Annotated in this window: 41 protein-coding genes, 1 tRNA gene and 2 rRNA genes (1 of these 44 cut by a window edge); 27 read left to right on the top strand and 17 right to left on the bottom strand. The window is 46.1% G+C overall.

From position 1 onward, the window contains the following. Positions 1-2: 2 nt before the first annotated feature. The 5 genes from A3773_RS02565 (at position 3) to A3773_RS02545 (ending at position 4,360) form a co-directional block, all read left to right on the top strand. A tRNA-Ala gene (locus A3773_RS02565) sits at positions 3-78 on the top strand. A 229-nt stretch (positions 79-307) separates the two neighbouring features. Continuing rightward, positions 308-3,195: ribosomal RNA gene (locus A3773_RS02560) — 23S ribosomal RNA — on the top strand. A gap of 160 nt (positions 3,196-3,355) precedes the next feature. Further along, positions 3,356-3,471: ribosomal RNA gene (gene rrf / locus A3773_RS02555) — 5S ribosomal RNA — on the top strand. A gap of 204 nt (positions 3,472-3,675) precedes the next feature. Then, the gene (locus tag A3773_RS02550; RefSeq protein WP_067982636.1) at positions 3,676-3,930 is read left to right on the top strand and encodes an FAD assembly factor SdhE; all 255 of its coding nucleotides are present in this window, start codon (positions 3,676-3,678) and stop codon (positions 3,928-3,930) included. After that, on the top strand, positions 3,914-4,360 hold the full coding sequence (locus A3773_RS02545) for a protein YgfX (RefSeq protein ID WP_067982633.1): 447 nt from the start codon (positions 3,914-3,916) through the stop codon (positions 4,358-4,360). The genes A3773_RS02550 and A3773_RS02545 overlap by 17 nt, the downstream gene beginning before the upstream one ends. Before the next feature lie 7 nt (positions 4,361-4,367). On the opposite strand, the gene nadB is transcribed toward A3773_RS02545, so the two are convergent. Further along, positions 4,368-5,963, bottom strand: a complete 1,596-nt coding sequence (gene nadB / locus A3773_RS02540) for an L-aspartate oxidase (protein WP_067982629.1) — start codon at positions 5,961-5,963, stop codon at positions 4,368-4,370. A gap of 280 nt (positions 5,964-6,243) precedes the next feature. Between nadB and rpoE the strand changes: the two genes are divergently transcribed. The 14 genes from rpoE (at position 6,244) to A3773_RS02470 (ending at position 17,870) form a co-directional block, all read left to right on the top strand. Further along, positions 6,244-6,825: an RNA polymerase sigma factor RpoE gene (gene rpoE / locus A3773_RS02535; protein WP_067982626.1), complete on the top strand. Its 582-nt coding sequence runs from the start codon at positions 6,244-6,246 to the stop codon at positions 6,823-6,825. Positions 6,826-6,858: 33 nt separating this feature from the next. Continuing rightward, a complete protein-coding gene (locus tag A3773_RS02530; RefSeq protein ID WP_067982624.1) occupies positions 6,859-7,689 on the top strand; it encodes a MucB/RseB C-terminal domain-containing protein in 831 nt (276 codons plus the stop codon). After that, positions 7,686-8,120 carry a SoxR reducing system RseC family protein gene (locus tag A3773_RS02525; RefSeq protein ID WP_067982621.1) on the top strand — a complete coding sequence of 145 codons (435 nt, stop codon included), beginning with the start codon at positions 7,686-7,688 and terminating at the stop codon, positions 8,118-8,120. Before A3773_RS02530 ends, A3773_RS02525 begins: the two co-directional genes overlap by 4 nt. Before the next feature lie 31 nt (positions 8,121-8,151). Continuing rightward, positions 8,152-9,555: a DegQ family serine endoprotease gene (locus A3773_RS02520; protein WP_067982618.1), complete on the top strand. Its 1,404-nt coding sequence runs from the start codon at positions 8,152-8,154 to the stop codon at positions 9,553-9,555. A gap of 169 nt (positions 9,556-9,724) precedes the next feature. After that, positions 9,725-11,524, top strand: coding sequence for a translation elongation factor 4 (gene lepA, locus A3773_RS02515; RefSeq protein WP_067982616.1), 1,800 nt, complete (start codon positions 9,725-9,727; stop codon positions 11,522-11,524). 17 nt (positions 11,525-11,541) lie between these two features. Continuing rightward, entirely contained in the window at positions 11,542-12,354 is an 813-nt protein-coding gene (gene lepB / locus A3773_RS02510) for a signal peptidase I (protein WP_067982613.1), read from the top strand. A 16-nt stretch (positions 12,355-12,370) separates the two neighbouring features. Beyond that, positions 12,371-12,748 carry a DUF4845 domain-containing protein gene (locus A3773_RS02505; protein WP_067982611.1) on the top strand — a complete coding sequence of 126 codons (378 nt, stop codon included), beginning with the start codon at positions 12,371-12,373 and terminating at the stop codon, positions 12,746-12,748. Beyond that, positions 12,745-13,434 (top strand): ribonuclease III, encoded by a 690-nt coding sequence (gene rnc / locus A3773_RS02500; RefSeq protein ID WP_067982608.1) that lies wholly within the window; start codon positions 12,745-12,747, stop codon positions 13,432-13,434. The genes A3773_RS02505 and rnc overlap by 4 nt, the downstream gene beginning before the upstream one ends. Continuing rightward, positions 13,427-14,365 carry a GTPase Era gene (gene era, locus A3773_RS02495; protein ID WP_067982605.1) on the top strand — a complete coding sequence of 313 codons (939 nt, stop codon included), beginning with the start codon at positions 13,427-13,429 and terminating at the stop codon, positions 14,363-14,365. The genes rnc and era overlap by 8 nt, the downstream gene beginning before the upstream one ends. Positions 14,366-14,377: 12 nt before the next feature. After that, positions 14,378-15,073 (top strand): DNA repair protein RecO, encoded by a 696-nt coding sequence (gene recO / locus A3773_RS02490; RefSeq protein WP_067982602.1) that lies wholly within the window; start codon positions 14,378-14,380, stop codon positions 15,071-15,073. Positions 15,074-15,086: 13 nt separating this feature from the next. Beyond that, positions 15,087-15,857, top strand: coding sequence for a pyridoxine 5'-phosphate synthase (pdxJ, locus tag A3773_RS02485; RefSeq protein WP_197462715.1), 771 nt, complete (start codon positions 15,087-15,089; stop codon positions 15,855-15,857). Next, a complete protein-coding gene (acpS, locus tag A3773_RS02480) occupies positions 15,854-16,231 on the top strand; it encodes a holo-ACP synthase (RefSeq protein ID WP_067982597.1) in 378 nt (125 codons plus the stop codon). The genes pdxJ and acpS overlap by 4 nt, the downstream gene beginning before the upstream one ends. A gap of 25 nt (positions 16,232-16,256) precedes the next feature. Beyond that, the gene (locus A3773_RS02475) at positions 16,257-16,997 is read left to right on the top strand and encodes an SDR family NAD(P)-dependent oxidoreductase (protein ID WP_067982594.1); all 741 of its coding nucleotides are present in this window, start codon (positions 16,257-16,259) and stop codon (positions 16,995-16,997) included. Positions 16,998-17,024: 27 nt separating this feature from the next. Continuing rightward, positions 17,025-17,870, top strand: a complete 846-nt coding sequence (locus tag A3773_RS02470) for an amidohydrolase family protein (RefSeq protein WP_067982591.1) — start codon at positions 17,025-17,027, stop codon at positions 17,868-17,870. Between the two features lie 67 nt (positions 17,871-17,937). On the opposite strand, the gene A3773_RS02465 is transcribed toward A3773_RS02470, so the two are convergent. From A3773_RS02465 to msrA, 3 genes are all read right to left on the bottom strand, one after another. Further along, positions 17,938-19,113, bottom strand: coding sequence for a mandelate racemase/muconate lactonizing enzyme family protein (locus tag A3773_RS02465; protein WP_067982587.1), 1,176 nt, complete (start codon positions 19,111-19,113; stop codon positions 17,938-17,940). 57 nt (positions 19,114-19,170) lie between these two features. Further along, positions 19,171-19,938, bottom strand: a complete 768-nt coding sequence (locus A3773_RS02460) for a class II aldolase/adducin family protein (RefSeq protein ID WP_067982584.1) — start codon at positions 19,936-19,938, stop codon at positions 19,171-19,173. Between the two features lie 524 nt (positions 19,939-20,462). Then, on the bottom strand, positions 20,463-20,933 hold the full coding sequence (gene msrA / locus A3773_RS02455; protein WP_067982580.1) for a peptide-methionine (S)-S-oxide reductase MsrA: 471 nt from the start codon (positions 20,931-20,933) through the stop codon (positions 20,463-20,465). A gap of 271 nt (positions 20,934-21,204) precedes the next feature. Here msrA and A3773_RS02450 point away from each other — a divergent pair, with 271 nt between their 5' ends. Continuing rightward, entirely contained in the window at positions 21,205-21,834 is a 630-nt protein-coding gene (locus A3773_RS02450) for a TorF family putative porin (RefSeq protein ID WP_067982577.1), read from the top strand. 124 nt (positions 21,835-21,958) lie between these two features. Here A3773_RS02450 and gatB read toward each other — a convergent pair whose 3' ends face one another. Genes gatB through gatC form a run of 3 tightly spaced genes read right to left on the bottom strand, consistent with a single transcriptional unit; the run spans position 21,959 to position 25,223 of the window. Further along, positions 21,959-23,413, bottom strand: coding sequence for an Asp-tRNA(Asn)/Glu-tRNA(Gln) amidotransferase subunit GatB (gatB, locus tag A3773_RS02445; protein ID WP_067982575.1), 1,455 nt, complete (start codon positions 23,411-23,413; stop codon positions 21,959-21,961). Between the two features lie 13 nt (positions 23,414-23,426). Continuing rightward, positions 23,427-24,878, bottom strand: coding sequence for an Asp-tRNA(Asn)/Glu-tRNA(Gln) amidotransferase subunit GatA (gatA, locus tag A3773_RS02440; RefSeq protein WP_067982573.1), 1,452 nt, complete (start codon positions 24,876-24,878; stop codon positions 23,427-23,429). A gap of 57 nt (positions 24,879-24,935) precedes the next feature. Continuing rightward, positions 24,936-25,223, bottom strand: a complete 288-nt coding sequence (gatC, locus tag A3773_RS02435) for an Asp-tRNA(Asn)/Glu-tRNA(Gln) amidotransferase subunit GatC (protein WP_067982570.1) — start codon at positions 25,221-25,223, stop codon at positions 24,936-24,938. 221 nt (positions 25,224-25,444) lie between these two features. On the opposite strand from gatC, the gene A3773_RS02430 reads away from it, so the two are divergent. Genes A3773_RS02430 through A3773_RS02400 form a run of 7 tightly spaced genes read left to right on the top strand, consistent with a single transcriptional unit; the run spans position 25,445 to position 34,692 of the window. Continuing rightward, the gene (locus tag A3773_RS02430) at positions 25,445-26,482 is read left to right on the top strand and encodes a rod shape-determining protein (RefSeq protein ID WP_067982568.1); all 1,038 of its coding nucleotides are present in this window, start codon (positions 25,445-25,447) and stop codon (positions 26,480-26,482) included. A 49-nt stretch (positions 26,483-26,531) separates the two neighbouring features. After that, positions 26,532-27,407 (top strand): rod shape-determining protein MreC, encoded by an 876-nt coding sequence (gene mreC / locus A3773_RS02425; RefSeq protein WP_231902116.1) that lies wholly within the window; start codon positions 26,532-26,534, stop codon positions 27,405-27,407. Next, positions 27,404-27,904: a rod shape-determining protein MreD gene (mreD, locus tag A3773_RS02420; protein WP_067982560.1), complete on the top strand. Its 501-nt coding sequence runs from the start codon at positions 27,404-27,406 to the stop codon at positions 27,902-27,904. The genes mreC and mreD overlap by 4 nt, the downstream gene beginning before the upstream one ends. 16 nt (positions 27,905-27,920) lie before the next feature. Next, entirely contained in the window at positions 27,921-28,505 is a 585-nt protein-coding gene (locus A3773_RS02415; protein WP_067982557.1) for a Maf family protein, read from the top strand. 9 nt (positions 28,506-28,514) lie between these two features. Then, entirely contained in the window at positions 28,515-29,981 is a 1,467-nt protein-coding gene (rng, locus tag A3773_RS02410) for a ribonuclease G (protein ID WP_067982555.1), read from the top strand. Positions 29,982-29,993: 12 nt separating this feature from the next. Continuing rightward, entirely contained in the window at positions 29,994-33,881 is a 3,888-nt protein-coding gene (locus A3773_RS02405) for a YhdP family protein (protein ID WP_067982553.1), read from the top strand. Further along, a complete protein-coding gene (locus A3773_RS02400; RefSeq protein WP_231902115.1) occupies positions 33,874-34,692 on the top strand; it encodes a carbon-nitrogen hydrolase family protein in 819 nt (272 codons plus the stop codon). Before A3773_RS02405 ends, A3773_RS02400 begins: the two co-directional genes overlap by 8 nt. Here A3773_RS02400 and yjgA read toward each other — a convergent pair. The 10 genes from yjgA to lptC form a co-directional block, all read right to left on the bottom strand. Continuing rightward, positions 34,689-35,210, bottom strand: coding sequence for a ribosome biogenesis factor YjgA (gene yjgA / locus A3773_RS02395; protein WP_067982546.1), 522 nt, complete (start codon positions 35,208-35,210; stop codon positions 34,689-34,691). The two genes, A3773_RS02400 and yjgA, sit on opposite strands and share 4 nt — an antisense overlap. Before the next feature lie 8 nt (positions 35,211-35,218). Further along, positions 35,219-36,568, bottom strand: a complete 1,350-nt coding sequence (gene mgtE / locus A3773_RS02390; RefSeq protein WP_067982543.1) for a magnesium transporter — start codon at positions 36,566-36,568, stop codon at positions 35,219-35,221. A 120-nt stretch (positions 36,569-36,688) separates the two neighbouring features. Beyond that, on the bottom strand, positions 36,689-36,958 hold the full coding sequence (locus A3773_RS02385) for an HPr family phosphocarrier protein (RefSeq protein ID WP_067982540.1): 270 nt from the start codon (positions 36,956-36,958) through the stop codon (positions 36,689-36,691). 5 nt (positions 36,959-36,963) lie between these two features. After that, positions 36,964-37,821, bottom strand: a complete 858-nt coding sequence (gene rapZ, locus A3773_RS02380) for an RNase adapter RapZ (RefSeq protein ID WP_067982537.1) — start codon at positions 37,819-37,821, stop codon at positions 36,964-36,966. Between the two features lie 8 nt (positions 37,822-37,829). After that, entirely contained in the window at positions 37,830-38,288 is a 459-nt protein-coding gene (gene ptsN, locus A3773_RS02375) for a PTS IIA-like nitrogen regulatory protein PtsN (RefSeq protein WP_067982534.1), read from the bottom strand. 22 nt (positions 38,289-38,310) lie between these two features. Then, on the bottom strand, positions 38,311-38,601 hold the full coding sequence (gene hpf, locus A3773_RS02370; RefSeq protein WP_067982531.1) for a ribosome hibernation-promoting factor, HPF/YfiA family: 291 nt from the start codon (positions 38,599-38,601) through the stop codon (positions 38,311-38,313). 46 nt (positions 38,602-38,647) lie between these two features. Then, positions 38,648-40,156: an RNA polymerase factor sigma-54 gene (locus A3773_RS02365; RefSeq protein WP_067982528.1), complete on the bottom strand. Its 1,509-nt coding sequence runs from the start codon at positions 40,154-40,156 to the stop codon at positions 38,648-38,650. Between the two features lie 56 nt (positions 40,157-40,212). Further along, a complete protein-coding gene (gene lptB, locus A3773_RS02360) occupies positions 40,213-40,938 on the bottom strand; it encodes an LPS export ABC transporter ATP-binding protein (RefSeq protein ID WP_067982525.1) in 726 nt (241 codons plus the stop codon). 4 nt (positions 40,939-40,942) lie between these two features. Continuing rightward, positions 40,943-41,467: a lipopolysaccharide transport periplasmic protein LptA gene (gene lptA / locus A3773_RS02355; RefSeq protein WP_231902114.1), complete on the bottom strand. Its 525-nt coding sequence runs from the start codon at positions 41,465-41,467 to the stop codon at positions 40,943-40,945. After that, a protein-coding gene (lptC, locus tag A3773_RS02350) for an LPS export ABC transporter periplasmic protein LptC (RefSeq protein ID WP_067982519.1) crosses the window boundary here: on the bottom strand, positions 41,457-41,857 show its 3' portion. Its footprint extends 172 nt past the window's final position; only the last 401 of its 573 coding nucleotides appear in the window; its start codon lies off the right edge, out of view; its stop codon occupies positions 41,457-41,459. Before lptC ends, lptA begins: the two co-directional genes overlap by 11 nt.

Here is a 41,857-nt window from a genome sequence, read left to right as displayed (position 1 = left end):
ATGGGGCTATAGCTCAGCTGGGAGAGCGCCTGCTTTGCACGCAGGAGGTCTGCGGTTCGATCCCGCATAGCTCCACCATTACTCTTCGGTCTAAGGATGAAGAGTTTTAAAACATAGCTCATTAGTGAAAATGATTTACTAAATGACTTATCTTTTAAAGCTTTTTTGCTTTAAACGCTCTTTAACAATTTGGATTTAGATTCATTGATTTAGATTGACTTGTATTTTCATACAAGCGCCAATTCGGCGAAATCTATCGTTACTGTACTAACCAGTTACTATGATTCCAGACGCCTTCGGGTTATATGGTCAAGTGACTAAGCGTGCACGGTGGATGCCTTGGCAGTCAGAGGCGATGAAGGACGTTGTAACCTGCGATAAGGTTCGGGGAGCTGGTAAACAAGCTTTGATCCGGACATTTCCGAATGGGGAAACCCACCTATTTATAGGTATCTTTTGCGTGAATACATAGCGCATTAGAGGCGAACCCGGGGAACTGAAACATCTAAGTACCCGGAGGAAAAGAAATCAACCGAGATTCCCTAAGTAGCGGCGAGCGAACGGGGATTAGCCCTTAAGCAATAATGTAGTTAGAAGAAGGCTCTGGAAAGTGCCGCCATAGTGGGTGATAGCCCCGTATTCAAAAACTTATTTATTGTGAAATCGAGTAGGACGGGACACGTGATATCCTGTCTGAACATGGGGGGACCATCCTCCAAGGCTAAATACTCCTGACTGACCGATAGTGAACCAGTACCGTGAGGGAAAGGCGAAAAGAACCCCTGTGAGGGGAGTGAAATAGATCCTGAAACCGTGTACGTACAAGCAGTGGGAGCCGTTTTAGGACGGTGACTGCGTACCTTTTGTATAATGGGTCAGCGACTTACTTTTAGTGGCAAGGTTAAGCAATTGCGGAGCCGTAGGGAAACCGAGTCTTAATAGGGCGTCCAGTCGCTAGGAGTAGACCCGAAACCGAGTGATCTATCCATGGGCAGGTTGAAGATGCAGTAACATGCATTGGAGGACCGAACCGACTGTCGTTGAAAAGCCAGCGGATGACTTGTGGATAGGAGTGAAAGGCTAATCAAACTCGGAGATAGCTGGTTCTCCTCGAAAACTATTTAGGTAGTGCCTCGTGTCTAACCATGGGGGGTAGAGCACTGTTTCGGCTAGGGGGTCATCCCGACTTACCAACCCGATGCAAACTCCGAATACCCATGAGTTCAATCACGGGAGACACACGGCGGGTGCTAACGTCCGTCGTGGAAAGGGAAACAACCCAGACCGTCAGCTAAGGTCCCAAAGTTTATGCTAAGTGGGAAACGATGTGGGAAGGCTCAGACAGCTAGGAGGTTGGCTTAGAAGCAGCCACCCTTTAAAGAAAGCGTAATAGCTCACTAGTCGAGTCGGCCCGCGCGGAAGATATAACGGGGCTAAGCATAACACCGAAGCTACGGATGCACTTTGTGCATGGTAGAGGAGCGTTCTGTAAGTGGTTGAAGCGAAAGCCGTAAGGCATCGTGGACATATCAGAAGTGCGAATGCTGACATGAGTAACGATAAGGGAGGTGAAAACCCTCCCCGCCGGAAGACCAAGGGTTCCTGTCCAACGCTATTCGAGGCAGGGTGAGTCGGCCCCTAAGGAGAGGCTGAAGAGCGTATCCGATGGGAAACTGGTTAATATTCCAGTACTGCTCATAACTGCGATGGGGTGACGGAGAAGGCTAGGCTAGCGCGGCGTTGGTTGTCCGCGTTTAAGGTAGTAGGCTAAGGACTTAGGTAAATCCGGGTCCTTGTTAGGCTGAGAACCGATGACGAGTTCCTATATGGAATGAAGTAGTTGATGCCATGCTTCCAGGAAAAACCTCTAAGCTTCAGGTTATGACTAACCGTACCCCAAACCGACACAGGTGGTCAGGTAGAGAATACTAAGGCGTATGAGAAAACTCGGGTGAAGGAACTAGGCAAAATGGCACCGTAACTTCGGGAGAAGGTGCGCCGGTTTTGGTGATGGGACTTGCTCCCTAAGCTGAGGCCGGTCGAAGATACCAGGTGGCTGCGACTGTTTATTAAAAACATAGCACTCTGCAAACTCGAAAGAGGACGTATAGGGTGTGACGCCTGCCCGGTGCCGGAAGGTTAATTGATGGGGTTAGCGCTTGCGCGAAGCTCTTGATCGAAGCCCCGGTAAACGGCGGCCGTAACTATAACGGTCCTAAGGTAGCGAAATTCCTTGTCGGGTAAGTTCCGACCTGCACGAATGGCGTAACGATGGCCACACTGTCTCCACCCGAGACTCAGTGAAATTGAATTAGCGGTTAAGATGCCGTTTACCCGCGGCTAGACGGAAAGACCCCGTGAACCTTTACTACAGCTTCACAGTGGACTTTGATATTACTTGTGTAGGATAGCTGGGAGGCTTTGAAACTTTGTCGCTAGATAGAGTGGAGCCAATCTTGAAATACCAGCCTGGTAATATTGAGGTTCTAACCTAGGTCCCTAAGCGGGATCAGGGACATTGTGTGGTGGGTAGTTTGACTGGGGCGGTCTCCTCCCAAAGAGTAACGGAGGAGCACGAAGGTACCCTCAGCATGGTCGGAAATCATGCAATGAGCGCAAGAGTAGAAGGGTGCTTGACTGCGAGATAGACACATCGAGCAGGTACGAAAGTAGGTTCTAGTGATCCGGTGGTTCTGTATGGAAGGGCCATCGCTCAACGGATAAAAGGTACTCCGGGGATAACAGGCTGATACCGCCCAAGAGTTCACATCGACGGCGGTGTTTGGCACCTCGATGTCGGCTCATCACATCCTGGGGCTGAAGCCGGTCCCAAGGGTATGGCTGTTCGCCATTTAAAGTGGTACGCGAGCTGGGTTTAGAACGTCGTGAGACAGTTCGGTCCCTATCTGCCGTGGGCGTTTGAGATTTGAGAAGAGTTGCTCCTAGTACGAGAGGACCGGAGTGAACGAACCTCTGGTGTACCGGTTGTGATGCCAATTGCATTGCCGGGTAGCTACGTTCGGACGGGATAACCGCTGAAAGCATCTAAGCGGGAAGCCTCCTTCAAGATGAGATCTCACTGGGAACTTGATTCCCCTAAAGGGCCGTTGAAGACTACGACGTTGATAGGTTGGGTGTGGAAGCGCTGTGAGGCGTTGAGCTAACCAATACTAATTGCCCGTGAGGCTTGACCATATAACGCCCAAGGCGTTTGGCAAGTGATTGATTAGATATAGAATAAACACGATAGAGAGTAACGAATTAGCGTGAGTAAGACGATACAAGGTTGAGACTGACTTAAGTGCAGACTCCCTTCTAAATCAAAATGAATTTGAATCTTAATTGGACAGTTTTGCTTGGCGACCATAGAGTTGTGGAACCACCTGAATCCATCCCGAACTCAGACGTGAAACGCAATATCGCCGATGGTAGTGTGGGGTTTCCCCATGTGAGAGTAGGTCATCGCCAAGCATTTATTTAGAGAAACCCCGGTTACTACGTAGCCGGGGTTTTTTGCGTCTGGGGTTTAGGTTTTAAAAAACTAAGTGGGCACAGGTAAGATAGTGTGAATGTTTTTCCTGTTCGACTTCTATTTTTTTACACTTACCTTCATAATTGGGTTTGAGAAGAGTCGGCGTTGTACGTCTAAATTTTTGTCAGCCATAGTTGGTGTTCATGTATACAGAAGAAGATATTCGTCGTTTAAGGTGGCAGAGTCGTAGAGGCATGCTGGAACTAGATGTATTGTTTGTTCCGTTTGTCGAGGAAGCATTTGCTGATTTAGATCAGGATGATCAGGATCGGTTTGTAAAGCTGCTTGCTTGTGAGGACCAGGACCTGTTTGTGTGGCTCATGGAACGAGAGGTTCCTGAGGATGAAGATTTACAAAGGATTGTAAGGATTATATTGGAGCGTGTTCAGCCTAAGTAACCTCCCTATCGGTCAATCTCGCACTCTGCTGTATATATATGGCGGGGTGCATTTATTGGCCTTGTATTCTATTTACCTGGCCTCTCTTCCTGCCTTTCATCAATACCTCTCGTATGCCTTTTTACTGATTAGTTTGCTTTATATGTTCTGTAACCGGGCTGATCTGGGCGGCTGTGGGTCTATTGAAGCAGTGAGTTGGGATGCTGATCAAGGACGTTTACAGCTACGGCAAAAAGGCGGTGTTAAGCTGGAGGTTTGTCGTGTGAAGCGGCGGGCGGTTATGCCTTTTATGGTGTGTTTATTGTGCGAGGTGGAAGAGCGCTTCTTTCCCATTGCTGTTGTGATCTTTCGAGATGCGTGCCCCCCTCAAGATTTTCGTCGCTTGAGGGTGTTGGCTTTGCATGGGGCATTGGATGCAGATGACTCGTAGTGTTTTCTTAATTCCAAGAGAAGTTGATCGGGGTCAGAATGGTATCTATAGGCTCAGGGCCTAGTTCTGGATAATCAAGGGTATAGTGCAAACCACGACTTTCATGCCGAAGCATAGCGGAACGTATAATTAGGTCTGCCACGACGGCGAGATTACGTAGCTCAAGTAGGTCGTTGCTGATTTTGTAGTTGCTGTAGTATTCGCTGATTTCATGGTGCAATAGATCGATACGATGCTTCGCTCTTTGGAGGCGCTTCGTGGTGCGAACGATCCCGACATAATCCCACATGAAGCGTCTTATCTCATCCCAGTTATGGGAGATAATAACGTCCTCATCAGAATCGGTTACCTGACTTTCATCCCACGCTGGAATTAAGGATCTGTCTAGTGGCTGCGAAAGTGATTTGCAGACCTCTTCTGATGCTGACTTGGCATAAACTAAGCATTCGAGAAGCGAGTTACTTGCGAGTCTATTTGCACCATGTAATCCAGTAAATGATGTTTCACCTATGGCATAAAGGCCGGGAATATCTGTGCGTCCTTTCTCATCGGTGACAACGCCTCCGCAGGTGTAATGGGCTGCAGGGACTACAGGGATAGGTTCTTTCGTGATATCTATGCCCAGTTTGAGGCAGCGTTTGTAGATAGTGGGGAAGTGGCTGCGGATAAACTCTTCTGGCTTGTGAGATATATCTAAGAATAAACAGTCACAACCTAAACGTTTCATCTCATGGTCAATTGCGCGGGCGACAATATCACGGGGTGCTAATTCACCGCGTTCATCAAACTTGTGCATGAAAGGCTCGCCATCAGGCAGGAGCAGTCGCCCCCCTTCGCCTCGAACGGCTTCGGTGATTAAAAATGACTTTGCTTGAGGGTGATAAAGGCAGGTGGGATGGAATTGGTTGAACTCCATATTACCTACGCGACAGCCAGCACGCCAAGCCATCGCAATGCCATCACCGGTTGCGCCATCTGAGTTGCTGGTATATAGGTAGGCTTTAGAGGCACCTCCGGTTGCTAAAACAACATGGGGGGCCTGAAAAACTTCTACATGGCCTGTGGTGCCATTGAGTATATATGCGCCTACGCAGCGGTTATGTGCTAAGCCTAATTTTCGGCGGGTGATGAGGTCAACTGCAATATGGTCTTCAAAGAGGTCAATATTGGGTGAGGCTTTGGCTTGGTCTATTAGAGTACTTTGCAGTGCTTTACCTGTTGCGTCCGCGGAGTGGATGATTCGGCGATGAGAGTGCCCACCCTCTTTGGTAAGGTGGTAGTCGTTGCTCTCTTGAGTAAATGTCACCCCTTGCTGAATTAACCAATCAATGCTTTCCTTGCCATGGGATACCGTAAATTCGACAGCTTCAGGCCGACTTAAGTTACCACCGGCAGTCATTGTGTCTGCTATATGGGCTTGGGTGCTGTCGGTGGTATCTAATACTGCAGCAATTCCGCCTTGAGCAAGCCATGTTGACCCGCTTTTAAGCTCACGCTTACTAAGCACCGCCACACGCGCGTTTTCGGCAAGGTGTAATGCCATGCTCAGGCCAGCCGCTCCGCTACCGATAATTAAAGCGTCATAATGGTGGTGTTGTGTCATTTGATTGCTCTTATATGCAAATTGAAGTTACTGTTCAGGTATTTTACTGACAGAAATTCGCTAGAGGGAGTGTTTTGTGGTTATTCTTAGCACTTTTAATGTGCAATTTAGCATTTTTTTGTTAGTTGGGGGAACTTCATCCTGTTTTGCTGCTCATACTAGGTGTCCCGACACGCTTAATGAGAGTTGAAAGGTAGTACAAGCAAAAGAGATACTTTGGCGGCTTTAGCCTCTATGCTTATTGTTATGAGTCTCATGGAATGAATGTAAGGAATATCGAGTGTCAAATGAGAGCCAAACCGTAGTTGATAAAAAACTTGTTGAGCGCGTTCAGGCGGGTGATAAAACTGCTTTCGATCTTTTAGTAAGAAAGTATCAACATAAGATTATCGCGTTAATAGGTCGTTATGTTTATGACTTCCATGAAGCTCAAGATGTTGCTCAGGAAACGTTTATTAAAGCGTACCGAGCGTTGCCTAAGTTTCGTGGGGACAGTGCTTTTTATACCTGGTTATACCGTATCGCTATTAATACGGCTAAAAACCATCTGGTTTCCCGTGGTCGAAAGCCTGTCGATGTTGATGTTGATGATGCACAGTTTTTTGAGGGTGATCACCAGTTGAAAGATATAGCCACACCTGAAAATGAACTCTACAAAGATGAGTTAGATCTGGTGATTAAACGCACACTGAATAAATTGCCTGAAGATTTGAGAATGGCACTGACACTAAGGGAGTTTGAGGGTATGAGTTATGATGAAATTGCCCGTGTTATGGACTGTCCGGTAGGGACGGTGAGGTCTCGAATCTTTAGAGCACGAGAAACGTTAGATAAAGAAATAATGCCTTTAATGGCAAGTTGATTGCAGAAATGATGAAATTTGAGGTACACAATTATGACTGATCGATCTATTGAGTCTGTTTCTGCACTTATGGATGGTGAAGTAACGGATTTTGAACTCCGTCGTACATTAGAGCGGATTGAAAACGAACCTGAGCTTGCAGAAGCATGGCAGCGTTATCATATAATCCGGTCTGTTATTCGCAATGAGGATGCTGCAGGTGTTGAGGTAGATATTAGTGCTAACGTTATGTCTGCGCTGGCATCTGAACCTGAATTGCACATGGAAGCATCACCTGTTGCGCCAGAAACCTCCGAGAAAAAGACCTATGTCTTTTGGAAACCGATGGCCAGTATGGCTGCAGCGGCATCCGTCACGGCGATGGTTATTTTAGGGGCGCAGAATATGACGCAGCCTGAAGAACAAACAATAGCGGATAATCGTCCGAGTTATACTCTGCCCGCAGGCACGGTCTCCAATGATATCGTTCGTGCTCAATTTGGTAGTCGTTCAACTCTTTCGGCTAATAGTCAGCAACCTGAAATCATTCGTTTGCCGCAGGGGATTGACCGTTACATCGAACAGCATGAGCATATGTTGAAAAAACAGAAAGCTAACTGGCAGGCGTCATGGTTGCCTGAAGGCTTTAGTGGATTGCGTCGTGATGTGATGCCCTATGCGGAAGTACAGATTTTTAGTAATGGCCGTAACACGTTCAGTGTTTGTGTTGAAAAATATGGCGATCAAGCTGTAGCTGAAGGGGTTGCCCAATCAGGTAACATGGTTGCGGTAGGAAAAAGATTGGGTGATCAGTTTGTTACGGTTGTCGGTGATGTACCGTTGATGATCGCTGAGAGAATTGCATCTTCAGTAGTAAAACGATGATTAAAGAAAACGGTAAAGTTGTAGACGTGGACTCGCAAGGCGTGTGGGTTGAAACGGTGAAACAGAGTGCATGCGGTAGCTGTGCAGCAAGAAATGGCTGCGGACAGAAGCTGCTCGCATCTGTTGGTCAGGGTAAACGTTTTGTTTTTAAGGTTAATAACCCTGATAATTTATCGGTGCTTGCTGATGATGAAGTACTGATCGGTATTGAAGAGGGTTCGTTTTTAAAAGCGACCCTGTTTATGTATTTAACGCCGTTGTTTGCACTCTTTATGGGAGCGGTTGTCGCTGACATGCTCGGGGCTTCTGAAGGCGTCATGATTTTATGGTCTTTTGCCTCGCTCGTAGTCGGATTCTTGTTTGTCCGTTTTGGCAGTTACTCTTTATTTCGCTCTTGTAAATACCAGCCTACGTTAATGAAAGTTATTTAATTTTCCCCCGATAGTCATAGGTGATTGTGATATGAGATATCTATCTAAACTCATTTTTGCTGTTTTTGTCTTATCCGTACATACGGTATCTGCTGCAAGTCTTCCTGATTTTAAGTCACTAGTGAAAGAAGCGTCGCCGGCGGTTGTTAATATTAGTACGATCCAGAAAGTCGAAAGTCCTGACGGTCCCATTTTGTTTGGGCCGAACGGCGAAGAGATTCCCGATATTTTTAGACACTTCTTTCGCATGCCTGAGTTTGAACAAGGGGAACGCCCCAAACATAGGGCTCCTCAGTCTTTAGGCTCTGGTTTCATTATTTCTGAAGATGGCTACTTGCTGACCAATCACCATGTTATTGAAGATGCGGATAAGGTGATTGTCAGGCTGACAGATCGTCGTGAGTTAGAGGCGAAAGTAATCGGTTCTGATAAGCGATCTGACGTTGCGTTACTCAAAATCGAGGCGACTAACCTTCCTACGGTTGAATTAGGAAAGTCGAAGGATCTTGAAGTCGGTGAATGGGTGTTGGCAATTGGCTCTCCTTTTGGTTTTGATCACAGTGTAACCGCGGGTATTGTGAGCGCTAAGGAGCGTGCATTAGCTAATGAGACGTATGTTCCTTTTATCCAGACGGATGTGGCGATTAATCCAGGTAACTCCGGTGGGCCGCTATTTAATTTGGACGGTGAAGTTGTGGGTATCAACTCCCAGATATATACCCGTTCTGGCGGTTTTATGGGGTTGTCGTTCGCGATTCCTATTGATGTGGCCATGAATGTGGCGGATCAGTTGAAAGCTGATGGTTATGTTACACGGGGTTGGCTGGGTGTCATTATTCAAGAGGTAAACAGAGATTTAGCGGAGTCGTTTGGTTTAGATAAGCCGGCGGGCGCGCTTGTGGCGAAAGTTTTGCCGGGTAGTCCAGCAGAGGATGCGGGCTTACAAGCAGGTGACGTCATTCTACGTTTTGAGGGAGAAGAGGTGACACTGTCATCAGACCTGCCCCATTATGTCGGACGAGTGAAGCCGGGTGTAAAAGCTGATGTAGTGGTGATGCGTGACGGTAGAAAGAAAACTGTACGTGTGAAAGTGGGTGTATTACCTAATCAAAATCAACTCGCCAATGCAGGGCAGAGTAAACCTGATTTAGCGACAGGTAATCGACTTAATATTGATGTGGTTGAGCTAGATGAGCAGCGACGAGATAAGTGGCAGGTCAATGCAGGTGTTGTTGTGCGTCGTGTTATGCCAGGCGCAGGGGCGAGCTCAGGTTTAATGGTGGGTGATGTGATCACGATGTTGAATGGTGAGCAGGTTGGGTCTGTTGCTGACTTTAATCGCATTGCAAAATCGCTACCGACCGCGCGATCCTTGCCGATGCGGATTGTGCGTAGAGGTAGCCCTATGTTTATTCCTTTGCGTATAGAACCGTAGTTAATAAAGTGAAAGAAGGGGTGTTTACGCCCCTTTTTTTATTTTTTTTAGGCCCTCAATATACACAGTAAATATCCCCTAAGATGGCCTCTATTTTTCATGGCTCATATAGAGCAAATACTGTAAACTTGCGCCTTTCCAGCGAGTTAAGAGTAATGGTAGCCATCCAGTGAGCAGCCTAGAACATATCCGAAATTTTTCCATTATTGCCCATATAGATCATGGTAAGTCGACCTTGGCTGACCGTTTCATCCAAATGTGCGGGGGTCTCAGTGAACGTGAGATGGAGGCCCAGGTACTTGATTCCATGGATATCGAGCGTGAACGTGGGATCACGATTAAAGCCCAGAGTGTTACTTTGGATTACACGGCTAAGGATGGAAAAACCTATCAGCTTAACTTCATCGATACCCCAGGGCATGTTGATTTCTCTTATGAGGTATCGCGTTCGCTTGCTGCGTGTGAAGGTGCGTTATTAGTTGTCGATGCGGCGCAAGGTGTTGAAGCCCAGTCGGTTGCCAACTGCTATACAGCGATTGAGCAGGGGTTAGAAGTTGTTCCTGTCTTAAATAAAATCGATCTACCGCAAGCTGAGCCTGAACGGGTTCGCATGGAGATCGAAGAAGTGATCGGTATTGATGCGACAGAAGCGGTGACCTGTTCCGCTAAAAGTGGATTAGGGGTGATCGATGTCCTTGAACACCTTGTCCGTGATGTTCCTCATCCGCAAGGTGATGTGGATGCACCGCTGCAGGCCCTGATTATTGACTCTTGGTTCGATAACTATTTGGGTGTTGTTTCCTTAGTGCGTGTTAAGCAGGGAACATTAAGCAAGAAAGACAAGATTTTAGTTAAATCAACGGGGCAGAGCTATCAGGCTGAGTCCGTTGGTATCTTTACGCCAAAACGTAAAGAAACGGGTGTCCTTAGAGCCGGTGAGGTGGGCTTTGTGGTTGCCGGTGTTAAAGATATTCACGGCGCGCCTGTCGGTGACACATTAACGCATCAGAAAACACCTGAAGTTGATATGTTACCAGGCTTTCAAAAGGTGCAGCCTCAGGTTTATTCGGGCTTATTTCCAACCAGTTCAGATGACTATCAGGATTTCCGTGAAGCGCTAGATAAGCTGACGTTGAATGATGCCTCTTTGTTCTTTGAGCCTGAAACATCCGATGCCCTTGGGTTTGGTTTCCGTTGCGGCTTTCTTGGTATGCTCCATATGGAGATCGTACAAGAGCGTTTGGAGCGAGAGTATAACCTCGACCTGATTACCACTGCGCCTACGGTAATCTATGAGCTTGAAATGAATAATGGTGAGGTTGTTAAGATAGACAGCCCATCTAAGCTTCCTGATCCCGGCTCTATCAATGAGATGCGCGAGCCTATCGTTGAAGCGAATATCCTTGTTCCGCAAGATTACTTAGGGCAAGTGATAGGCCTTTGTGTTGAAAAGCGGGGCGTTCAAAAAGAGATGAACTATGTAGGTAATCAGGTTCAAATATCCTATGAACTGCCGATGGCTGAAGTGGTTTTAGACTTTTTTGATCGCTTGAAATCGGTGAGCCGTGGTTATGCGTCACTAGAATATAACTTTGTGCGTTTTGAGCCTGCTCAACTTGTCCGTATGGATATTTTGATTAACGGTGACAAAGTTGATGCGTTAGCCATTATTTTGCATCGCGATAATGCTCAGTATAAAGGGCGTCAGCTTTGTGAAAAGATGAAGGAAGTGATTCCGCGTCAAATGTTTGATGTTGCTATTCAGGCGGCATTGGGCGGTAAAGTTATCGCGCGAACAACGGTAAAAGCATTACGTAAAAACGTGTTAGCTAAATGTTACGGTGGTGATGTGAGCCGTAAGAAAAAACTGTTGGCTAAACAGAAAGCCGGCAAGAAGCGTATGAAGCAGGTGGGTAATGTTGAAATCCCTCAAGACGCTTTCTTAGCCGTACTAAAAGTAGATAGTTAATTTTAAGGGCAGTATCGATGGATTTTGATTTCGCTTTAATACTGGTAGCGCTGACGTTTGTATCGGGGCTTGTGTGGTTTTACGATAGGATCTCACTTAAACCTAAACGTGAAGCAAAACTAAGTGCGGCGGCTAATCAAGTTGAGGGTGAGCTGCCTGAATCGGTTCGAGCAGAGATTGAGCGTGAATCAGGCTGGGTTGATACAGGACGCTCCATGTTTCCCGTGCTACTTATTGTCTTAGTGCTACGTTCGTTTTTAGTTGAGCCTTTTCAAATTCCATCGGGTTCAATGTTGCCAACCTTAAAGATTGGTGATTTTATCTTAGTGAATAAATTCCATTATGGGTTACGTCTACCTGTATTGAATACTAAGATTGTTGATATCAATGAACCAGAACGCGGTGATGTGATTGTATTTAAGTATCCGGAAAAACCGTCGATTAACTATATTAAAAGGGTGGTTGGTTTACCGGGTGACGTGATTCGTTATCAGAATAAAACGCTTTTTATTAATAATGAGCCTCAGCCTCAAATTTTATTAGCTCAGCTGCCACCGAATCGTCCCGTTCAGCAGCTTCTGTTGGAAAACTTGGGAGGGGTAAAGCATGAGATCCATAAGGATCTGATGAGACCGTCTCAAAATATGGAATGGACAGTCCCTGCTAATCATTATTTTATGATGGGCGATAACCGAGATAATAGTAACGATAGCCGTTATTGGGGTTTTGTATCTGAAGACTTGCTGGTTGGTAAGGCATTCGCGGTATGGATGCATTGGCCGACTTTCTTGAGCTGGCCAAAATTTGGCGATGTTCGTGTGATTGAGTAATGGAATGGAGAATGGAATGAAACCTACTCGTAAGCAGCAAACCGGTGCATCATTTTTTTCAATATTGATCGTCTTATTGGTCGCAGGCTTTTTCTTTTCGGTTGCCTTTAAGTTGTACCCTGCTTATCTTGACTATAATACAGTCGATTCTGTATTAACTCAGGTGAGCACTGATAGAGATGAATTACAAAAAAGTATTGGTAGTTTGAAACTTGATATTGGTAAAAAGTTTCGTATCAACCAAGTGAAGTTACCCCATAAAGACTCCTTAGTGATTACTAAGAAAGAGGGCGTTATCCGTTTTGTCCTCGATTATGAAATACGCGTCCCTATGTTTTATAACGTTGACGCGATGGTTAAATTTGAAAAGCAATATGAAGCAATAGCACCTTGATAAAACCAGCATCTGAATTATCCCGTCGTATAGGCCATAGTTTTACTGATACGTCACTGTTCGAGTTAGCACTGACCCATCGTAGCTGCGGCAAGAAGAACAATGAACGTCTAGAGTTTTTAGGCGATTCTATTCTTAACTTTGTTATCGCTGATGATCTTTATCAGCGTTTCCCTAAGGCTAAAGAGGGTGAGCTTAGTCGCCTGCGCGCGCGTATGGTGAAAGGCGTTACTTTATCTGAAGTCGCTCGTGAATTGGATTTAGGGGATTATCTGCGCTTAGGCAGTGGTGAGCTAAAAAGTGGTGGCTATCGCCGCGACTCAATTTTAGCCGATGCCGTAGAAGCCATTATCGGTGCAATTTATCTTGATACCGACATGGACACTGCGCGTGGATTTATTTTGTCGTGGTTTAAAGAGCGACTGGATAAACTCGACCTTAATGAATCAATGAAAGATTCAAAAACACGGTTGCAGGAGTTTTTGCAATCGCGTCGTTTATCATTACCTGAATACGAATTAATTAACGTTGAAGGTGAGGCCCATGCACAAACATTTTATATTCAATGTAGTGTTGATGGCCTAAAGCAAGCTGCTAAAGGTGTAGGTAGTAGTCGTCGTCAGGCGGAACAAGAAGCAGCTAAAAATGCACTCATTCTCTTGCAGGTGGAAAAAAAAAATGGCTGAAGATCTAATGCACCTGTTGGATGAACCACAAAATCCGAATCAACGCTGCGGCTTTGTAGCGATTGTAGGGCGTCCAAATGTGGGTAAATCAACGTTGATGAACCATATATTGGGCCAAAAGCTGAGTATTACCTCACGTAAGCCCCAAACAACACGTCATCAAATTATGGGCATTAAAACAGAAGGCGATCTACAGATTGTCTATGTTGATACGCCGGGTTTACATAAAGATGAAGGTAAAAAGGCCCTTAACCGCTATATGAATAAAGCGGCGTCGGATGCGTTACGTGATGTGGACCTTGTCGTGTTTATTGTTGACCGTACTGCTTGGACTGAAGAAGATCAGTTGGTGTTAGATAAAGTTAAGCATGTGCGTTGCCCCGTTATTCTTGCGGTTAATAAAATTGATCAACTAAAAGATAAAACCTCTTTGCTTCCTCAAATGCAGTCCCATGCAGGGCGCATGGAATTTGCAGAGATGGTCCCTCTATCGGCGAAAGATGGTCATAATGTTGAGCAGTTAGAAGCACTGATCGCTAAACATATGCCAACCGGAATGCACCACTTCCCTGAAGACCAAGTGACAGATAAAAGCTCTCGCTTTATGGTGTCGGAGATGGTGCGTGAAAAGTTGATGCGTAATCTAGGCGACGAGATTCCTTATGGTACGACCGTTGAGATAGAAGAGTTTAAGTACGCTCAAAACGGTGTGCTGCATGTAAGTGCGTTAATTCTTGTAGAGCGTGATGGTCAAAAACGTATTGTGATTGGTGATAAAGGTTCGCGGATTAAAACGGTTGGTCGTGATGCGCGTTTAGATATGGAACGCATGTTTGACTGTAAGGTGATGCTAAACCTTTGGGTTAAAGTTCGTCGCGGTTGGGCTGATGATGAGCGAGCGTTACGTAGCTTAGGTTACGATAACAGCTAATTTGCGTTCAATATGAGTCACACGGATCAGCAGGCGGCTTATGTTCTTCATGGTCGCCCCTATCGCGATACTAGCCTCATCGTTGACTTTTTCACGTTAGAATATGGAAAAGTGTCTGCCGTTGTTCAGGGCGCCCGTCGTCCAAAATCTAAGCTTCGTGCATCTGTTCAGTCTTTCATTCCCGTACAAATTGCATGGCGTGGGCGGAATGAGTTAAAAACCATTACTCAAGCTGAACCGGTTGCAGCCATGATGTTTCTTAATGGCGATGCCTTATTATGTGGTTTGTATGTTAACGAACTGCTCTCGCGTACACTTCAGCCTTTTGATCCCCACCCCCAGCTTTATGTCTATTATCAGTATGTACTCAACGAGTTGGTTTCGGGAGAGGATATTGAGGGGGCTTTGCGTACCTTTGAACATCGCTTATTAGATGAGTTAGGCTACCTTCCTGAGTTGGGTAATCAGCTTGATGACCAGATCTATCTCTTAAATGTAGAACAGGGATTTGCTGCGTTAAGTGGTAGCGGCGTGAGTGACAAACAGAAGCCTTTCTGTTTTTATGGCTGGCAGTTAAATGCAATCTCAGATGATAATTATGAAAACCTCCAAGTGCGGCGTGCATCTAAGCGATTGATGCGTCTTTTGATAGACCGGGTTCTTGGACATCAACCTTTACGCAGTCGTGAGCTGTTTCAAAAAATGTAAGGAGCAAAACGTGATAGAGCCTTCCCGTCTTCTTTTGGGTGTAAATATTGATCATGTTGCGACGATTCGCCAGGCAAGAGGTACGCGTTACCCTGATACCGTTCAAGCGGCTGCATTAGCAGAGGAAGCGGGGGCTGATGGGATCACGATTCATCTACGTGAAGATCGTCGTCATATTCAAGACCGTGATGTGTTTTTGTTAAAAGAAACGCTGCAGACGCGGATGAATTTTGAGATGGCGGTTACCGATGAAATGGTCGCGATTGCTGAAAAAGTACAGCCCGCCCATTGCTGTTTAGTGCCTGAAAAGCGTGAAGAGTTGACGACTGAAGGCGGATTGGATGTCGTCGGTCAAGAGCAGAAAGTTAAAGCGGCCTGTGAGCGTTTAAGCGTAGCGGGGGTTGAGGTGTCTTTATTTATCGATCCTGATCCTGCACAGATTGATGCAACGATCCGTTGTGGTGCGCCGGTTATTGAGCTGCACACCGGGGCGTATGCTGATGCAGAGACATCGGTAGAGCAGGGGGCTGAACTGAAACGTATTCAAGTTGCAGCGGCTTACGCATATCAGAAAGGCTTAATCGTTAATGCAGGGCATGGTTTAAATTATCATAACGTTGAGCAGATCGCTGAAATTCCCGAAATGAATGAATTGAATATAGGCCATGGCATTATTGCCCGCGCTTTATTTGTCGGGATTAAAGAGGCGGTATCTGAAATGAAACAACAGATGCTACAAACCCAAGCGCGGATTCAGCCCTTAAGAGATGCGCTGCGCAAATGATCGCGGGTATAGGTACTGATATTCTCCAGATCAGCCGCTTACGAAAAGCGTGGGAGAATACCCCTAAGCTTGCGGAGAGAATTCTGACCCCAAAAGAGCTTGAGTGCTGTACTGCTGCGAATGATCCTGGGTTGTTTTTGGCTAAACATTTTGCGGCTAAAGAAGCGGTCTCAAAAGCATTAGGGACGGGGATCGGGCGTGGCGTCAGTTGGCAGCATATTGAGATTGCTAAAGATGAGTGGGGACGGCCGTTGGTTGCTTTAAGCGCCGGTGCGGCTGAGCGGGCGATGACGTTAAACGTTGAAAATATCCAGCTTAGCTACAGTGATGAGAAAGAGTATATTGTTGCCTTTGCGGTGGCTGAAGGCCTGTAATTCGACGGTATAGAGGAATAGCTACATGAGTAGAGTCTGTGTGATTACCGGTGGTTCCTTTGGTATAGGCCGAGCGGTTGTCGAGAGGTTTTTAGAGCAAGGTTATCAGGTGTTTAATCTTGATTTGAAACCAACTGATGTGGTCGAAGATCTGTCTACATATATTCAATGTGATGTTTCAGCGAGTGATCAAGTGACCCGCGCGGTTGCGCAGATAAAAGCAAGGGTAGGCCGCATTGATGTGCTAGTCTCTAATGCTGGCGTACATTTTTCGGCAACTCTTGAGGGGACGTCAGATACCGAGTTTGAGCGTGTGATGGGTATTAATGTAAAAGGTGCCTTCTATCTACTCAAAGCCGTGCTGCCAATGATGAAAGCACAGCGCTCTGGTTCGATTGTGCTTGTCGGATCTGATCAGTCTCTCGTCGCTAAAAAGAACGCCTTTGTTTATAACATGAGTAAGGCTGCGTTAGCCTCGATGGCTAAAACCACCGCGTTAGATTATGCCGCTTATGGTGTTCGGGCGAACATTGTTTGTCCTGGCACGATTGAAACCCCGTTGTATCATCAAGCTATTGATCGTTACTGCCAGCGCACGGGGGCTGATGCGGCTACTGTCCATGCTGACGAAGCGGCTCTTCAGCCTATAGGTCGCATTGGTCAGCCTGAAGAGGTTGCTGCATTGATCGCTTTTATTGCGAGCGATGAGGCTAAGTTTATTACCGGTAGTTTGCAGGTCATCGATGGCGGATATACGACACAGTGAAGCCGATCATTAGTTTAGGAGGGGGTTATGCTTAGAGTGATAGATCCTCATATTCATTTGATCGATTTGCAGCAGGGGCGTTATGACTGGCTGAAGGAGGTGCATGCGCCCCATTGGCCCGATAAAGCAAAGATTAGACGTGATTTTTCTGAAGCGGATTTAGTGCTGGAGACTTCCGCCGCGTTAGCCGGTTTTGTGCATATTGAGGCAGGCTTTGATAACGAGTCACCTTGGCGCGAGCTGGCATGGTTAGAGCGCCATTGTCAGCTACCCTTTAAAAGCGTGGCTTTCGCTGATCTAACCTCGACCGATTTTCCTGCGCAACTTGCCCGTTTGACTGCGTTTAGCTCGTTGGTAGGTATACGTTATATTCTGGATGAAAATGCAGGTGCTATTTTAGCAAACGAGTTAGTGCGCCAGCATTTAAGGTTGCTGTCTGAGCAAGGATTAATGTTTGAAGCGCAGCTCCCTTTAGCGGTTCCCTCTGCGGCGGATGCTTTGAATCAGGTCTTGTTATCGTTACCTAGGCTTAAGGTTGTTGTTAATCACTGTGGCTCCGCGGCTCAACTGTCAGAGCATTGGATGAACGGGATTATGCGATTAGCTCAGCACCCTGAATGTGCTATCAAATGCTCAGGTTGGGAGATGTTTGATGCGGCGTGGAGCCTTGATGAAATTAAGCCTATGGTGAGCTTTTTGATTGGCCAGTTTGGGCTACCCCGTGTCATGTTAGCGAGTAACTTTCCCGTTTCCGAGATGGCATGCAGTTACGCGGAGGTATGGTCCCGCTATCTCAATGAGATGGATTGGAGCCCGCGCGAGAAAGAGATGCTGGTTTATAAAAATGCGAAGCGTATCTATCAGTTTTCCTAAACAGAATAGGTAATAAAAAAGGCTCGGAGCACATGGCGCCGAGCCTTTTTTATTACACGTAAATGGCTTACTTAATTTCCATTCTCGGCGAACGCATCACTATCTCATCGTTAAGCTCAATACCTATCCCCGGTGCTTCTGATACCTGGAAGAAACCGTCTACAGGTTGAGGATCCTGAATACATAGTTCACGGTTCCATTTCTTAATGGCATAGGTGTGGTGTTCATGGATTAAGAAGTTTGGAATGGCTGTTTCCAGGTGCAGTGAAGCCGCTGTCGCTACGGGGCCGCCGCATACATGTGCTTGAATGCGCACGTCATAGACATCAGCATAATCACATACTTTTTTCGTTTCAGTAAAACCGCCACATAAACCGATATCCGGCTGTAATACATCGACACTTTGGTCTTCTAAGTAAGGGCGGACACCCCAGCGATTATATAAACGTTCGCCGCCTGCGATAGGGACATTTACCTTGTCGGCAACCCGTTTATGAAGTTCTGAGTTTAAGTAATTAACGGGTTCTTCAAAATACATGCAGCGGGCTTCTTCAACGATTTCACCTAATTGGATCGCCGTTGATGCGCCAGGTAGGCTGTGGCATTCAAAAATAATATCGCCATCATCTCCCATGACTTCGCGTATCGCCATCAGGCGGTCGCGGAACATTTTCATATCTTGATGACTGAATAGCTTAGTGCGGTCGAAATGGGTTTCCCCTTTTGCATCGTACATAATGGGGTCGACTTTAACCGCATCATAACCGTCAGCCAACGCTTTCTCAGCGGCTTTGGCATAATCTTCTGGATCGGTTAAACGTGCGAACTCCTCATCCCAGTCAAACTGTAACTGGCTGGCATACGTGCGTAGCTTATCATTTACTTTGCCGCCCAATAGTTGATAAACCGGAACGCCAAGGGCTTTCCCTTTAATATCCCAAAGAGCGGTATCTATTGCGCTCATGGCAGAATAGATAATCGGTCCGCCACCGAGTCCCCAAAAACTACCGCGTAGCATTAAGTTCCATAGATCTTCGGTTTGAAAGGGGTCGCGTCCGATCAACATCTCTTCGGCAAACTCTTTTATCATATGGGCGGCGGCGCTGTGACCGAGGTCATATGCTAAACCCGCTTCACCTACGCCACTAATGCCTTCATCGGTATGAATACGAATAAAAACAGGGTTCCATACAGGGCGGTCAGGACAGTGGATATCAAAAATTTCTACGCGATTAATTTTCATTAGGTAACCTTTTTAACCAATCCAAGGAGGATCGTTGTCTGTATTTATTATGCTAACTTACGATGCGAATGCGGGATCCAGTCGATAGGCCTTGCGCAACATTGCGGGCCACGATTTCTGTCCGCCGGTTGAACCTGAATGAACAACATTGGCTTGTTTTGATATACCTTCAACGATGTTAGCCGCAATAGGAATGGCTTTTGCACCGGTGGCTTGGATCATTAACTGTATTTCACATGCCCGTTGTAGGTCATACATGCGCATAAAAGCATCGCCGACGGTTGGTCCGACAGTGAGCGCACCATGGTTAGGTAGTAATAAGTGGTTGTGGCTCCCTATATCGTCCTGTAGGCGCTTTTTCTCTTCAGGGTTTACCGCTAAGCCTTCATAGCTATGGTGCCCTAGTGATGAAAGAGAGAAGCAGGAATACTGGGATAGCGGCAATAGACCTTCTTCGAGTGTCGAAACGGCAATGGTTTCGTTTGTATGGAGGTGAATGACACAATGGGCATCGTGACGCACTTCATGTACTGCACTGTGGATTGTAAAGCCCGCCGGATTAATATCAAAAGGGGTGTCATCTAGTATATTGCCGGCTAGGTCTACCTTAACGAGATTGGAGGCGGTGACCTCATCAAAGCTCAGGCCAAATGCATTCACTAGATAGTGATCCGTATTAGGGACTTTTGCGGAGATATGGGTGTAAATCAGATCGTCCCAGCCGAATGCTTCTACTAAGCGGTAGCATGCAGCCAAGTCTACTCGAGCTTCCCACTCTTCTGACGATACTGCGTTTTTAAGATCTAATGTAGGTGCTTTAAACATTATGCCCCCTAGAGTTGTTTATGCCGGGCTATTCAGCTTTTTAAAATGGAGAGAGCAGGAATTATACAGAGAATTTCAAAAAGCGTTGATAGGAAATCAGTTATTTATTTCTTAATAAGAATTATTTACATTTGGCTCAATATTGTTGATAATGGTTCTCATTAATATTTATGTTTTTAAGGAGGTTACTGTGAATGCGCGTACTGTAAAAGCCAGTGTTGAGTTTCCATTAATCGCACTAGCGGGTGCTGGGTTATTGGGATTGATGTTTTTATTTGTCTTGAGCTAGGTGGACATCGCTTTACGTTGTCACTGTGTATATGCTTTTTGTTATTTGCGCTAAGAGGATTCCCGTGTTCTGCTCAGTCAAAGGGCGTATTTCACCTACCTACCGATTAAATTGATCCCTAGTAAGTTTCTTATGATGAGCGGCTCGGTTGCTATTGTTAGGCAATCGGTTTAGACGGCCTTGGCCATCTAAACATTGCCCTTAAGGAATAGGCGATTTTGCCTACGTCTTGCTATTAGATGCCACAACCTCCCATACCCCGTTTCTCTAAGTATTTTTGATGGTACTCCTCAGCGGACCAAAAAGTCTCAGCGGGCACTATCTTTGTCACAATTTTGTCAGGTAGCACGCCGCTATTGTCGAGCTGGGTTTTACTGAGTTCAGCCAAGGTTTTTTGTTCATCATCATGGTAAAAGATGGCGGAGCGGTATTGGGTTCCCACATCGGGCCCTTGACGGTTTAATGTTGTCGGGTTGTGGACTGCCCAGAACGCTTTTAATAACGCCTCATAACTTATCACCTCTGGGTTGAACGCTAGTTGCACGACCTCGGCATGATTTGTATCGCCGCGACAGACGTCTTGATACGTTGGGTGAGTGTTATCGCCACCCATATAGCCAACGGCCGTCGTTACCACCCCTGGTAGTTTGGAAAACTGTAGCTCTACTCCCCAAAAACAGCCCGCTGCGAATGTTGCAATCTTCATATCCTATTCCTCCTATTGGTGGCGAAGCCTTAACAATACTCTAATTTGTTTTAATTATTTCAGTAATAAAAAGTTCATATTTGGTGCAGTGCAATAATCGTTGTGCGCTATATTGGTGCCTCCGTGATTGAGTGATCTCTTATTTATCTGGTTATATTGTGGCTTTTGTTGGTTAATATATTGTTTTTAAAGCATTTTTTTTTATTGGCACACGCTGTGCTTTATTGAGTGCAGATTAAAGAATTTCATTTTGTCCTAGGGGGAATTATTAATGATGAAATCTACTATGAAAACCTTGATTGCTGCAGGTCTTTTATCTGCTTCTGTTATGGCTGAAGCTGGTCTGTCTGCTAACATCGGCGCAATGAGCGATTACTACTTCCGTGGTACTGATCAGGGCGTTAACGGCGCAAGCATGATGGGTGGCCTGGATTATGACGCAGAAAACGGTATCTCTGTAGGTACGTGGGCTGCTTCATTGAACAATGGTGAGCTAGAGGTTGATGTTTACGGTGGTTATGCTGGTGAAGTTGAAGACTTCTCTTACTATGTTGGTTATACCGGTTTCCTATATACCGAAGATGGCGCGACTGATTTTCATGAGATCAACTTTAACCTTGGTTACGGTCCTGTAAGCCTAGAGTATACAGTTGGTACTGAAGATACGTCTGGTGGCACACCTGAGCAAGACTATACGTTTTTAGCGCTTACTGGTGAATACGAAGGTGCTTACCTTACATACGGTTCATTTGGTAACGATTACGATGGCGACTACTGGGAAATCGGTTATGGCGCTACTTATGAAGGTCTAGATATGGGCGTTGCTTATATCGATCCTGATAGCCAGATCGGTAGTGAAGAAACAATCAGCTTCTACATTAGTAAGTCTTTCGACTTCTAAGTTTTGATCCTTGTTTGATGTTACATACTAGTATTAAGCCCGTCATTTGACGGGCTTTTTTTATGTAATTTTTAACGATAAAAAAACCGCGATAGTCGCGGTTTTTTTTGTGGTTGCTGAAGCGTTAGTTTACCAGTGCATCGAGTTTTTGCTTAAGTACACCTTGTACTTGGCCTGGGTTCGCTTTACCTTGAGATGCTTTCATTACTTGCCCCATGAAGAAGCCGATCATCTTGCCGCGTTTATCAGGTTCAGCGTTAACATATTGCTCAACTTGTGGTGTATTGTTGGCGATGACCTCATCAACAATCTGCTCTATTGCGCCGCTGTCTGTAACTTGCTTAAGGCCTTTTGATTCGATGATCTCATCGGCGCTTCCACCTTCTGACCACATTACTTCAAATACTTGCTTGGCAATTTTGCCTGAAATAGTATCGTCTTTTATGCGCATCAATAAACCGCCTAGCTGTTCTGCGCTAACCGGGCTGTTGGTGATATCTATATCGTGCTGGTTTAGGAGCTTGGATAGCTCGCCCATGACCCAGTTTGCTGCAAGTTTTGCATCTTTGGCCGTTTTTGCAATAACCTCGAAGTAAGCTGCCATATTATGATCTGCAGACAGAACCATGGCGTCATATTCGCTGAGTTTATACTCCTCAATGAAGCGTGCTTTGCGCGCATCAGGTAACTCGGGCAAGGTTTGACGTATCGCATCGATATAATCATCATCAATGACGATAGGTAAGAGGTCTGGACAGGGGAAGTAGCGATAGTCGTTTGCTTCCTCCTTCGAGCGCATAGAGCGCGTCTCATTTTTGTCAGCATCATACAGGCGTGTTGCTTGTATTACGCGGCCGCCGTCTTCGATGAGATCAATTTGGCGCTCAATTTCACCAACAATGGCCTTCTCAATAAAGCGGAATGAGTTGATGTTTTTAGTTTCGGTGCGCGTGCCGTACTCTTCCTGTCCTTTAGGACGTACTGAAACGTTACAGTCACAACGGAATGAGCCTTCAGACATGTTGCCGTCACAGATGCCAAGGCTTGTAACAAGTGAGTGCACTTTGCGAACGTAGGCGACTGCTTCTTCCGCGCTGCGCATATCCGGTTCAGATACAATCTCTAATAGCGGTGTGCCTGCACGGTTAAGGTCGATCCCTGTCATGCCGGGGAACTCGTCGTGCAGTGATTTACCCGCATCTTCCTCTAAGTGGGCACGTGTTACGCCAATGCGCTTTGTTGTGCCATCTTCTAATGTGATATCAATGTGACCAATACCGACAATAGGGTGAAACAGTTGGCTGGTTTGATAGCCCTTAGGAAGGTCGGGATAAAAATAGTTTTTGCGATCAAAGACTGATTTTCGCCCAATCTCAGCATCAACGGCGAGGCCAAACTTTACGGCCATTCTTAATGCTTCTTCATTAAATGCAGGGAGAGTGCCGGGTAATGCAAGATCGACCGCGCACGCTTGTGTATTAGGTTCGGCGCCAAACGCTGTGCTGGCACCGGAAAAGATTTTGGATTTTGTGGCTAGTTGGGCGTGAATTTCTAGCCCGATTACCGCTTCCCATTCCATAATAATTAACCTCTCAGATGCCTTGTGGTGACTGTTTATGCCAATCAGTTGCTAGTTGGAACTGGTGAGCAACATTCAATAGTTTTTGTTCGGCAAAATAGTCGCCAATGATTTGTAACCCAGTGGGCAGACCATCAACGGTGCCGCATGGGATAGACATGCCCGGAAGGCCTGCTAGGTTGAGAGAGAGTGTAAAAATATCTTCCATGTACATTGCGACAGGGTCAGATGATTTTTCGCCTATCTTAAAGGCAGGGTGAGGTGTTGTCGGGCCCATAATAACGTCGACTTCACTCAGCACCTTGGTAAAGTCATCGCGAATAAGGCGACGAATCTGTTGAGCTTTATTGTAATAAGCATCATAAAAGCCTTCAGATAGGGCGTAAGCGCCCACCAATATTCTGCGTTTTACTTCAGGTCCAAAGCCTTCGCCCCGTGAACGCTTGTATAGATCTTCTAAGTCTACAGGGTCTTCGCAGCGATAGCCGTAACGCACACCATCAAAGCGAGATAGGTTTGAGGACGCTTCTGCTGGCGCAATAATGTAGTACGCTGGGATAGAGAGCGCGGTGTTCGGTAAGCTAACTTCTTTAACCGTTGCGCCGAGTTTTTCAAACTCTTTGATGGCTGCTTGGGTTTGTGCTGCGATATCTGCGTTGATATCACCGCTGAAGAACTCTTTAGGCAGGCCGATGCGTAAACCATCAAGGGGTTTGGTTAGGTCGGCTGTGTAATCGGGCACGTCGCGATCTGCTGACGTAGAGTCGCGTTTATCAAAGCCTGCCATGACATTTAACATCAGGGCGGCATCTTCCGCTGTTTTGGTCATTGGGCCACCTTGGTCCAATGATGATGCAAAGGCGATCATGCCGTAACGTGAAACGCGGCCGTATGTGGGCTTTAAGCCGGTAATGCCGCAAAGGGCTGCCGGCTGACGAATTGAACCGCCGGTATCAGAGCCTGTCGCTGCGGGTGTTAATTGGGCTGAGACGGCTGCTGCCGATCCACCTGATGATCCACCTGGTACGCAATCGGTATTCCAAGGGTTTTTGCAGGGACCGTAAAAGCTGCTTTCATTGGAGGAGCCCATAGCGAACTCATCCATGTTGGTTTTGCCTAACGTTACGGCACCGGCTTGATTGAACTTATCGACCACTGTTGCGTTATAAGGGGAGATAAAGTTATCCAGCATTTTGGATGCGCAACTGGTGCGAACGCCTTGAGTACAAAAAATATCTTTGTGGGCGATGGGTAGGCCGGTAAAGGTGCCTGCGTCGCCTGCCGCGATGAGACTATCCGCTGCTGCGGCTTGCTCAAGCGCTAGGTCATCGGTGACTGAGATAAAGCTATTGTACTTTGTATCTTCGGCCTTTATACGTGCAAGGTAGGCTTGCGTTAGTTCAACGCTGCTGAATTGGCCTGTTTTTAGCCCTGCGGCTAATTCGGCGAGGGTTTTGTCAAACATGAAAATCGTATCCTTTAAATGTGTTCCAAATGAATGGGGGGAGGTTTAACTGCGACCCTATTCAATGACTTTTGGAACGAGGAACAGGCCGTTTTCAACGGCGGGAGCGACCGATTGTAGAAGTTCACGCTGGTTTTCTTCGGTGACAAGGTCACTGCGAAGACGTTGTACAGCGTCAAGGGGATGCGCCATAGGTAACACATTGGTTGTATCAATGGCTTGCATCTGGTCAACCAGGTCTAAAATGTTTGACAAATTTTGCGCGTATTCAGGAGCGTCTTGTTCTTCAATTTGAAGTCGCGCCAGATGGGCGATTTTGTCCACATCAGTGCGGTCCAGAGACATAATTTACTCTCACTTTTTGAGGTGTTGCCAATGAAAATGGCAAAGGAAAAAAATAAAGGCATACGTTATCATATTGGTGCTGTATCCTGAAGGATAAATAAGTAAGTTATTTAAGTAGTTTTACTTATTTACGCCTTGCTCAAAACGCGTGCCATTGTTAGAGTTACGTGTTTTCAGGATATAGCGGCTATACCTGCAGGATTTCTTAGGACTCCCTTTACATGTTAAAGAAAATTCGTGGTCTTTTTTCCAGTGATTTGTCTATAGACCTAGGCACAGCAAACACACTGATTTACGTTCGTGATAAGGATATCGTTCTTGATGAGCCTTCTGTTGTTGCGATACGGCAGACAGGTAATCAAAAGTCTGTCGCTGCGGTCGGTGCTGACGCGAAGCGAATGTTAGGCCGAACTCCTGGTTCAATTACAGCTATCCGTCCGATGAAGGATGGCGTTATTGCAGATTTCCATGTAACGGAAAAAATGCTGCAATATTTTATTAGTAAAGTTCATGACACTAATTTCCTTACGCCGAGCCCGCGTGTACTTGTCTGTGTTCCATGCAAATCGACACAGGTAGAACGTCGTGCGATTAAAGAATCGGCTATGGGCGCGGGTGCGCGAGAAGTCTATTTAATCGATGAACCTATGGCTGCGGCTATCGGAGCAGGTTTACCTGTGGACGAAGCGAGCGGTTCTATGGTGGTCGATATAGGTGGTGGTACCACTGAGATCGCAGTGATCTCCTTAAACGGGATTGTTTATGCAGATTCTGTTCGTTTAGGCGGCGACCGTTTTGACGAGTATATCGTTACTTATGTACGTCGTAATTACGGTAGCTTGATTGGTGATTCAACCGCTGAGCGCATTAAGCAAGAGATCGGTACAGCCTACCCTTCATCCGAGATGCATGAAATCGATGTCCGTGGTCGTAACCTCGCTGAAGGTATTCCTCGTAGCTTTACCTTAAACAGCAATGAGATTCTCGAAGCGTTACAAGAGCCGTTATCTGCAATAGTTCAGGCAGTTAAAAGCGCGCTAGAGCAGTGTCCCCCTGAGTTGGCCTCGGATATTGCGGAACGCGGTATTGTCTTAACCGGTGGTGGGGCGTTGTTACGAAATATTGACCGTCTGATTAGTGAAGAAACCGGTTTACCCGTTATTGTCGCAGAAGATCCTCTTACCTGCGTAGCGCGTGGTGGTGGTCGTGCATTAGAGATGCTCGATAAACATGGTTTTGAGCTGGTAAGTCATGACTAACTTATGCCAGATGTCACTACTGTTTTAATCTTTTTGTCCCGCCTCCTATGTGCGAGAACTCGCCAGGAGGTGGGGTATTAAATCTATTTTTCGCGGACGATCTTCCGGTCGTCGGTTTTTTATCCTCCTTGTTATTGCGTTTGCGCTTATGGTTGCGGATCTCTATTCCGCAAAAGTAAGGGAAAGTCGCGCCTATCTGTCTCTCTTATTAACGCCTCTACAATGGGTTGTCGATGTACCTAGCCGGTTTGCGGGTGAGGTCTCGGATATTGTGGTGGACCGGAGCCTGTTGGTAAAAGAGAACGCCAAGCTTAAGTCTGAAGCGTTACTACTTGAGCGCAAAGTTCAGCAGAATGATGCACTTTGGCTTGAAAATAATCGACTACGCCAGCTGCTAAAAGGCAGTCAGCGGGTTGATGAAGCGGTTGAATTGGTTGAGCTTATCGGGGTTAACCCTGATCCATTTCAGCATCAGGTTATTATCAATCGCGGCAGTGAAAATAATGTTGTGTTAGGTCAGCCGATTCTTGATGCAGGTGGAGTGATGGGGCAGGTCACCGAGATCTCCTATTATACCAGTCGTGTCATGTTGATTACGGATGCTCGACACGCATTACCTGTCGAAATTAACCGTAATGGGTTTCGAACAATTGCTATAGGTAAAGGTGAGCTGGATGAGCTCGAGTTAGATCATGTACCTGATACCGCAGATATTCAGGAAAATGATTTGGTCATTACGTCTGGCTTAGGTGGGCGTTTTCCGCGTGGTTACCCCGTTGCCGTGGTTTCTGAAGTGATACGAGATCCCGGCCAGCAGTTTGCGCGGGTGCGTATTAAGCCAACAGCGTTGCTGGATAAGTCGAGGCACCTGTTACTGGTAAATATGCCTGAGAGTAAAGTGATACCTTTTGAGGAGGTAAAGTGAACGCTGGCGCCCCAACGCCTTCAGGGGGTGGCGGGCTGATTATTTTAGCCACATTTCTTGTCGGTTTGATGTTGAGCCAGATACCGCTGCCTTATTTTGTCGAGTGGGCACGACCTGAATGGGTTGCCATGATCTTGATCTATTGGGTGATGGCGCTACCGCATCGTGTCGGTATGGGCGTTGCTTTTTTCCTAGGGCTGTTTCTTGATGTCATTAAGGGGAGTGTACTCGGTCTGAATGCGCTTTCGTTAACGATTATCGCCTTTCTAACATTATTACTCCATCAGCGGTTACGTATGTTTCCTGTTGTACAGCAGGCACTTATGGTTATGGTGCTTGTTGGGATTAATCAATTGTTATTTCACTGGATGCAAGCCTTTACTGGTTACACCGGTGATAATCTAATTTTCCTCCTACCTTGTCTTGTGAGTGCTGTATTATGGCCATGGTTGTTCGTGGTCTTACGCGGCATTCGTCGTTTATTCCGGATTAAATAATATTTGAGGCACTAAGGTGAAACTAGTACTTGCTTCTGCTTCTCCAAGACGAAAAGAGTTATTGGCGCAGATCGGAGTTCGGTTTGACGTGAACGCTGTTGATATTTGTGAAGATGTTTTACCGGGCGAATCTCCTGTTCCTTATGTTACGCGCGTTGCTTTAGCGAAGGCTGAAGCGGGTTATGCTTTAGCGAAGCCGCAACAAGTTGTCTTAGGGGCGGACACCACGGTTATTTTAGATGGTAATATTATTGGCAAGCCGCAAAATCAAGCGGATGCTGTTAATATGTTAATGAGTTTGTCAGGCCGTACCCATCAAGTGATTACAGCAGTTGCTTTAGTCGGTAGCGAACAAACCCATAGTTTTGTGGTCACAACTGATGTGACGTTTAGAACCCTTTCTCGAGAAGAGTGTGAATTGTATTGGGCGACGGGAGAACCGGCAGATAAAGCAGGTTCCTATGGGATTCAAGGTTTGGGTGCCATATTTGTTGACCATATCAACGGTAGTTATTCTTCTGTTGTAGGCTTACCTTTATCGGAAACGGCTGAATTATTAAAAGTGGCAGATATAGAGATCTGGCATACAGAAGAGATGTAAGGAACTGTCATGGGCGAAGAGATCTTAATCAACTTCACACCAATGGAAACCCGGGTGGCTGTTATTGAAAACGGTATGCCACAAGAGGTTTACATCGAGCGAGTGCATCGTCGCGGTATCGTTGGGAATATTTATCAAGGTAAGGTTGTTCGTGTGTTGCCTGGCATGCAGGCTGCTTTTGTCGATATAGGGCTTGAGCGTGCTGCTTTTATTCATGTCGAAGAAGTTCTTAGCCAAAATGCGACGCCAGAAGAGAAAAGTAATGCATCGATTGCATTAGTGTTGCGAGAAGGGCAATCGCTTCTAGTCCAGGTGACGAAAGATCCTATCGGTACTAAAGGGGCGCGTCTTACCACGCACTTGTCTTTACCGTCTCGGTATTTAGTGTGTATGCCTGGCAATGATCATATTGGCGTTTCCCAGCGAATCGAAGATGTTGAAGAGCGTGATCGACTGCGTGGAATAGTGCAAAGCTTGTCACAAACTGACGGTGAGGAGCCTACCGGCTTTATTTTACGTACCGTTGCAGAAGGTACGGCTGAAGCTGAGTTAGCGCAGGATATTCAGTTCTTACGGCGCTTGTGGGAATCTATCAAAGTCAAAATCAAATCAGCCAAAGCCCCCAGTGTTATCTATGAGGACCTGCCGCTTAATATGCGTGCCCTACGTGATATGGCGCATGCGGGTTTAGAAAAAATTCGTATCGATTCCCGAGAAACATTCCAGAAAGCACAAGATTTTGTTGATGCGTTGGTGCCTGAAGTGGCGGGTAAGTTGGAATACTATCCGGGCGAGCGGCCGATCTTTGATCTGTTTAATGTAGAAGAAGAGATACAAAAGGCGCTAGGGCGTAAAGTTGAGCTGAAATCCGGTGGTTATCTGATTTTTGATCAAACTGAGGCGATGACAACGGTTGATATCAATACCGGTGCCTTTGTTGGGCATAGGAACCTCGAAGAGACTATATTTAAAACGAATCTCGAGGCCGCTACGGCCATAGGTCGTCAACTACGCTTGCGTAACTTAGGGGGCATCATCATTATCGATTTTATTGATATGGAAGACCCCGATCATCAACGACAGGTTTTAAGAACCCTCGAGCGGGTGTTAGAAAAAGACCACGCTAAGTGCAAGCTGACGGGCGTGTCCGACTTAGGCCTTGTTGAGATGACGCGTAAACGTACACGTGAGAGCCTCGAACAGGTTTTATGTGATATTTGTGTTGAATGCCAAGGGCGAGGCTCGATTAAAACGCCCGAAACGGTTTGTTATGAGATTTTCCGTGAAATACTAAGACAGCACCGTGCTTACGATACTGATAGTTACCTTGTATTGGCGGCGCAGGCGGTTGTTGATTATCTGCTGGATGATGCATCGAATCATGTGGCGGAGCTCGAATCCTTTATCAATAAAACTATCCGCTTCCAGGTTGAGCCTATGTATAACGCGGAAAGTTTTGATGTTGTTTTACGTTAATAGGTACCCTTTGTGAAACGCCAAGCACATTCAGTACTGTGGTTTCTTTATTGGTTGCTTGCTTTTTTGTGCGCACTGTTGGCTTGTGCCAGTCTTGCCGTGAAAGTGCTGGTGGACGATATCAACCTGTATCGTCAGGATATTGAAACCTTTCTTTCGTCCCAGCTTAATGCAAAGGTACATATCGTAGATATTCAGGGGCGTTGGGAGGATTGGCAGCCGTCTATATCTATTGAAGGGCTTTCAATCGACGGCCTGAAAGGTCAGCCAGAGCTCTCGTTTGCGTTGATGCGGGGGGATGTTAAGTTTGATCCCGCTGAGTCAATACGCGCTTTCACTTTTATCTTTTCTCAACTCGACCTTGATGGCATGACCTTAAGGTACGACCTTTCTCAAACCGGTGTTGACGCTGAGCAAGCGATTAAAGCGGCCAATGATAATGTCGCTTCCCTCGAAACAGAGACATCCCAGGGTGGTTTTTTAACCTTCTTATTGCAGCAAAGCTCCATCAATATGAGTGGGACGCGGATTGTGTTGCAGCCAAGGTATGGGGATGCGGTGTCGGTCGCGCCAATCCAGTTGAGCCTTCAACATGATGGGGTCATGCATCAATTAAAAATAGAGGCGGATCTTGTGTCTACCTCTGCCCGCTCTTCCATTAAATTTTTAGCCGAAGTGGAAGGGAATCCCGCGAAAAAAGCGGTTGATTTCTATCTTAAGTTTGAGGGGATTGATGAGCAACTACTTAACCCGTGGCTTAAGCTGGCTGATCTCCAATTAGACAGTTTAAATGCGGCACAGGAGGTGTGGGGGCAATCTTACCGTGGTCGTTTAACCTACCTAACAGGTAGGACCTTAATTAAAAACTTCAAATACCAAGCGTATGAGTTAGAGCAGTTGACTGTCCAGACTGCATTACATCGTCGAGACCGAGGCTATCAGCTGCAAGTTACTGATTTTCAAATCGGTAGTGAGCAGAGCGGTATTGATATACCGAAGATTAGTTTAGATTTTGAGCGCGATGGGACGCGTATTCACCCGCGCCGTTTAATGGTTGATAAGATCGAGCTGGCATCAACATTCGAATGGCTGTTAAAGCAGCCGTTTATGACGGATGACGTAGCGTCGACGCTTAACACTGTCTCGCCGATTGGGACAGTGAAAAATATTTTGGTTTCTTGGCCTGAAACCACTGAGCTAGAGAGCTTTGAACTGGCCGCTGATTTGGCCGATGTCGGAATTAATGCGTGGACCGATGTCCCCGAAATCAAAGGGATTAATGGCTTACTTAGGCTCAACCAAGCCGGAGGCGAAATCCATTTAACGAGCCACGATTTTTTGATGCACTATCCCACATTGTTTGATCATGCGTGGTCCTATAATGATGCGAAAGGTGTGATTGGCTGGCGGTTTGAAGATCAAGGCGTTGTGGTTGCTTCGCAACTGTTAAATTTGGCGAATAGTGATCTATCGGCCGCGGGTCGTTTCAGTCTTTACCTACCATTTAACCCAGATGAGCAGCCTCTACTCAATTTGCAGATCGGTTTACAAGGTACGGATGGTTTACAAGCCAAATATTACATACCACCAAAAGAGGTGGGGCCTGAAACCTATCAATGGTTAGTGCAAGCGATCCAAAAGGGCGAGGTTAAACGTGCCGGTTTTGTTTTAAATGGTGTGACTCGAGCACGGCTGCCCGATTACCAGCTCCCTGTTGTTCAGTTGTTTTTCGATCTAGAGGATGCTTCGTTTGAATATCAGCCCGGTTGGCCTGCGATTAAAAAGGCAAACAGCTTTATTTATTTCCGTAATGGTGAGCTGATTGCGGAAGCGACGAACGGAAATATTTATGACTCAGCGTTAGATTTTGCTTGGGTTCACCTGCCTCAAACCACTGATAAGTTATTGATAGCGGGTTCCGTGAGCGGTGATGCGACTGACCTGCAGCGTCTATTAACTGAAAGTGAGTTAAAGAAAGAGGTTGGTGATGACTTTAATGATTGGGCGATGTCTGGCTCCGTGAGCACATTGGTCGATCTTAATTTACCTTTAAGCGGTAAGGCTGCGCCTAAGGTGTTGGTGACGTCGAACATTAAGCAGGGCCGCTTTCAATCGGTTAAAGATAAAATAGATTTCAGCCAGATCAAGGGTGACGTTAGTTATGATGCCAGTTTAGGGCTATCCTCAGGCCCGCTTAAGGCTAAGTTATTTGAACAGCCGATTAGTGCGCGCATCTCTACGCGCCTGATGTCAAATAAGGTTAAGAAAACTGAAGTTAATATGGATAGCAGCATTAGTGCTGACTACCTACGGACATGGTTAGATGCTGACGCCTTGTCGTTATTGAAAGGACAGGTTGATTACCATGCACGTTTAGATCTTTGCCCCGGTAAAGTTTGTAACCAGCTGGTGGTTACGAGTGATTTAATCGGCGTGGAGATCAACGCTTTTCCACCGTTGAGTAAAACAAAATCTCAGACAATGCCTTTAACGGTGGTCAGTGATTTAGGTCTGACTTATGCGGATGATCGCAGTGTTGTGCGTTTGAATTTAGCGGACCAGCTACGGGGCGCGCTAGTGAGTGATAGCAAAGGGCTTGAACGCGCTAGATTTAGCCTTGGTGGTGCTAAACCGGAGATTCCAGATGAGGCGGGTATATGGGTTGATGGGAAGCTTGACGCTGTCGACTATGCTGAAATCGAACGTTTTATCGCGGCTCTTGGGTCTAATAACCAAGCATCTGCGAAAAAAAGTAGTGGTTTAACGGATACTAAGCTCAAACAGGTTGATCTTTTATTGTCTCGTTTTAGTGCGGGGAGCTTTGATCTAAACGACGTATTGATATCATTGAAACCGGAGCCTTCCGGTTGGATGTTGAATGCTCAGAGTGCACTGCTCTTGGGGCAATTATGGCTGCCTGATGATGCGAATTTGCCTTATAAGGTTGAGTTGCAGCAGCTCACGCTTAATAACGATGATTCCGAAGCGAAGTCGGATAGTGACATCATACCGGACGTGATTGATATTGATCCTCAGTCGATCCCTTCCGTCGATTTCTCCATCGCTAAGTTGTTGATGGGTGACAAAAAATTAGGACAGTGGAGTTTTAAATTACGTCCATACGATAATGATGTGCGTATTGAAGATATTAAGGGCGTCATCAAGGGGGCTGAGGTACTAGGTCAGCTACGTTGGGTTACGGGCAGTACACCTTTCTCTGACCTGACGCTTAAACTGAATGGTAAAAACTTTAATGAAGTCCTGACGTCATTGGATGTGACTGGGATCGAAATGAAAAGCTTGGATTCCTACTTGCAGCTTACATGGAGTAACGCGCCTTGGGCATTTGAATTAGGGCATGCGGATGGTGAGTTGCAGTTTACCGCTAAGCAGGGGCGTATTCTAGATGTTGGTAAATCGGGAAATATTTTGCGGGTTTTTGGCATTTTAAATCTGCAATCTTTAGGTCGCCGTTTACGCTTAGATTTTACTGATTTGGTTGAAAGTGGGGTGGCGTTCGATGAGATGAAGGCCAGCTATACGATTAAAAAAGGTATCGCTTATACCTCCTCGCCTTTTGTTATGACAGGCCCTTCGGCGAATATGGTCATGAAGGGGAGCTTAGACTTAGTTAATGAAACGGTGGATAAAGATATTGAAGTTGCCTTGCCGGTCACCGGTAGTATTCCTCTGGTGAGTGTGCTCTTGGGTGCCCCTCAAGTGGCGGGCGCTGTGTTTTTGTTTGATAAGCTTATAGGTGACCCGCTGGCTAAGTTCACCACCGTTAAATACCACTTATCTGGCGATTGGGGCGACCCCTCTATTGTGATTGATGATGGTAAGGCCACTAAGCCAGCGAACAAAACGGTACCGTCGGTTATGGATAATGATCATGGTTAAGGTTGCAGTGGCTCAGATGGTTTCGGGTGAAGTGTTAGCTGATAATCTGGCGACTGTCGCGCTGTTGGCGCAAGAGGCTGCGGCCGCATCTGTCTCGTTGCTTCTTCTGCCTGAAAACTTTGCTCTGTTGGACTCCAAAGCGCTTATCTCCTTAGCTGAAGAGGAGGCACGTGCCGGTATTATCCAGAAGACGATTTCTGATCTGGCAAAACAATATGGCCTATGGATTATCGCAGGCAGTGTCCCGCTGTTATCACCGTCTGGCACAAAAGTTTACGCCAGTTGTTTAGTGTTTGATCAGGCGGGCGTTCAAGTGGGCCGGTACGATAAGGTGCATCTGTTTGATGTCGATGTGGATGATGCACATAGTAGTTATCGCGAATCTGATTTTATTGAAGCCGGCAAGCAACCTGTCGTTGTCGAAAGCCCTTTTGGTAGGATTGGGTTGTCTATCTGCTATGACGTGCGCTTTCCTGAACATTACCAAAAGCTTAGAGCGCTGGGTGCGGACATTATAGTGGTGCCGTCAGCCTTTACCTATGTGACTGGTGAGGCGCACTGGGAGGTGTTGTTACGTGCACGGGCCATTGAAACCCAGTGTTATGTATTAGCTGCCAATCAAGGGGGTAAACACTCAGAGACGCGTTCTAGCTGGGGTCACAGTATGGTTGTGGATCCGTGGGGGGATGTTTTGGCGTTAAAAACGTTGATGGGTAGTGGGTTAGTGTTGGCTGAGATTGATATGGCTACACTGCATAAACGACGTAAAGCGATGCCGGTTATGCAGCATAGAGCGCAGGCAGGGTTCTAAGCGCCCGCCACTTCGCGCAGGTATTTGAACAGTTTTCTAGCCGCTGCAGGTGGTTTTTCGAGCGATAACTCTTTTTTAGCATTTCTAATCAGCTGACGCAGGTGCTGTACATCTGCACTTGGGTTTTCATCGATATAGCTTTGAAGCGCCTGATTATCTTCACTAATAAGGCGATCCCTCCAACGTTCCAGTTTATGGAATGTTTGGGTATGTGCTTGTTGTCCCGCTTCATATAAGCCTAAATCATGTTCAATTTTATCCGTATCTTCGGTACGCATGATCTTGCCGATATATTGCAAATGCCTTTTTTGAGCTCCGTTGGATTTAATACGGTGGAACTCTTCAATGGCTAAATGCAGACGGTCATCCAGCTTCATTTTTGCAAGCTGCTCTTTATTCAGCTTAGTTAGGCGCGCCCCTAGTGTTTGTAGGGCATGCATTTGGCGCTTTGCTTCTGTTTTGCTTAACTCCTCATCATCATTGAGAGGCATGTTTGAAAATTTACTGTTATCGCTCATGAGTGTTCTCAGGCATAAAAGATGGTGGCTAACCCTAAAAAGGCAAAGAAGCCTACCACATCCGTGATGGTTGTTAATAGGACGCTTCCAGCTAAGGCGGGATCGATACCCATAGATTTTAACACTATAGGCAGTAAGGTGCCTGATATAGCACCTACAACTAAATTAATGATGATCGCAAGTGCGATAATAATGCCTAGGTTTATATCTTGAAACCAGACGGTCGCGACCACGGCAATGACTGCCGCCCAAAGGAGGCCATTTAATACACCAACGATAACCTCTCGGTTTAATAGCCAGCGGGCGTTCGAGCGTTCAACATGCCCGAGTGCTTGGCCACGAATTACCAGGGTTAAGGTTTGTGAGCCTGCGATGCCGCCCATGGAGGCAACGATCGGCATCAGTACGGCGAGGGCAACCACTTTATCAATGGTTGCTTCGAATAAGCCGATTACTGCCGAGGCAATAAATGCGGTGAGTAAGTTGATACCTAACCAGACTGCGCGGCGACGGGTGGTTTTCATTACTGGAGCGAAGGTATCTTCGTCTTCGTCCAAACCGGCCATGCTCATTAAGGAGTGATCGGCATCTTCCCTGATAACGTCAACCACGTCATCAATGGTGATACGACCAACAAGTTTGCCCTGATCATCAACCACGGGGGCTGAAACGAGGTCATGCTCTTCGAATAAGGCGGCTACTTGGTCATCAGGCATCTGTGCATTAATTGCTTTGATGCCGGTGTTCATGATCTCCCTGATCGTGATTGAGGGATCAGACACTAAGAGTTTGGTGAGTGGTAAAAGGCCGATATAGGAATCTTTACGGCTCACGACGATAAGACTGTCGGTCATCTCGGGTATTTCGTCGTGGCGTCGAATATAACGCAATGCAGTTTCAACGCTAATGTCTGGTCGGATAGTGGTGGTATCCGTATTCATCAAGCCGCCGGCTGTATCTTCTGGATACGACAATAGCTTTTCGACACGTCGAAGGTTCTGTTTGTCCATGATGCGCAGGGTTTCTTTCATAACCCTGTTTGGTAGCTGTTGAAGCACATCGACCATATCATCTGAATCAAGTGATTCAGTTAGCGCTAAAACCTCTTCCGTATTCATTCGACTTAAAATATCCGCTTGGATATCGTCATTTAAATGCTGAAGAACTTCGGCTTCTAGCTCATGGGCAACTAGATTCCACAGGATTTGGCGCTCTTTTGGTGGCGATTTTTCAATTAAACGAGCCACTTCTGTTGGTCGCAAGGTGCTATTAAGCGTAAAGCGAATTTGGCGAAACTCACCACTATCTAAAGCATCGTTTAGCTTATCAAAATGTGATTTTGTTTCTTCAACGGCCATGGTGTTATCGCTTATGGGCTTTGCTAGACCTTCTATTATAAGTAGAAGCGTAAATAGAGTGTAATACTTTGATTATAACGGACGTTGAAGGGATCGCCCTAAGAGTTTATGGGGTGAGCGTTATTCGTCCTCGTCAAAACGATTGTTAATAAGCTCTTCAATGGCGAACATAGCACTTTCTTCGTCACTACCTGTGATCTTAACAGTTAATGTTGTGCCTTTGCTAGCCGCGAGCATCATGACGGACATGATGCTTTTTCCGTCAACCGCGCGACCGTCTTTCTCAAGGGAGATGTCAGACGAAAAACGTGCCGTAACGTTAATAAGTTTTGCCGCTGCTCTAGCATGCAAGCCCAGCTTGTTGATGATCAGTAGTTCTTTCTCTTGCATGATAATTAGCTCAATTCTCGGTGACGAACATGGACATTATCCATATGTTGAGAGAAATGAGAAGCAAGACGTTCACTAATATAGACCGATCGGTGTTGGCCGCCCGTGCAGCCGATGCCGATTGTAATATAACTGCGGTTGTTTTCTGAGAATCGGGGCAACCATCGCTCAAGGAAATTTTTGATATCGTCTATCATTTCGCACACTTCCGGTGAGCTGCTTAAAAACGCTTGTACTGGTTTTTCTTGACCTGTGTATTTACGTAGATCAGGAACCCAGTGGGGGTTCGGGAGTGCGCGTACATCGTAGACGAAGTCTACATCCAGAGGGACGCCGTGTTTAAAACCAAAAGACTCAAATTGAACCGATAAGGTTTGTGCTTTACGGTTAGCAACCCTGAGCTTAACGGTATCTCTAAGTTCGTAAAGGGATAGGCGAGTGGTATCTATCCTGATATCGGCCAAGCTTGCGATAGGCTCAAGGAGTGTTAATTCTGACTCAATCGATTGCTGCAAGTTTTTGTGGGTGTCGGAAAGTGGGTGCTTACGTCGCGTTGAGCTGTAACGCTTGAGTAAGGTCGCCTCGGATGAGTCTAAGAAAATCACCTCATATTCGGCCCAATGGTCTTGGCGGAGCTGATTGAGAATATCAGGAAATTTGGACAAATTGCTGAGTAGGTTGCGTGCGTCAATACTGACGGCAATCTGATCAGGGTGGCTAGCATCGCTACTCATCTGCTGCACTAGGTCAGGCAGCAGGAGGGCAGGCAGGTTGTCTATACAGTAGAACCCTATATCTTCTAAAGCTTGTAGTGCTGTACTCTTCCCTGAACCTGAACGGCCGCTAATCACAACAAGCTTCATATTCTCTCCTAGGCAGCACTCAACTTACATAAGGTTTCGTATAATGATTGGCTGTCTTGGTTTGCCCTGAGTGCGTTCCTAGCCTCTTCTTGGCTGAAAAGCTCTGCAATAGCAGCCAGTGTCGCCAAATGCTCAGAGGTGGAGTCTTCTGGAACAATCAAGATAAACAGTAGGTCAACGGGTTTGCCGTCGATCGCATCAAAATCTATAGGTTCATCCAGTTTTACGAGATAGCCTTTAGCTTCTGTGCACTCTGCAAGCCGACAGTGGGGAATGGCGATACCATCGCCAATCCCTGTACTGCCAAGCTTTTCACGCGAATGAAGTCCATTAAATACCGATGATACGCTCATATCGGGATGTTGCTCCGATATTATTTCAGCAGCATTTTCTAGAATCCGCTTTTTACTTCCGCCCTCAAGGCCGTAAAGGGCGCTTGAGGGGGTTAATAGTTCATGAAGCAACATAATTTTATTGGATATAAACCGGTTATTTGTGAGTTTTAATTTTTTCTTTATGCTTAATGACCTGTCGATCTAGCTTGTCGGTAAGGCCATCAATTGCAGCATACATATCTTCGTGTTCATGTGTAGCAAAGAGCTGGGCACCCGCTAAGTGCATCTCTGCTTCCGCTTTTTGGCGTTGTTTGTCTACGCTGAGCGTCACTTGTACGTTGGTGATGTTGTCAAAATGACGCTCAATTTTCTGCATCTTCGAGAGCACGTAATCATTCATTGATTCAGTCAGTTCTACATGGTGTCCAGTAATGTTGATCTGCATAGGTCTCTCCTACTTTATTGCAGTGACATTCGCTTGCCACTCTTTTTTAAACTAGACGCTTTCTTTCATTCGATGGAGGAATGCCCATCGCTTCGCGATATTTTGCAATGGTACGTCTAGCCACTTTGAAGCCTTGTTCGTCTAAAAATTGTGCAATTTTGTTGTCACTCAATGGTTTCGCGCTGTTTTCAGCGGCAACCATCTTTTTAATCAGTGCTCTAATCGCCGTTGAGGACGCTGCGCCCCCCGTGGCTGTACTTACATGACTCGAGAAGAAGTATTTTAGTTCAAATATTCCACGGTGTGTGTGCATAAATTTTTGTGTTGTTACACGTGAAATTGTAGATTCATGCATTTCGACCGCTTCAGCAATGTCGTGAAGCACCATTGGCTTCATCCCTTCTTCACCATGTTCAAGAAAGCCGACCTGCCGTTTTACTATCTCATTCGACACTTTTAATAAGGTTTCGTTTCGACTTTGTAAACTTTTAATAAACCACCGAGCTTCTTGAAGGTGATTTTTTAGGTAGGTGTTATCAGAGCTGTTATCGGCTCGTTTCACTAAACCGGCGTAACCTGAGTTGATACGTAGTTTAGGGGACACTTCTGGATTAAGGTGAACGCGCCACTCGCCTTGTTGTTTAGTGACCAACACATCAGGAATGACATATTCAGCGGTACTGCTGCTGATGGAGGCGCCCGGTTTAGGGTTTAGGCCTTGAATGAGTTGGATTACCTGTTGCAGTTGGGGTTCTTTTAAGCGGGTTTTTCGCATCAACTGACGATAATCGTGCGCGCCGAGCAGCTTGATATATTGCTGTGCGACTTTAATGGCTTCGTTTTTCCAGAGTGTTTCGGGCGGCAGTTGCTGTAATTGTATGCTTAAACACTCGCTCAAATCACGACAGGCAACGCCTGCGGGATCGAATTGCTGTATGCGATGTAATACGGCTTCAATTTCGTCCAGCTCCACCTCTTCAAACTGTTCACCCGTTTGCGCGTGGAAGTGGTCAAGAATCTCTTCTAAGTTGATGGTTAGGTAGCCATCGGGATTAATGCCATCAATAATATTCGTGGCAATTAGGCGATCAATGTCGCTCATTGGGGTGAGATTTAATTGCCAATGAAGGTGGTCTTGTAGTGTTTCTTCTGCTGTATCGTTCGATTCAAACGAATCAAAGTCTTCTTTGCTTTGGCTTAAATTTGGGCCTGATGATTGGAAGGTGTCTTCCCAGTTACTATCTGTTGATAGCTCTTCTGGAATTTTCTCATTCCAGTTGTCTTCAGGCGTGATTGTATCGTCAAGCTCGGCTTCAGCAGCCGCGCTAGCGGTCGTTTCAGGCTGAGTCTCAGGCGCTTGTGAGTTGCTTTCTTGTGCCTCGGAAGCAGACGGGGAGTCGTCTTCAGAGACATCCAGCATCGGATTGCTCTCTAATGCTTCTTGAATCTCTTGTTGAAGATCAAGTGTAGACAGCTGTAGTAAGCGAATCGCTTGCTGCAGTTGCGGTGTCATTGTGAGCTGTTGCCCAATTTTTAAATGAAGCGCTTGTTTCATAATACTAAGGGACAAACTCCTGAAACTACATTATTCATTTATAGCTAAGTATATGCTTAAAGTTTGAACTGGTCGCCCAGATAAGCATTTCTTACTGCTTCGTTTGCCATAATATCGGCTGGTGTGCCATTAGCAAGTATGATGCCCTCGCTAACAATATAAGCTTTTTCGCAGATATCTAAGGTTTCTCTCACATTATGATCAGTTATTAATATACCAATGCCTCTCGATTGGAGGTGGCGAATGGTTTGTTTTATATCATTGACTGAGATGGGGTCGACACCGGCAAAGGGCTCATCCAATAAAATAAACTCGGGTTCTGTCGCTAATGCGCGTGCAATCTCTACACGTCTACGCTCACCACCGGATAAGCTCATACCCATACTGTCTTTTATGTGGGTGATGTGGAACTCTTTAAGCAGTTCTTCCATCTTAAGCTGAGCTGCCTGTTTGTCTAGGTCTTTTCTGGTTTCAAGTATCGCAAGCAAATTATCTTTAACGGAGAGCTTACGAAATATGGATGCTTCTTGGGGTAGGTAACCAATCCCTTGTCGTGCGCGACCATGCATAGGTAAGGCGCTAATATCTTGGCCTTTGATTTTTACCGCACCATTGTCGGCTTGAACAAGTCCAACAATCATATAAAAACAGGTGGTTTTACCTGCACCATTAGGACCGAGAAGGCCGACTATTTCACCGCTACGTATCTGAAGTGAAACATCTTTAACGACTTCTCTACCTTTGTAGCGCTTGGCAAGGTTTTGGGCCTCTAATAAGCTCATCGGTTTAGTTGGCCTTATCTTTCTTTTTAGGTTGGATAACCATGTTTACACGTCCAGGCGTACCGCTTGCGTCGGTATTTGTGCCGCCAAAGGCATTAACGATTGATTTATCAAGATCGTAGACAATTTTGTTACCTGTAAAGGTGTCTTGCGCTTGAATGACCTTGGCCTTATCGGTAATGGTTAGCTTCTGGTTATCAACATGGTAGAGCAGGTGTTTCCCCCACGCATCGCTGTAAGGGTCGCCTATATTGGGTTGTTGTCTAAAGTGGGCAAGGGAGCCTTTCGCAATCAGCTTTTCTACGCCATCGTCATTGCGATACATGTCGACATGTGCCGCTTCAATTAGCAAGGAACCCTGTTTGATTATCACATTGCCTTTGTAGGTTGTGATGCCGGTTGTGTCGTCGATCTTAGCGGTGTCAGCCGTAATATAGATCGGCTGATTTTGATCGTCAGGAAGGGCGTGAGCATTAGAAACTGCAAAAGCCAGTATAACTATAGCGAGACTATAAAGCTTATTTTGCATTGTCATGGGACCCTTCTACCCGAGAGTGTAAATTAAGAATACGTGTGTTGAAATCAATATCCATACCTACACCTTTAAGTATGCTTTGCGATGATACGATGTTAACGGGATCATCGGTTTCTGCATAATCTCTATTCGGATAAATAGTAAGTTGCTCAGTGCTCAGTATGGTTGCTGAAGTCGAATCAGGATTATCATTAACTATGACATTTCCTGCAAGGTTTGTTTGATTATTATCATCTAAAACCGTGCCAGTGTCTGATGTGATTTTGACTTTAGAGTAATCTTTTCTGATGCTGATGCTTTCCGGTTTGTCCAGCGTGCTTAATTTTAAATTGGGATAATGCTCGAGTTGATCGGTGTGCAGTGTCCGTAATAATTTGCCTTCGG

Origin of the sequence: Neptuniibacter pectenicola (assembly GCF_001597735.1) — a bacterium.
Taxonomy (GTDB): Bacteria; Pseudomonadota; Gammaproteobacteria; order Pseudomonadales; family Balneatricaceae; genus Neptuniibacter; species Neptuniibacter pectenicola.
Note: the sequence above shows the minus strand (reverse complement) of the source record. Positions and strands in the feature narration are given on the sequence as shown.

What these genes read in the sequence shown, in the direction of transcription:
- A3773_RS02530 (WP_067982624.1), top strand. Translation starts at nt 6,859, where the DNA reads ATGACTGATCGATCTATTGAGTCTGTTTCTGCACTTATGGATGGTGAA.
- gatB (WP_067982575.1), bottom strand. Translation starts at nt 23,413, where the DNA reads ATGGAATGGGAAGCGGTAATCGGGCTAGAAATTCACGCCCAACTAGCC.
- lptB (WP_067982525.1), bottom strand. Translation starts at nt 40,938, where the DNA reads ATGAGCTTATTAGAGGCCCAAAACCTTGCCAAGCGCTACAAAGGTAGA.
- nadB (WP_067982629.1), bottom strand. Translation starts at nt 5,963, where the DNA reads ATGACACAACACCACCATTATGACGCTTTAATTATCGGTAGCGGAGCG.
- A3773_RS02470 (WP_067982591.1), top strand. Translation starts at nt 17,025, where the DNA reads ATGCTTAGAGTGATAGATCCTCATATTCATTTGATCGATTTGCAGCAG.
- recO (WP_067982602.1), top strand. Translation starts at nt 14,378, where the DNA reads ATGAGTCACACGGATCAGCAGGCGGCTTATGTTCTTCATGGTCGCCCC.
- rng (WP_067982555.1), top strand. Translation starts at nt 28,515, where the DNA reads ATGGGCGAAGAGATCTTAATCAACTTCACACCAATGGAAACCCGGGTG.
- A3773_RS02465 (WP_067982587.1), bottom strand. Translation starts at nt 19,113, where the DNA reads ATGAAAATTAATCGCGTAGAAATTTTTGATATCCACTGTCCTGACCGC.
- A3773_RS02430 (WP_067982568.1), top strand. Translation starts at nt 25,445, where the DNA reads ATGTTAAAGAAAATTCGTGGTCTTTTTTCCAGTGATTTGTCTATAGAC.
- gatC (WP_067982570.1), bottom strand. Translation starts at nt 25,223, where the DNA reads ATGTCTCTGGACCGCACTGATGTGGACAAAATCGCCCATCTGGCGCGA.
- A3773_RS02520 (WP_067982618.1), top strand. Translation starts at nt 8,152, where the DNA reads ATGAGATATCTATCTAAACTCATTTTTGCTGTTTTTGTCTTATCCGTA.
- lptA (WP_231902114.1), bottom strand. Translation starts at nt 41,467, where the DNA reads ATGCAAAATAAGCTTTATAGTCTCGCTATAGTTATACTGGCTTTTGCA.
- rapZ (WP_067982537.1), bottom strand. Translation starts at nt 37,821, where the DNA reads ATGAAGCTTGTTGTGATTAGCGGCCGTTCAGGTTCAGGGAAGAGTACA.
- msrA (WP_067982580.1), bottom strand. Translation starts at nt 20,933, where the DNA reads ATGAAGATTGCAACATTCGCAGCGGGCTGTTTTTGGGGAGTAGAGCTA.
- A3773_RS02365 (WP_067982528.1), bottom strand. Translation starts at nt 40,156, where the DNA reads ATGAAACAAGCGCTTCATTTAAAAATTGGGCAACAGCTCACAATGACA.
- A3773_RS02450 (WP_067982577.1), top strand. Translation starts at nt 21,205, where the DNA reads ATGATGAAATCTACTATGAAAACCTTGATTGCTGCAGGTCTTTTATCT.
- mgtE (WP_067982543.1), bottom strand. Translation starts at nt 36,568, where the DNA reads ATGGCCGTTGAAGAAACAAAATCACATTTTGATAAGCTAAACGATGCT.
- lepB (WP_067982613.1), top strand. Translation starts at nt 11,542, where the DNA reads ATGGATTTTGATTTCGCTTTAATACTGGTAGCGCTGACGTTTGTATCG.
- yjgA (WP_067982546.1), bottom strand. Translation starts at nt 35,210, where the DNA reads ATGAGCGATAACAGTAAATTTTCAAACATGCCTCTCAATGATGATGAG.
- era (WP_067982605.1), top strand. Translation starts at nt 13,427, where the DNA reads ATGGCTGAAGATCTAATGCACCTGTTGGATGAACCACAAAATCCGAAT.
- hpf (WP_067982531.1), bottom strand. Translation starts at nt 38,601, where the DNA reads ATGCAGATCAACATTACTGGACACCATGTAGAACTGACTGAATCAATG.
- A3773_RS02400 (WP_231902115.1), top strand. Translation starts at nt 33,874, where the DNA reads ATGGTTAAGGTTGCAGTGGCTCAGATGGTTTCGGGTGAAGTGTTAGCT.
- A3773_RS02525 (WP_067982621.1), top strand. Translation starts at nt 7,686, where the DNA reads ATGATTAAAGAAAACGGTAAAGTTGTAGACGTGGACTCGCAAGGCGTG.
- A3773_RS02550 (WP_067982636.1), top strand. Translation starts at nt 3,676, where the DNA reads ATGTATACAGAAGAAGATATTCGTCGTTTAAGGTGGCAGAGTCGTAGA.
- acpS (WP_067982597.1), top strand. Translation starts at nt 15,854, where the DNA reads ATGATCGCGGGTATAGGTACTGATATTCTCCAGATCAGCCGCTTACGA.
- A3773_RS02475 (WP_067982594.1), top strand. Translation starts at nt 16,257, where the DNA reads ATGAGTAGAGTCTGTGTGATTACCGGTGGTTCCTTTGGTATAGGCCGA.
- ptsN (WP_067982534.1), bottom strand. Translation starts at nt 38,288, where the DNA reads ATGTTGCTTCATGAACTATTAACCCCCTCAAGCGCCCTTTACGGCCTT.
- A3773_RS02505 (WP_067982611.1), top strand. Translation starts at nt 12,371, where the DNA reads ATGAAACCTACTCGTAAGCAGCAAACCGGTGCATCATTTTTTTCAATA.
- A3773_RS02460 (WP_067982584.1), bottom strand. Translation starts at nt 19,938, where the DNA reads ATGTTTAAAGCACCTACATTAGATCTTAAAAACGCAGTATCGTCAGAA.
- gatA (WP_067982573.1), bottom strand. Translation starts at nt 24,878, where the DNA reads ATGTTTGACAAAACCCTCGCCGAATTAGCCGCAGGGCTAAAAACAGGC.
- A3773_RS02385 (WP_067982540.1), bottom strand. Translation starts at nt 36,958, where the DNA reads ATGCAAGAGAAAGAACTACTGATCATCAACAAGCTGGGCTTGCATGCT.